This window comes from Janthinobacterium amylolyticum, assembly GCF_051380655.1.
Lineage (GTDB): Bacteria > Pseudomonadota > Gammaproteobacteria > Burkholderiales > Burkholderiaceae_D > Janthinobacterium.
Window position 1 is genome coordinate 453,075 of the sequence record NZ_JBNYXL010000002.1, and the last position, 56,936, is coordinate 510,010.

General features: G+C 58.3%; 51 protein-coding genes and 1 tRNA gene (2 of these 52 cut by a window edge). 36 read left to right on the forward strand and 16 right to left on the reverse strand.

Annotation, left to right across the window (positions count from 1 at the left end):
- The 9 genes from ybiB to ACQ4WR_RS05655 all read left to right on the forward strand — a co-directional run.
- Nucleotides 1-313: the 3' portion of a DNA-binding protein YbiB gene (gene ybiB, locus ACQ4WR_RS05615; protein ID WP_436485842.1), read on the forward strand. The gene continues 680 nt to the left of window position 1, outside the view; 313 of the gene's 993 nt are visible here — the last part of the coding sequence; the start codon falls outside the window, past its left edge; its stop codon occupies nt 311-313.
- Between the two features lie 56 nt (nt 314-369).
- Nucleotides 370-1,584 (forward strand): BaiN/RdsA family NAD(P)/FAD-dependent oxidoreductase, encoded by a 1,215-nt coding sequence (locus ACQ4WR_RS05620; RefSeq protein ID WP_436485844.1) that lies wholly within the window; start codon nt 370-372, stop codon nt 1,582-1,584.
- 150 nt (nt 1,585-1,734) lie between these two features.
- Entirely contained in the window at nt 1,735-2,346 is a 612-nt protein-coding gene (locus ACQ4WR_RS05625) for an FxDxF family PEP-CTERM protein (protein WP_436485846.1), read from the forward strand.
- 158 nt (nt 2,347-2,504) lie between these two features.
- Nucleotides 2,505-2,717 (forward strand): 30S ribosomal protein S21, encoded by a 213-nt coding sequence (gene rpsU / locus ACQ4WR_RS05630; RefSeq protein ID WP_008451879.1) that lies wholly within the window; start codon nt 2,505-2,507, stop codon nt 2,715-2,717.
- Nucleotides 2,718-2,913: 196 nt separating this feature from the next.
- Nucleotides 2,914-3,366, forward strand: a complete 453-nt coding sequence (locus ACQ4WR_RS05635) for a GatB/YqeY domain-containing protein (RefSeq protein WP_102294167.1) — start codon at nt 2,914-2,916, stop codon at nt 3,364-3,366.
- Nucleotides 3,367-3,498: 132 nt separating this feature from the next.
- A complete protein-coding gene (gene dnaG, locus ACQ4WR_RS05640) occupies nt 3,499-5,295 on the forward strand; it encodes a DNA primase (protein WP_102294168.1) in 1,797 nt (598 codons plus the stop codon).
- Nucleotides 5,296-5,761: 466 nt separating this feature from the next.
- Nucleotides 5,762-8,002, forward strand: coding sequence for an RNA polymerase sigma factor RpoD (gene rpoD, locus ACQ4WR_RS05645; protein ID WP_102294169.1), 2,241 nt, complete (start codon nt 5,762-5,764; stop codon nt 8,000-8,002).
- A gap of 108 nt (nt 8,003-8,110) precedes the next feature.
- Nucleotides 8,111-8,189 (forward strand) — tRNA-Ile (locus ACQ4WR_RS05650).
- 103 nt (nt 8,190-8,292) lie between these two features.
- The gene (locus ACQ4WR_RS05655) at nt 8,293-8,628 is read left to right on the forward strand and encodes an FKBP-type peptidyl-prolyl cis-trans isomerase (RefSeq protein ID WP_436485849.1); all 336 of its coding nucleotides are present in this window, start codon (nt 8,293-8,295) and stop codon (nt 8,626-8,628) included.
- 15 nt (nt 8,629-8,643) lie between these two features.
- Here ACQ4WR_RS05655 and ACQ4WR_RS05660 read toward each other — a convergent pair whose 3' ends face one another.
- Nucleotides 8,644-9,000, reverse strand: coding sequence for a DUF2726 domain-containing protein (locus ACQ4WR_RS05660; protein ID WP_436485851.1), 357 nt, complete (start codon nt 8,998-9,000; stop codon nt 8,644-8,646).
- A gap of 212 nt (nt 9,001-9,212) precedes the next feature.
- Entirely contained in the window at nt 9,213-9,926 is a 714-nt protein-coding gene (locus tag ACQ4WR_RS05665) for a YjjG family noncanonical pyrimidine nucleotidase (protein WP_436485853.1), read from the reverse strand.
- A 163-nt stretch (nt 9,927-10,089) separates the two neighbouring features.
- Here ACQ4WR_RS05665 and ACQ4WR_RS05670 point away from each other — a divergent pair, with 163 nt between their 5' ends.
- Both ACQ4WR_RS05670 and ACQ4WR_RS05675 read left to right on the forward strand, forming a co-directional pair.
- Complete coding sequence (locus tag ACQ4WR_RS05670; protein WP_436486112.1) at nt 10,090-10,815, forward strand: pyridoxine 5'-phosphate synthase; 726 nt, start codon at nt 10,090-10,092, stop codon at nt 10,813-10,815.
- A complete protein-coding gene (locus ACQ4WR_RS05675; RefSeq protein ID WP_436485855.1) occupies nt 10,803-11,336 on the forward strand; it encodes a DUF2947 family protein in 534 nt (177 codons plus the stop codon). The genes ACQ4WR_RS05670 and ACQ4WR_RS05675 overlap by 13 nt, the downstream gene beginning before the upstream one ends.
- 15 nt (nt 11,337-11,351) lie before the next feature.
- Here the strand turns inward: ACQ4WR_RS05675 and ACQ4WR_RS05680 are convergent, their stop codons facing one another.
- From ACQ4WR_RS05680 to ACQ4WR_RS05695, 4 genes are all read right to left on the reverse strand, one after another.
- Nucleotides 11,352-11,843, reverse strand: coding sequence for a DUF4265 domain-containing protein (locus ACQ4WR_RS05680; RefSeq protein WP_102294192.1), 492 nt, complete (start codon nt 11,841-11,843; stop codon nt 11,352-11,354).
- A 242-nt stretch (nt 11,844-12,085) separates the two neighbouring features.
- Nucleotides 12,086-12,553: a lipocalin-like domain-containing protein gene (locus ACQ4WR_RS05685; RefSeq protein ID WP_436485857.1), complete on the reverse strand. Its 468-nt coding sequence runs from the start codon at nt 12,551-12,553 to the stop codon at nt 12,086-12,088.
- 155 nt (nt 12,554-12,708) lie between these two features.
- Nucleotides 12,709-13,371, reverse strand: a complete 663-nt coding sequence (locus ACQ4WR_RS05690; RefSeq protein ID WP_436485859.1) for a hypothetical protein — start codon at nt 13,369-13,371, stop codon at nt 12,709-12,711.
- 186 nt (nt 13,372-13,557) lie between these two features.
- Nucleotides 13,558-14,277: a Crp/Fnr family transcriptional regulator gene (locus ACQ4WR_RS05695; RefSeq protein WP_102294266.1), complete on the reverse strand. Its 720-nt coding sequence runs from the start codon at nt 14,275-14,277 to the stop codon at nt 13,558-13,560.
- A 579-nt stretch (nt 14,278-14,856) separates the two neighbouring features.
- Here ACQ4WR_RS05695 and ACQ4WR_RS05700 point away from each other — a divergent pair.
- Nucleotides 14,857-16,554: a methyl-accepting chemotaxis protein gene (locus ACQ4WR_RS05700; RefSeq protein WP_436485861.1), complete on the forward strand. Its 1,698-nt coding sequence runs from the start codon at nt 14,857-14,859 to the stop codon at nt 16,552-16,554.
- A gap of 168 nt (nt 16,555-16,722) precedes the next feature.
- Here ACQ4WR_RS05700 and ACQ4WR_RS05705 read toward each other — a convergent pair whose 3' ends face one another.
- Nucleotides 16,723-16,974 carry an oxidoreductase-like domain-containing protein gene (locus tag ACQ4WR_RS05705; protein ID WP_436485863.1) on the reverse strand — a complete coding sequence of 84 codons (252 nt, stop codon included), beginning with the start codon at nt 16,972-16,974 and terminating at the stop codon, nt 16,723-16,725.
- A 319-nt stretch (nt 16,975-17,293) separates the two neighbouring features.
- Here ACQ4WR_RS05705 and ACQ4WR_RS05710 point away from each other — a divergent pair, with 319 nt between their 5' ends.
- The 16 genes from ACQ4WR_RS05710 (at nt 17,294) to ACQ4WR_RS05785 (ending at nt 36,933) form a co-directional block, all read left to right on the forward strand.
- Nucleotides 17,294-18,841 carry a DEAD/DEAH box helicase gene (locus ACQ4WR_RS05710; protein WP_436485865.1) on the forward strand — a complete coding sequence of 516 codons (1,548 nt, stop codon included), beginning with the start codon at nt 17,294-17,296 and terminating at the stop codon, nt 18,839-18,841.
- A gap of 396 nt (nt 18,842-19,237) precedes the next feature.
- On the forward strand, nt 19,238-20,293 hold the full coding sequence (locus ACQ4WR_RS05715; protein ID WP_436485867.1) for a glycosyltransferase family 2 protein: 1,056 nt from the start codon (nt 19,238-19,240) through the stop codon (nt 20,291-20,293).
- A 2-nt stretch (nt 20,294-20,295) separates the two neighbouring features.
- Nucleotides 20,296-21,366, forward strand: coding sequence for a dTDP-glucose 4,6-dehydratase (gene rfbB / locus ACQ4WR_RS05720; protein WP_436485869.1), 1,071 nt, complete (start codon nt 20,296-20,298; stop codon nt 21,364-21,366).
- The gene (rfbD, locus tag ACQ4WR_RS05725; protein WP_436485871.1) at nt 21,363-22,259 is read left to right on the forward strand and encodes a dTDP-4-dehydrorhamnose reductase; all 897 of its coding nucleotides are present in this window, start codon (nt 21,363-21,365) and stop codon (nt 22,257-22,259) included. The genes rfbB and rfbD overlap by 4 nt, the downstream gene beginning before the upstream one ends.
- Before the next feature lie 2 nt (nt 22,260-22,261).
- On the forward strand, nt 22,262-23,146 hold the full coding sequence (gene rfbA / locus ACQ4WR_RS05730; RefSeq protein WP_436485872.1) for a glucose-1-phosphate thymidylyltransferase RfbA: 885 nt from the start codon (nt 22,262-22,264) through the stop codon (nt 23,144-23,146).
- Nucleotides 23,146-23,694: a dTDP-4-dehydrorhamnose 3,5-epimerase gene (gene rfbC / locus ACQ4WR_RS05735; protein WP_436485874.1), complete on the forward strand. Its 549-nt coding sequence runs from the start codon at nt 23,146-23,148 to the stop codon at nt 23,692-23,694. Before rfbA ends, rfbC begins: the two co-directional genes overlap by 1 nt.
- Nucleotides 23,694-24,512, forward strand: a complete 819-nt coding sequence (locus ACQ4WR_RS05740) for an ABC transporter permease (RefSeq protein ID WP_436485876.1) — start codon at nt 23,694-23,696, stop codon at nt 24,510-24,512. The genes rfbC and ACQ4WR_RS05740 overlap by 1 nt, the downstream gene beginning before the upstream one ends.
- Nucleotides 24,502-25,851, forward strand: a complete 1,350-nt coding sequence (locus tag ACQ4WR_RS05745; RefSeq protein ID WP_436485877.1) for an ABC transporter ATP-binding protein — start codon at nt 24,502-24,504, stop codon at nt 25,849-25,851. Before ACQ4WR_RS05740 ends, ACQ4WR_RS05745 begins: the two co-directional genes overlap by 11 nt.
- 24 nt (nt 25,852-25,875) lie before the next feature.
- Complete coding sequence (locus tag ACQ4WR_RS05750; protein WP_436485879.1) at nt 25,876-29,775, forward strand: glycoside hydrolase family 99-like domain-containing protein; 3,900 nt, start codon at nt 25,876-25,878, stop codon at nt 29,773-29,775.
- A 9-nt stretch (nt 29,776-29,784) separates the two neighbouring features.
- The gene (locus tag ACQ4WR_RS05755) at nt 29,785-30,915 is read left to right on the forward strand and encodes a glycosyltransferase family 4 protein (RefSeq protein ID WP_436485881.1); all 1,131 of its coding nucleotides are present in this window, start codon (nt 29,785-29,787) and stop codon (nt 30,913-30,915) included.
- 101 nt (nt 30,916-31,016) lie between these two features.
- Nucleotides 31,017-31,553, forward strand: a complete 537-nt coding sequence (locus tag ACQ4WR_RS05760; RefSeq protein ID WP_436485883.1) for a hypothetical protein — start codon at nt 31,017-31,019, stop codon at nt 31,551-31,553.
- Nucleotides 31,554-31,682: 129 nt separating this feature from the next.
- Nucleotides 31,683-33,884 (forward strand): DUF7024 domain-containing protein, encoded by a 2,202-nt coding sequence (locus ACQ4WR_RS05765; protein ID WP_436485885.1) that lies wholly within the window; start codon nt 31,683-31,685, stop codon nt 33,882-33,884.
- 53 nt (nt 33,885-33,937) lie between these two features.
- On the forward strand, nt 33,938-34,942 hold the full coding sequence (locus tag ACQ4WR_RS05770) for a glycosyltransferase family 2 protein (protein WP_436485887.1): 1,005 nt from the start codon (nt 33,938-33,940) through the stop codon (nt 34,940-34,942).
- The gene (locus ACQ4WR_RS05775; RefSeq protein ID WP_436485889.1) at nt 34,939-35,319 is read left to right on the forward strand and encodes a GtrA family protein; all 381 of its coding nucleotides are present in this window, start codon (nt 34,939-34,941) and stop codon (nt 35,317-35,319) included. Before ACQ4WR_RS05770 ends, ACQ4WR_RS05775 begins: the two co-directional genes overlap by 4 nt.
- Nucleotides 35,316-36,170, forward strand: a complete 855-nt coding sequence (locus ACQ4WR_RS05780; RefSeq protein WP_436485891.1) for a GNAT family N-acetyltransferase — start codon at nt 35,316-35,318, stop codon at nt 36,168-36,170. Before ACQ4WR_RS05775 ends, ACQ4WR_RS05780 begins: the two co-directional genes overlap by 4 nt.
- Nucleotides 36,160-36,933 carry a PIG-L deacetylase family protein gene (locus ACQ4WR_RS05785; protein ID WP_436485893.1) on the forward strand — a complete coding sequence of 258 codons (774 nt, stop codon included), beginning with the start codon at nt 36,160-36,162 and terminating at the stop codon, nt 36,931-36,933. The genes ACQ4WR_RS05780 and ACQ4WR_RS05785 overlap by 11 nt, the downstream gene beginning before the upstream one ends.
- A gap of 73 nt (nt 36,934-37,006) precedes the next feature.
- On the opposite strand, the gene ACQ4WR_RS05790 is transcribed toward ACQ4WR_RS05785, so the two are convergent.
- Complete coding sequence (locus tag ACQ4WR_RS05790; protein WP_436485895.1) at nt 37,007-39,070, reverse strand: acyltransferase family protein; 2,064 nt, start codon at nt 39,068-39,070, stop codon at nt 37,007-37,009.
- A gap of 502 nt (nt 39,071-39,572) precedes the next feature.
- On the opposite strand from ACQ4WR_RS05790, the gene gmd reads away from it, so the two are divergent.
- Both gmd and ACQ4WR_RS05800 read left to right on the forward strand, forming a co-directional pair.
- Entirely contained in the window at nt 39,573-40,625 is a 1,053-nt protein-coding gene (gene gmd, locus ACQ4WR_RS05795; protein WP_100428178.1) for a GDP-mannose 4,6-dehydratase, read from the forward strand.
- Between the two features lie 10 nt (nt 40,626-40,635).
- Nucleotides 40,636-41,565, forward strand: coding sequence for a GDP-mannose 4,6-dehydratase (locus tag ACQ4WR_RS05800; protein ID WP_436486114.1), 930 nt, complete (start codon nt 40,636-40,638; stop codon nt 41,563-41,565).
- Nucleotides 41,566-41,688: 123 nt separating this feature from the next.
- Here ACQ4WR_RS05800 and cysN read toward each other — a convergent pair whose 3' ends face one another.
- A complete protein-coding gene (gene cysN / locus ACQ4WR_RS05805; RefSeq protein ID WP_436485897.1) occupies nt 41,689-43,608 on the reverse strand; it encodes a sulfate adenylyltransferase subunit CysN in 1,920 nt (639 codons plus the stop codon).
- Complete coding sequence (gene cysD / locus ACQ4WR_RS05810) at nt 43,608-44,510, reverse strand: sulfate adenylyltransferase subunit CysD (RefSeq protein WP_254788979.1); 903 nt, start codon at nt 44,508-44,510, stop codon at nt 43,608-43,610. Before cysD ends, cysN begins: the two co-directional genes overlap by 1 nt.
- A 632-nt stretch (nt 44,511-45,142) precedes the next feature.
- Here cysD and cysQ point away from each other — a divergent pair.
- The 3 genes from cysQ to ACQ4WR_RS05825 all read left to right on the forward strand — a co-directional run bounded on the left by cysQ (nt 45,143) and on the right by ACQ4WR_RS05825 (nt 47,039).
- On the forward strand, nt 45,143-45,937 hold the full coding sequence (gene cysQ, locus ACQ4WR_RS05815; RefSeq protein ID WP_436485899.1) for a 3'(2'),5'-bisphosphate nucleotidase CysQ: 795 nt from the start codon (nt 45,143-45,145) through the stop codon (nt 45,935-45,937).
- The gene (locus tag ACQ4WR_RS05820; protein WP_436485901.1) at nt 45,930-46,709 is read left to right on the forward strand and encodes a sulfite exporter TauE/SafE family protein; all 780 of its coding nucleotides are present in this window, start codon (nt 45,930-45,932) and stop codon (nt 46,707-46,709) included. Before cysQ ends, ACQ4WR_RS05820 begins: the two co-directional genes overlap by 8 nt.
- A gap of 63 nt (nt 46,710-46,772) precedes the next feature.
- Complete coding sequence (locus ACQ4WR_RS05825) at nt 46,773-47,039, forward strand: hypothetical protein (protein WP_092713984.1); 267 nt, start codon at nt 46,773-46,775, stop codon at nt 47,037-47,039.
- A 40-nt stretch (nt 47,040-47,079) separates the two neighbouring features.
- Here ACQ4WR_RS05825 and ACQ4WR_RS05830 read toward each other — a convergent pair whose 3' ends face one another.
- Nucleotides 47,080-47,829 carry a class I SAM-dependent methyltransferase gene (locus ACQ4WR_RS05830; protein WP_436485903.1) on the reverse strand — a complete coding sequence of 250 codons (750 nt, stop codon included), beginning with the start codon at nt 47,827-47,829 and terminating at the stop codon, nt 47,080-47,082.
- A gap of 68 nt (nt 47,830-47,897) precedes the next feature.
- Nucleotides 47,898-48,806: a sulfurtransferase gene (locus ACQ4WR_RS05835; protein WP_436485905.1), complete on the reverse strand. Its 909-nt coding sequence runs from the start codon at nt 48,804-48,806 to the stop codon at nt 47,898-47,900.
- Between the two features lie 213 nt (nt 48,807-49,019).
- Between ACQ4WR_RS05835 and dnaE the strand changes: the two genes are divergently transcribed.
- On the forward strand, nt 49,020-52,568 hold the full coding sequence (gene dnaE, locus ACQ4WR_RS05840; RefSeq protein ID WP_436485907.1) for a DNA polymerase III subunit alpha: 3,549 nt from the start codon (nt 49,020-49,022) through the stop codon (nt 52,566-52,568).
- 64 nt (nt 52,569-52,632) lie between these two features.
- Here the strand turns inward: dnaE and ACQ4WR_RS05845 are convergent, their stop codons facing one another.
- From ACQ4WR_RS05845 to ACQ4WR_RS05860, 4 genes are all read right to left on the reverse strand, one after another.
- Nucleotides 52,633-52,863, reverse strand: coding sequence for a DUF6139 family protein (locus ACQ4WR_RS05845; RefSeq protein WP_131372015.1), 231 nt, complete (start codon nt 52,861-52,863; stop codon nt 52,633-52,635).
- A 173-nt stretch (nt 52,864-53,036) separates the two neighbouring features.
- Nucleotides 53,037-54,032: a VirK/YbjX family protein gene (locus ACQ4WR_RS05850; RefSeq protein WP_436485909.1), complete on the reverse strand. Its 996-nt coding sequence runs from the start codon at nt 54,030-54,032 to the stop codon at nt 53,037-53,039.
- 69 nt (nt 54,033-54,101) lie between these two features.
- Nucleotides 54,102-54,644, reverse strand: coding sequence for a universal stress protein (locus ACQ4WR_RS05855; RefSeq protein WP_436485911.1), 543 nt, complete (start codon nt 54,642-54,644; stop codon nt 54,102-54,104).
- 103 nt (nt 54,645-54,747) lie between these two features.
- Nucleotides 54,748-55,569, reverse strand: coding sequence for a MipA/OmpV family protein (locus ACQ4WR_RS05860; RefSeq protein ID WP_436485912.1), 822 nt, complete (start codon nt 55,567-55,569; stop codon nt 54,748-54,750).
- Between the two features lie 157 nt (nt 55,570-55,726).
- Between ACQ4WR_RS05860 and ACQ4WR_RS05865 the strand changes: the two genes are divergently transcribed.
- On the forward strand, nt 55,727-56,413 hold the full coding sequence (locus ACQ4WR_RS05865) for a response regulator (RefSeq protein ID WP_102294225.1): 687 nt from the start codon (nt 55,727-55,729) through the stop codon (nt 56,411-56,413).
- Nucleotides 56,410-56,936 carry the start of a sensor histidine kinase gene (locus ACQ4WR_RS05870; protein WP_436485914.1) on the forward strand. It continues 862 nt past the right edge of the window, so only the first 527 of its 1,389 coding nucleotides appear in the window; it begins with the start codon at nt 56,410-56,412; its stop codon lies beyond the right edge, outside the window. The genes ACQ4WR_RS05865 and ACQ4WR_RS05870 overlap by 4 nt, the downstream gene beginning before the upstream one ends.

A 56,936-nucleotide genomic window follows, 5' to 3' on the forward strand; every position in this document is an offset into this window, starting at 1 on the left:
ATATTTCCTCACCGCCTCCCCACCGGCGCGCGGCGACGCCTTCCTGATGCGCGGTACGGAAGGCGAAACGGTAGCCAACGCCAACAAGGCGCAGCAGATCGACTGGTTTCACGGCATTGAGCGCACGCTGCTGGTGGAAAAGCAGTTGCAGGTGGACGATTTGCCGCACCTGCCCGCCGAGCGCGATGCGGCTACCACGGCTGAATGGATTGCCGCCGTGCTGCGTGGCGAGGTGCCGGTGCCGCCTTCCATCGCGGAGCAGGTCGGGCAATGCCTGATGGCGTCGCGGCAGATTGCAGCTCGGCCGCGCTAGCCGGGGCGCCGCGGTTTACAATGGCGTCTTTGTAATCAGCGGTGAGCGGAATTTTTATGGCAAAACAATTTGATGTGGCAGTGATCGGCGCGGGCGCGGCCGGCATGATGTGTGCGGCGGTGGCCGCCCAGCAGGGCAAGCGCGTGGTGTTGATCGATCACGCGGCCAAGCTGGCCGAAAAGATCCGCATCTCGGGTGGTGGGCGTTGTAATTTCACCAATATCAATGCCGGGCCGCTCAATTTCCTCTCGGAAAACCCGCATTTCTGCAAGAGCGCCTTGTCGCGCTACACGCCGCAGGATTTCCTTGCGCTAGTGAAAAAATACCGCATCGGCTACCACGAAAAGCACAAGGGCCAGCTGTTCTGCAATGAATCGGCCGAGCTGATCATCGACATGCTCAAGGATGAATGCGCCGCCGGCGGCGTGCACTGGCGCATGCCGTGCAAGATCGACAATGTTGCCCAGCAAGCGGATGGCGGTTTCCTGCTGCAGACGGACAGCGGCGACATCGAGACGGCCAGCATCGTCATCGCCACCGGCGGCCTGTCGATCCCGAAGATCGGCGCTACCGACTTTGCCTACCGCATCGCCAAACAATTTGCATTGAACATGGTCGAGCCGCGCCCTGCGCTGGTGCCGCTGACGTTTGACCCTGCCAGTTGGGCGCCGTTCGCGGAACTGTCCGGCATCGCCCTGGAAGTGGATGTGGAAACGGGCAGCCTGAAGGGCCGCAAGGCAACGGGCGCGCGTTTCCGCGAAGACTTGCTGTTTACGCACCGTGGCCTGTCCGGCCCGGCCATCCTGCAAATTTCCAGCTACTGGCTGCCGGGCGAGCCCATCATCATCAATCTGCTGCCGGAAGTGGACGTGGCGCAGACCTTGATCGAAGGCAAGGGCACCCTGAAGAAGCAGTTGGGCAATATCGTTGCCCAGTGGCTGCCGCAGCGCCTGGCCGACTGCCTGCTGGCCGTCAATGGCCTGGCGCCCGACGCGCGCATCGCCGACATGCCGGACGCGCAATTGCGCAAGCTGGGCCAGGCCATCAATGCCTGGTCCATCGTGCCCAACGGTTCCGAAGGCTACCGCAAGGCGGAAGTGACGCGCGGCGGCATCGACACGCGCGAGCTGTCGCAGCAGACCATGATGGCGAATAAAGTGCCGGGCCTGTATTTCATCGGCGAATCGGTGGACGTGACGGGCTGGCTGGGCGGCTACAACTTCCAGTGGGCGTGGGCCTCGGGCGTGGCGGCAGGAATTGCCCTGCAGTAATAGTTAGTTGCTGGGCGGCCTCAGCGTGTGATTATTGGTGATAATTTTCTTGACTTCAAGAACTGGATGTTAAATACTTGTCATGTAAATTGACTTTTAGATATTTTACATGCCTGATGGCAATTAAATTAACATTACCCTGGAGTCATCATGAAACGCCTGATCGCCGCCGCCGCAGTTGCCTTGCTCAGCACCAGCGCCTTCGCCAGCACCCCCGTGCTGAGCAATGGCGGTTTTGAAGATAACACCGTCGGTGGCGGCTACCTGTATGGCGACGTGGCGCCAGGCTGGAGCTTCACGGGCGGCGCCGGCGTGTCGGCCAGCTACACGGCCTGGAATGGCGTGGCGCAGGAAGGCAATGCTTTTGCCTTCCTGCAAAATACGTCCTCCATCTCGCAAAGCTTCGTCAGCACGGGTGCCGCCGACTACGCGTTCGCCTTCAACTTGGCGCTGCGCCCCGGCTACGACCAGGGCCAGGCCGTGACTGTCAGCCTGGACGGCACGCAGCTGGGCCTGTATGGCGTCAGCAGCACGGGCTGGACCAGTTTCAGCGTGAACGCACTCAACATCGGCGCCGGCAGCCATACCCTGAGCTTTGCCGGCATCAATCCGAACAATGCGCGCGATACCTCGGCCTTCCTCGATGGCGTCAGCATGAATGTCAGTGCCGTGCCGGAGCCGGGTACCTATGCCATGCTGCTGGCGGGCCTGGGCTTGCTGGGTTTTATGGCGCGCCGCCGCAAGGCAGGCGTGTCAGCGTAATCAGGTATACTGCTGCCTGGATGCGTGGTTTACGCCACAGCCAGGCAGCAATCTCAGGCTGCATGCCGCACGCAAGTGGGGAAGGGCCTTTCCTTTTCCAATAAAAGCTGCTACTATCTATCTCTTCCTATACACCACCTCAACGGTTTGAATTTTACATGACCACTATTCGCCTTAAAGAAAACGAGCCGTTCGAAGTCGCAATGCGTCGCTTCAAACGCACCATCGAAAAAACTGGTCTGCTGACCGAATTGCGCGCTCGCGAATTCTACGAAAAGCCAACAGCTGAGCGCAAGCGCAAGCTGGCAGCTGCTGTCAAGCGTCATTACAAACGCATCCGCAGCCAACAACTGCCGAAAAAATTATTCTAAGACTGTTCAATCAGAACCAACCCGGGTAGTACGGCGCCTTGTTCGCCACGGGTTTTGTTTTGATTCGCCTGGGGTTATACTTCAGATGAGTCGCATACCCGCTCCGGTTCGCCGCAGCGGGTTTTCGCTTTTGTGGCCCGTACTTATTTCTGGTCGCGCACGAGCACCGTTCCCACACTGACCAACGAGGATTGCCATGAGCTTGAAAGAACAAATTACCGAAGACATGAAAAACGCCATGCGCGCCAAGGAAGCGGGCAAGCTGGGCACGATTCGCCTGTTGCTGGCGGAAATCAAGCGCAAGGAAGTCGACGAGCGCATCGAAGTGACGGATGCGCACGTGACGGCCATCGTGGAAAAGATGATCAAGCAGCGCAAGGATTCGATCACCCAGTTCGAAGCGGGTGGCCGCGCCGACCTAGCCGATATTGAAAAAGCCGAGCTGGTGCATTTGATCGGCTACATGCCTGCCGGCCTGTCGGAAGAAGAAGTGGCCGCTGAAGTGGCTGCCGCCGTGGCCGCCTCGGGCGCAGCCGGTCCGCAAGACATGGGCAAGGTCATGGCCATCGTCAAGCCGAAGCTGGCTGGCCGCGCCGACATGACGGTCGTCTCGGCCCTGGTCAAGAAGGCATTGACGCCGGCTGCCTAAGCCGCATATAAAGTAACAAAGGCTGCCGGCCATCGCGCTGGCAGCCTCTCAACAGTCCACACGTTGACCTGGCTCAACATCAGGCCGCGTGCGGTAGTATAGTCTGACCTACAACAAGACCCGCCCTCGCCAGTGATACCTCAATCCTTCATTTCCGATTTGCTCAACCGCGTCGATATCGTCGATGTCGTGGGGCGCTATGTGCAACTGAAAAAAGGCGGCGCCAATTTCATGGGCTTGTGCCCGTTCCACAGTGAAAAGTCGCCCAGCTTTACCGTCAGTCCCACCAAGCAGTTCTATCACTGCTTCGGCTGTGGCGCGCATGGCACCTCGATCGGCTTTCTGATCGAGTATTCGGGCATGGGCTTCGTCGATGCCGTCAAGGACCTGGCGCAGAACGTGGGCATGGTGGTGCCGGAAGCGGACGATAAAATCCCGCCGGCCCAGCGCGCGCAGATCCAGGCGCAGAGCCTGGCGCTGTCCGATGCCATGACGCAGGCTTGCGATTATTACCGCGGGCAATTGCGCCACGCCCCGGAAGCCATCGCCTACCTGAAGAACCGAGGACTGACGGGCGAAGTGGCGGCCCGCTTCGGCATGGGCTTCGCGCCTGGCGGCTGGGACAACCTGCGTTCCGTCTTCCCCGACTACGACGTGGTGGCGCTGGCCGAGGCAGGCCTGGTGATCGACAAGGTCGATGAAGAGGGGAATAACCGCAAGCGCTATGACCGTTTCCGCGAACGCATCATGTTCCCGATCCGCAATACCAAGGGGCAGGTCATCGCCTTTGGCGGGCGCGTGCTCGACCATGGTGAGCCGAAATACCTGAATTCGCCGGAAACCCCCTTGTTTTCCAAGGGATTCGAACTATATGGATTGTTCGAGGCGCGCCAGGCCATCCGCGACGCCGGCTACGTGCTGGTGACCGAGGGCTATATGGACGTCGTGGCGCTGGCGCAAATGGGTTTCCCGCAGGCAGTGGCGACCCTGGGCACGGCGTGCACGCCCACCCACGTGCAAAAACTGCTGCGCCAGACGGACAACGTGATTTTCAGCTTCGACGGCGACAAGGCCGGCCGCCGCGCCGCGCGCCGCGCGCTGGAAGCGAGCCTGGCCCATGTGTCGGACAATAAAACCATCAAGTTCCTGTTCTTGCCGTCGGAACATGACCCGGACAGCTACATCCGCGCGTTCGGCGCCGAAGGTTTCGAGCAGCAGGTGCATGAAGCCATGCCGCTGTCGCAGTTCTTGTTGAAGGAAGTGTCAGGCGAGCATGACTTGTCGGAGCCGGAAGGGCGCGCCCGCGTGCAGTTCGACGCCAAGCCGCTGCTGCAACTGATGGCACCGTCGTCCCTGCGCCTGCAGATCGTGCGCGGGCTGGCATCCCTGACGCAGTCCACGCCGGCCGAGATCGAAGGCCTGTTCGAGCTGGCCAAGCCCGTGGCTGTGGCGCACAGGGCGCCGCCGAAGTCGGGCCGCCCCGTGCCTGTCGGGCTGGAATTGAAGATCATGCGCATGCTGGTGGCCCATCCGCCGCTGACCTTGCGCATCGACGAAGCGGCCCTGGCCGCCTTCCAGCACCTGGGGCCGGATGCGGCGCACAGCCTGGGCCAGTTGGTGGCCGTGGGCCAGGCGCTGGGCGAGCATGGCAGTTTTGCCGCGCTGGCGCAGCAATTGAAGGAGCTGGGCAGCGAATACGACGAGATCATCGGCGAGATCGCGGCCGGCACGGAATCCGATTACGACAGCGAATTGTCGTGGCTGGTCAGCACCATCCGCGAGATCAAACTGAATGCCTTGAAGGCGGAATTGCAGCAATTGTTTGCCTCGGGTTTGCCATCCGAGAAAATTGGTGTACGCTACCGCGAAATCACGCAGGAGCAGGGCGAGCTGGAGCGTCAGCGCGACGCCGAGTTGGTGAATCGCTAATCTTGCTGGATGGGTACGGTGGGCACTGGAAAAACATTTTTCGCGTGCTATAATTAAATGCTAAGTATTGTGTGCTTTGGCAAGCTAGTTCTGTTTCGTAAATAGTATTTGTTTTCAGTAAGTTAGGCTCTTGATCGGCGCAAAAGATCGTGTCGGCAGCCAGGGCCAACTGGCGTTTTCGGCGTGGCAAGCAGGGCTTGCAAACGCCGGCAAGCCGCGCCAGGCTCTCGCTCCCAACGCGGTCGGATGCAGAATTTTCTGCCGAACACGGCTGGCGACAGTCGGTGGACAGGAAGTGCTGCGTATCCCGCGGATCGTGGCCGATGAGGTGTAAGTAACGTAACAGTGTCGAACCTGAGTTGTCGGCAGGTTCGAAGATGGTGGTTCCCGCAGGTAGACAGGGGGCCGGCAGCAAACTTTATCCTAATCCACCGTAAAGCAAGTCGTTGTGTAATCGAAAGCGCCTGTGCCAATCAAGAAACCCGAATCCAAAGCGGCTGCAAAGCCCACTAAAGTTACCACGAAAGCCGAAAAGGCGCTCGACCGGCCTGAAGCGCGCGTCACCAGCGCCCCCGTGGTCAGCCAGACGACCGATGCCGCCACCCTGGCTGCGATCGATACGTCCGGATATGTCTTGCCGTCGGTAAAAGTGCCAGGCCGCCGCGGCCGTAAGCCTAAAGAATTCCAGCCAGAAAATGATGAAGTCGCCGCGCTGAACGCCGTCGAGCGGGCCGAACTGAAGGCCGTCGACAAGGCCAAGGCCAAGGACCGCAAGGCGAAGGAACGCGCGCTGCTGAAGGACGCGTTCTCGTCCGACACGGAAGCGAGCGAGGAAGAACTCGAGCGCCGGCGCCAGAAACTCAAGACCCTGATCAAGTTCGGCAAGGAACGCGGTTTCCTCACGTATGCGGAAATCAACGATCACTTGCCCGAAAATATCGTCGATCCGGAAGCCATCGAAGGCATCATCGGTACCTTCAATGACATGGGCATCGCCGTCTACGAGCACGCGCCGGATGCGGAAACCTTGCTGCTGTCCGATAACGTTGCCGTCGTCACCAGCGACGATGAGGCGGAAGCGGCGGCCGAGGCCGCACTGTCCACCGTCGACTCCGACTTTGGCCGCACCACCGACCCCGTGCGCATGTACATGCGCGAGATGGGCTCGGTCGAACTGCTGACGCGCGAAGGCGAGATCGAGATTGCCAAGCGCATCGAAGATGGCTTGAAAGACATGATCCAGGCCATCTCCGCCTGTCCCGTGACGATCGCCGAAATCATCGCCGCCGCCGACCGCATCGCCAACGAAGAGATCAAGATCGACGAAATCGTCGACGGCCTCGTCGATGAAAACGAACCGGTCGCCGCCGCGCCTGTCATCGCCGCGCCCGTCGAAGAAGACGAGGAAGAAGGCGAAGCGGAAGAAGAGGAAGAAGAAGAGGAAGAAGAAGCGAGCGCTTCAGGCGCCGCCGGCTTCTCGGCCGAGCAGCTGGAAACCCTGAAACGCACGGCGCTGGAAAAATTTGCCGTCATTTCGCAGCAGTTCGACAAGATGCGCCGCGCCTTTGAAAAAGAAGGCTACAACTCGAAGCCGTACGCCAAGGCGCAGGAAGCCATCTCGCAGGAATTGCTCGGCATCCGCTTCACCGCCAAGGTGGTGGAAAAGCTGTGCGACACCCTGCGCGGCCAGGTCGACGAAGTGCGCCATATCGAGAAGCAGATCCTCGACGTGGCCGTGAACCGCTGCGGCATGCCGCGCGCCCACTTCATCAAGGTCTTCCCCGGCAATGAAACCAACCTCGACTGGGTTGATGGTGAAGTCAACGCAGGACACGCCTACAGCGCCATCCTGGGCCGCAACATTCCGACCGTCAAGGAACTGCAGCAGCGTTTGATCGACCTGCAAGCGCGGGTCGTGCTGCCGCTGCCGGACTTGCGCAACATCAACCGCCAGATGGCGGCCGGTGAAATGAAGGCGCGCAAGGCCAAGCGCGAAATGACCGAGGCCAACTTGCGCCTGGTGATTTCGATCGCCAAGAAATACACGAACCGCGGCCTGCAATTCCTCGACCTGATCCAGGAAGGCAATATCGGCCTGATGAAGGCCGTCGACAAGTTCGAGTACCGCCGCGGCTACAAGTTCTCGACCTATGCGACCTGGTGGATCCGCCAAGCCATCACGCGCTCGATCGCCGACCAGGCGCGCACGATCCGCATTCCCGTGCACATGATCGAGACGATCAACAAGATGAACCGCATCTCGCGCCAGATCCTGCAGGAAACCGGCGCGGAACCCGATCCGGCCACCTTGGCGATCAAGATGGAAATGCCCGAAGACAAGATCCGCAAGATCATGAAAATCGCCAAGGAACCGATCTCGATGGAAACGCCGATCGGCGACGACGACGATTCCCACCTGGGCGACTTCATCGAGGACAACAACACACTGGCGCCGGCCGACGCGGCCCTGCACGCGTCCATGCGCGGCGTCGTCAAGGACGTGCTGGACTCCCTGACGCCACGCGAAGCGAAAGTGCTGCGCATGCGTTTCGGCATCGAGATGTCCACCGACCATACCCTGGAAGAAGTGGGCAAGCAATTTGACGTGACGCGCGAGCGCATCCGCCAGATCGAAGCCAAGGCGCTGCGCAAGCTGCGCCACCCATCGCGCTCCGACAAGCTGAAAAGCTTCTTGGAAGGTAACTAGAAGCCAATAGGGCTTGACGTGCGCCCCTGATACCCCTATCCTCGCGTGTCCGTTTCCAAAACGGCCGCGCGAGGCGGGCATCAACAGCGCCGCCACGCCACAGTCCCCGGGCCTCTAGCTCATGCTTGGTTAGAGCAGCGGACTCATAATCCGTTGGTGCCGTGTTCGACTCACGGGAGGCCCACCAGAATTTACAGCATCGATCGAAGCCCCGGCGGGCCACTGCCGGGGCTTTTTTTTATGCTGTCGTACAATCGCGGCATTGCGATTTGTTGAAGGATGAAAGCGACATGACGGCTGAGCTCAAGATTGAAGATAAGGTGGTAGGCGATGGCAAGGCGGCGGCGCGGGGCGCGTTGATCACGGCGCATTACCGTGGCTGGCTGGAAGATGGCACGGAGTTTGACTCGTCGCACAAGCGTGGTGAGCCTTTTCGCTGCGTACTGAGCAATAACAAGGTGATCCAGGGCTGGATCTTGGGCTTGCAAGGCATGCAGGTGGGCGGCACGCGCAAGCTGTGGGTGCCGGCGGCGCTGGCGTATGGCGAGCGGCAGGTGGGCTTGATTCCGCCGCATGCCAATCTGATCTTTGAAATTGACTTGCTGGAAGTGCTGACGCGCGATTGATGGTGTGGTGTGGCATCAGACGGGCAGGGCACCGGTTTGTTGCGTCAGGAGTTGCCCGATAGTGGCGCGCAGCGCCGGTTGCGTGGGGAGGGGCGCGTAGCGCAAGGTGGCGTACGCTGCCAGCTTGAGCATGGCGTCGCGTTCCCTGTGCTGGCGTTCGCGTCCGGCGTGGCTACTATCGTCGAGTTCGATGACGGCGATGACGTGCAGTTGCTGGCTGCACAGGATGAAATCGGCCACCTTGCGGTCGAAACGGTTGCTGTCTGCCCAGCCTTCGCTGTCACCGGCGGAAAACGCCACTTGCGCCAGCACCGTGCATTCCGGCAAAGCTGCCCGCAGCAGGAGGTGCATCCGCTGCTCGCGCGCAGTCATGACGGGGCTGCTGTGCAGCCGCAGCGGTGCACGGGACTTGCGGTCCGCTGCATGGCCAGCATGGCAAGCAACAGGACCAATGCCCCGATCCGTAACAGGAAAGTGCAGGTCGGCGTGGATACGCTTCAAGGTGCCGTGTCCTGATGGTACGCGAGAAGCAGGGCGCTTTTGCACTGCTTCCCGCGCATGTCACGTCGCGCGCCTGATCGAGATCAAGCCTGTTTCAAGTTGACTTGCACCGCGTTCAGCGCAGCTGCGATGTCGAGCAGGCTGGACACTTCATAGGTGGGCACGGCTGCCGATGTGTTCGCCAAGCGCTCTGGATTGAACCAGCAGCTGTCGATGCCGTAGCGATTGGCGCCGAGGATGTCGGCGTCCAGGCGGTCGCCGATGATGACGGTTGTTTCCTTGTTGAATGCGCTGGCCATCTTGGTGGCATACTCGAAGAAGCGCACGTCCGGCTTGGCGTGGCCGCAGGCTTCGGAGGTGGCGACGAACGAGATGTAGCCGCCCAGGCCGGATGCGGCGATGCGGCGGTTCTGGATGGCTTCGACACCGTTGGTGATGATGCCCACTTCGCCGATGGCCGACAGCGCTGCGCAGACTTGCTTGGCGCCATCGAGGAGCACGACCGTATCGGGCAGGGATTCCAGGTATACACGGCTGGCCAGTTCCGGGTCCAGGTCGATGGCGTTTTCCTGGAAGGACTTGCGGAAGCGTTCCACTTTCAGGAAGTCCTTGGTGACAGTTCCCAATTCGAAACGTTTCCACAGGTCGACGTTGATTTCCTGGTAGCGCGTGAACAGCGCATCGATGCCGTCGCGCAGGCCCAGGGTGTGCATGGTGTGCATGAACGAGCGTTTTTCGGACGCCCTGAAATCGAGCAGGGTATCGTCCAGGTCAAACAGGAATAGCGTGTACTTCATGATATGTATTGAAAACGGTGAGTCCATCTTGCATGGTAGCACGTACTGATGAGGTCGGATGCCTGGGCCACTGTGCGAAACGCTTGTCTGCAGGCAATGATTTCGTTGGGCGATCAGCTACAATCGCTGCTCATACTGATGCCTGTCCTCATTTTCCATGTCCATGACCCAGCTCTCCGTCAACGTCAATAAAATCGCCTTGCTGCGCAATTCACGTGGCCGCAACTTTCCCGACCTGCTGGCCTTTTCCGCGCGCTTTCTCGACCTGGGCGCCGCCGGCATTACCCTGCATCCGCGCCCGGACCAGCGCCATGCGCGCTACGACGACGTGGCGCCGCTGCAGCGTCTGTGCCGGGAGCGGGGGCGCGAGCTGAACGTGGAGGGGTATCCGACGGCGGAATTTTTGCAGGTCGTCAAAAGCGCGCGCCCGGCGCAATGCACCCTGGTGCCTGACCTGCCGGGGCAACTGACGTCCGATCACGGCTGGGATATTCAAGGGCAGGCGGCGTTGCTGCGTCCCGTCATCGGGGAATTGAACGAGCTCGGCATCCGCGTCAGCCTGTTTGTCGATGCTGACTATCCGGCCCTGGAATGGGCCAGCGAAGTGGGGGCGCAAAGGGTCGAGCTGTACACGGAACGGTTTGCCGAAAGCCATGACACGGCGCAGGCCGATGCCGTATTTGCGCTGTACCAGCAGGCGGCGCAGCGGGCGCAGGCCCTGGGGCTGGGCGTGAATGCGGGGCACGACCTCGACCTGCATAACCTGGCGCGCTTCCTGGACATTCCCGGCATCCTGGAAGTGTCGATCGGCCATGCGCTGGTGGTCGAATGCCTTGAGCTGGGCATGGACAAGGTGCTGCGCCGCTACCTTGAGATATGTCAATCATAGTGAACCTGGACGGCGCCGCTGGCCGGCCGCTGCAGCCTGAGCCGGACTGGCCATTCTTCGATACCGACTTCGCCGTCACGGCACGGACGCTGGCGCAGGTGCAAGCACTGACGTCCGATGCGGCGGCGCAACTGTGGACGCGCCATGTGTCGGCCCGTCCCGACGAGATGCATCCCATGCAGCTGCGCGCGGGACACCGCCTGCGGACGACGGTGTCGGGGCCGGACTGGCTGGCCGAGTTCCATGCAGTTTCCAGCGAAAACCTGGCGCAGGATGGCTGCGTGGCAAGGTTTCTCTCTTCCCATTTTCACGCTGCCGGGGCGGCAGCCGTTTTTTTCATGGCCAGCCGGGCACGCGCCTATGCACTGACACCGGCCGCGCTTGCAGCATGCTGGCCTTGCTTGCTGGCCATTTCCGACGAGGGGCCTTTGCTGTACCAGCCTGCCACGGGCAAGTTCGTTTATTTCTCTCCGCAGGGGGCGCTGGCGGGTGGCGAGGACGGGCGGGCGCCCGCTCCCTGACTGCATGAGCGGCGATTACATATCCACCCACCACTTGAGCAAGGTTTCGTCATCGTCATCGTCCAGGTTGGCGTAGATGTTGGCGAAATACCATTCGACGCCCGTTGCTTCGCGGAAGGCGTCGAAGGGGCCGTTGACGTTGTAGATGCCGTGGTGTCCAGGAACGCTGAAGGCCAGGTTGCCCTTGTACTGGCCATCCAGGGTACCGCCCAGCTGCTCTTGCACTTCGCGCTCCAACTGGTCGATTGCGGATTGCTCCAGCGCATCGGCGTAGATCTGGATGCAGAAGTTGCCGCCGCGCTTCAGGACTTCTGCCGGGGCCAGCGGGTCGGCGATGTTGACGATGTCGCCGCGTGCCAGGTTCAGGGTCAGGCCGGGCGAGGCCAGCAGTTCGTAGACGTGCTCGTCAATCTGCCGCGCGGGCAGGGTTTCATACACGGGGCCGCTTTTATTTTCACCTGCCAGCACGCGGATGTGCGGCAGCCCTTCGCAATTGATGTCGTTCATCGGATCTTTCAGTCGGAAACATAATGATGGCAATATTGTACCGGGTCGCTGGCGCACGCCTGCGGCCAAGGGAAAACAATCGATAAAGCATGCCGGCAGACGGCTGTGGTGCCGGGCGCCTGATTATTCCAGCTGCGCATTGGCCGTGCCGGCGCCCCTGTCCCGGCCGCCTTTGCGCCGGTGCACCGCGCTGCCGATGGCGGCCGACACGGCTCGTCATCGAATGGCCTGCCTGCCGCGGACTAAACGCTACGGGCGGGCGGCGCGGCGCGTTTCCAGTGCAGGTGGGCGATCACTTCGCGTCCGTGCGCCAGCATGGGCTTGTACGTACTCAGATGCAAGGTATCGCCATCGAGGCGGGCGACGCGCTGCTGCACCTGGCCTATCCAGTTGGGAAAGAGCGACAATTCCACCGAGTGGCTGAGCAAGCCCTGCTGCTCATCGACGTGATACGGGCCGCAGTAGCTGAGGTAAGCGCTGGCGGCGTCGCGAAATTCATCGGCACTGGCCTGATAAATGTCGCCACCGGAGAAGGCCTTGCGTCCCTGGCGCATCAGCTGCGCGGACATATAGCCGTCGGGCGCATACAAAATGCTGCCCCGCGCATCTTCGCCCAGCGGATACGAGGCTTGCGACTCGCCGACCGCCGTTTCCGTGTAGGACTGCAAATGCCAGGTGCCGATCAATTGCTCACGTAATGTGCCGCTCATTGCATACTCCTTGAGGTAGATCAAAGTGGGTATGTTGCGGTGCACATTACATCACGGTGATTATTTCCGTGACGCACGTTTTAAGTCGCTGGCAGGCATGAAAAAAGCACGCCGCAGCGTGCTTGGGGTGCGAGCTTGGCAGGCTTGCGGCCGCCTTAGAAGCGGTAGGTCGCGCTGATGCGCAGCACCGGGTAAGCCTTGAAATCCTTGACCTTGTCGGCCAGTTTCGCGTTTTCAGCGGCCACGTCCGTTTTCAGCGCGGCGCATACCAGCGGGTCGCAGCCGGTATTGCGCAGCGAGGTACTTGGCGAACCCTGGAACAGCACGCCGATATCGCTGGAAATTCCCCAGCCCGCTGCCTTGACCGGGTTGCCCCAGCCGATGCCGAGGTACGGGGCGACTTTGCGGAAATCGATGCTGCCGTCCAGCTGGCCTGCGCTGGCTGCCGTGTAAGTGTTGCCGTTCAAGGTGTAGCTGCCGGTCTTGTTCGGCTTGCCTTTGGCGTCGATTTTATTGCCGTTATAGACGACACCCGCGCTCAGACGGAATGCGCCGTCCATGGGGAAGTAGTCGAGTAGGGCGTCGAAGGTGCGCAGCTTGAGTTTCAGCTTGTAGTCGACGTCGTCGGTGCTGGAGTCGTAAGAGTAGTTCAGGAAGCCGACGCCGAAACGGGCATTCAGGTTCGCTTGCAGTGGCACGCTCAGGTGGGCGCCTACGCCCGTCGTGCCCAAGTCGGCCGCGATGGCCATTTGTGCCTGGGCTTGGCTTGCGCAGAACATGCCAGCCAGCAAGGCGGCGATCAGGTATTGCTGTTTCATGCTTACGGACTCCAGTCGTTATTCAAAGACGCGATAAATATGCCGCACAGGAAACAAAGTTTCCCAAAGACAATTTCTGCGAGGATGATAGAGCCTGGACTGGCGCAAGGCAAGATGAAGCGGGGAATGGCGGCGACAGGTGTTGCATTCCTGCCGCAACACCTGCCGCCGCGCCGATGCTGGTGCTTAATTGTGGGCGCTGATACCGCTGCGGAATTGCTCGAAGCCTGCACGCGCTGCCTTGTAGCAATTGCCGGCGGCCACTTCCAGGCCTTCACGGTCCAGCACTTCCACGGTGCCGCGACGGTACTGGATCAAGCCTTCGTCCTGCAGTTTGCGGGCCGTGACGGTGACGCTTTCGCGGCGCACGCCCAGCATGTTGGCCATGGTGTCTTGCGTGACTTTCAGCTCGTTCGACAGCGAACGGTCGAGGCGGTCGAGCAGCCAGCGGCACAGCTTTTGTTCAATGCTGCAATGGCGTCCGCCCACCACGTTCTGCGCCATTTGCGCAAACATGGCACTGGTGTAGCGCATCAGCAATTGCGCCAGGGCGCCCCCTTCCTGGAATACTTCACGCAGGAAAGCCGTTTTCAGGCGGTAACCGTAGCCGGCGCTTTGCACGATGGCCGTGCAGGTGGCGCGCTCGGCTTCATACAGCACCACGCCCGCCACGCCTTCGCGGCCGATCACGGCGATCTCCGTGGTGGCGCCGTCTTCCATGACATACAGCAGGGAAACGATGGCATTGGTCGGGAAATACGTGTACTCGATCTTGCCGCCGCAATCGAACAGATGCTTGCCGGCTGGCAGAGCCACCAGTTCCAGCTGGCAAAACAGGCGTTCCAGATCGGTGCGCGACAAGGCGCGCAGCAATTCGTTCTGTTGGGCGCCAGTGATGCTGATCATGGGCGTAGCCGGCGCCCGGCTTGGGGCGGCTTGCCAGTCATGCTGGACGGCGTTGCTGGTTGCTGGTGTCAGGTTGCTATAAGCTTTGTACATGATATGGCCTCGTCTTCTGATTTTGTTGGATGGCGCTGCTTTTCTGGCTTGCTAGCGTTGTGCTGAATGTTGTATCCACTATAAAACGCGGAGGCGCAGGCCGACATCGGATGAGCCGACGCGCTTATGTAGGCTAGGAACATAGCCTCGTGTCATCCGACTCCTACGCTGGCTTTTAATATTTCCACACGGAAATAACAGTGGTTTGTCAAAAATGCGACACGATGGCGGCATCCAGCGAACTTTGGCTGCGTGAACTGATCAAACCATGCTGCGCCCGGAGCGGCAGTGATAAAATGTTGCAGTGCGGAAATTTGACTTGTGTCCCGGCATGTGTGCTTGTCGCGTGCTGGTGCGGCGGCGGTTTTGCCGTCAGCCGGCCGGGATGCCCTTGCGTGACGCCGGTCCATTTGCTGCATGGGCTGTGCCGTGCCCTGCCGGTGCACGCGCCTGTCTTGTCCCGTATGACTAATAAGGATGCAACGCATGAAATGGTTCTATGATCTGAAAATTGCCACCAAGCTGATCTTGTCGTTTGGCGCCGTGCTGCTGCTGACGGCGGCGCTGGGCGTGTCGGCCATCTTTTCCATGGCGCGCATCAATGACGCGTCGACCGACCTGTCGGCCAACTGGATGCCCAGCGTGCTGGCCGCCATGAACATGCGCAGCGATGTCAGCGATTTCCGCCGCTGGGAACTGGCGCACATGCTGGCCGCGCAGGATTCCGACATGGTGCTCAATGAAACGCGCATGACGGAAACCCAGAGCAAGATGAAGGCGGACGGCGACAAATACCGTACCTTGATTTCGGAGCCGGGCGAGAAGGAGATCTTCGAGCGTTTCATGCTGCTCAACGATGAATTCATGCGTCTGCATGCGACCATGCTGGGCCTGTCGCGCGAGATGAAGAAGGAGGAGGCGCGCGCGCTGGCCGTGGGCCAGTCGGCGAAGGTCATGACGGACATGATGGTGGAGCTGGATAAATTGGTGGCAATCAACTCCGACGGCGGCGTGCGCTCGAGCGCCGGCGCCGACGCGACCTATGCCACCGCGCGCGCCACCCTGATCGGCCTGCTGGTGGGTATCGTCGCCGTCGGCATGCTGCTGGCCCTGTGGGTGGCGCGCAGCGTGTCGCGTCCGCTGATCGAGGCCGTCGGCGTGGCGCGCCAGGTAGCGGCCGGCGATTTGACGGCGCACATCGTCATCCAGTCGCAGGATGAAACGGGGCAATTGATGCTGGCCCTGAAGGATATGAACGCCAGCCTGCAACGCCTGGTGGGACAGGTGCGCAGCGGCACCGATACCATTGCCACGGCGTCGAGCCAGATCGCCGCCGGCAACCAGGATCTGTCGTCGCGTACGGAAGAGCAGGCCAGTTCGCTGGAAGAAACCGCCTCGTCGATGGAAGAACTGACGTCCACCGTGAAGCAGAACGCGGACAATGCACGCCAGGCCAATACCATGGCGCTGAGCTCGTCGAGCATCGCCATCGAGGGCGGCAAGGTGGTCAGCGAAGTGGTGGGCACGATGGCGTCGATCAATGCCTCGTCGCGCAAGATCGTCGACATCATCGCCGTCATCGACGGGATTGCCTTCCAGACGAATATCCTGGCGCTGAACGCGGCCGTCGAGGCGGCGCGCGCAGGCGAGCAGGGCCGTGGCTTTGCCGTGGTGGCTACCGAAGTGCGCAACCTGGCGCAGCGTTCGGCGGCGGCGGCCAAGGATATCAAGGTCTTGATCGGCGATTCCGTCGAGAAGGTCGAGGAGGGTTCCAGGCTGGTGGACCAGGCGGGCCGCACGATGGATGACATCGTTGCCAGCATTACCCGCGTGACGGACATCATGAGTGAAATCACGGCCGCCAGCAGCGAACAGAGCGCCGGCATCGAGCAAGTCAACCAGGCGATTGCCCAGATGGACCAGGTGACGCAGCAAAATGCGGCCCTTGTGGAAGAGGCTGCCGCAGCGGCGGAATCGATGCAGGAGCAGGCAGCCAGCTTGAGCGAGGTGGTCAGCGTCTTCAAGCTCGACGCCTCGCATGCGGCGGGCGCTGCCAGCGCGACCGTCAAACAGCCGCGCCCGGCCGTCAAGGCGGTTACTGCGACGGTGCCGGCAATGGCGCCCCGCAAGCTGGCCAGCACCGCGCGCAGCAGCGCACCGGCCGATGAGTGGGAAAGCTTTTAAGGCGGCGTCCGCAACTGCTGACCGCCGTGAGGGCCAGCCTGGAATGCGCATGGCCCCGGCGGCCCTTCCGCAACGGACACTGCCACGCCCGTTGCGGGCGGTGGCGTTACTCCTGTTAGCGGGACTGCCGCATGCGCCCTGTACGCGCCACGGTGTTATTCGCCGCCGTCAGGCCTTCTTGCGCGCGGGCTTGCTGCCTTTGGCGGACGCAGCGGCTGCGGCTTCCTGGCGGTGCTGCCATGCCCGCAGGGCGTCTTCATAGGCGGCCAGGTCTTCCTGGTACATCTCCAGCACGCAAAAGGTGCAGCCACTGTGGCAGCACTCGTCATTGCCCGGTTTACCGGGAGGCTGCGGAGGCGGATCGAGGGGGACGGACGGGGTGGGCATGGTGGCGGCAAGGGACGGCGGAGCAGGCATCATACGGCATTCCGGCGGCGCATTGCTGGAACGCTTTTTGCTCAAAAATCACGGTTTCCGTGTACAGTTGCGGTGATTTAGGGTATCGTTTACAGCACTGATATTGTATCTTCTGCGCGCGATGTTCCGCCGGCGCGATCTCCGCCGCCATCGCAGCACACTTCCCCGATGCTCCCGCATACGCCCTACAGCATGTCCCGGAGCACGGGAAGTGCCGAAAGAACGATGATCCATGGCTTGCAAGACGGAGCTGCCTGTGCCCAGAAATGTTGTTTATTGAGAAAGCATGGCTTCCGCAGTGCGGAGGCACACCAGAAAATTTATGTCTGAAACCGAATCGACTCCTACGCCTAGCCCGGCGATTGCCCCTGAAGTGGCGCCTGCCGCCGCACCCGCACCTGCCGCATCCGCTGCTCCCTCCCTGACTTTCGCCGACTTTGGCCTCGCGCCTGAAATCCAGCGCGCCCTGGCCGAGCAAGGCTATACCCATCCGACGCCGATCCAGGAACAGGCCATCCCCGTGGTGCTGCAAGGCCGCGACGTGATGGGCGCCGCGCAGACGGGCACCGGCAAGACGGCCGGCTTCTCGCTGCCGATCATCCAGCTGCTGCTGGCCCATGCCAGCAGCAGCATGTCGCCCGCTCGCCATCCGGTGCGCGCGCTGATCCTCACGCCGACGCGCGAACTGGCGGTGCAGGTTGCCGAAAACGTCAAGGCTTACGCCAAGCACACGCCGCTGCGCTCGACCGTCGTCTTCGGCGGCATGGACATGAAACCGCAGACCGTCATCCTGCGTGGCGGCGTGGAAATCGTCATCGCCACGCCAGGCCGTCTGCTCGACCATATCGAGCAAAAGAACATCAGCCTGGGGCAGGTGCAGATGCTGGTCATGGATGAAGCCGACCGCATGCTGGACATGGGCTTCCTGCCGGACTTGCAGCGCATTATCAATTTGCTGCCGAAGCAGCGCCAGAACCTGATGTTCTCGGCCACGTTCTCGCCAGAGATCAAAAAGCTGGCCGCGACTTTCCTCAACGATCCGCTGACGATCGAAGTGGCGCGCAGCAACCAGACGGCCGACAAGGTCACGCAAGTGGTCTACAAGGTGCCGGAAGACCAGAAGCACGCCCTGGTAGCGCATCTGTTGCGCCAGCGCGACTTGAAGCAGGTCATCGTTTTCTCGAATACCAAGATCGGCGCGTCGCGCCTGGCCCGCGTGCTGGAGCAGGAAGGCATGAGCGCCACCGCGATTCACGGCGACAAGAGCCAGCAGGAACGCATGGCGGCGCTGGAAGCGTTCAAGAAGGGCGAGATAGACGTGCTGGTCGCTACCGATGTGGCGGCGCGCGGCCTGGATATCTCCGACCTGCCATGCGTCATCAATTTCGACTTGCCGTACAACGCTGAAGATTATGTGCACCGCATCGGCCGCACGGGCCGCGCCGGCGCTTCGGGCGACGCCATCTCGATCTATTCGGATAAAGACGAGCGCTTGCTGGCCGACATCGAAAAGCTCATCAAGCAAAGCATCAAGCGCGGCGAACTGGCGGGCTTCTCGCCAGCGCCTGCGCGTGGCAGCGACAGCGAGCGCCGTCCGCCGCGCCGCAGCGAAGCGGGCGAGTCCCGTCCCGCCCGCCCGGCCGACAGCCGTCATGCAGGCGATACGGATACGCGTTCATCGAGCCGGCCAGCCGACCGCGCCAGCCGACCCTCGTTTGGTCCCGGCGCGCGCCGTGATAAGGTCGATCCATGGTTCCTCAAACCATATGAGCCTACCACGGCGGTTGCTCCAGTGGCGAGTAACAACCTCCCCGCGCCAAAGGCGAAGCAGAAGCTCGCCGCTCTGCTCGGCGGCTTGACGAAGCAATAAAAAAGTATGCGCGCCGCAACGACGCGCATACTTTTCTCCCCTGCGCCACTCGTCTGCGCGCTCGTGTATTATTTAAAAGCCACTGCTATTTCCCCATTGGAAATTGCTTATATGAAATTTTTATTAATTTATGCTCATGCCTTCCGGGATAAGTATTGGCTGGGAATTGATGTTGTATTTAATAAATATTTCTAATTTTCATTTCTGCATTGTTGTAATTGTGGCAAATTAAATTGCCAGTATTTATTGATGCTGTTAGAATTCTGAAGGTGTTTGCATTGTTACATGATGTTACAGCCTTTTAAAAAAATTCAGACATCTGCGATACTTCCGTCGGAGGATGCGCCAAGCGCAGCCCGCATAGGATATCTGGAAGGTCACTGGTGGAGGCGGTAAGTGAATCAAGTCAATAGAATGATCTCAGACGACAGGCATTACATCGTTGACCATCATGAGCAGCACGACGTTACCGCTCCGAATAAGGTAGTGAAGAGCGATGTGGTCAAGGGTGCGCCCATAACGGTGAGCGCTGCGCCAAAAATTGCCATTTTGCTGTGTACCTATCATGGGCAGCATTTTCTCGCGGAGCAACTCGATTCGTTCGAGGCGCAGAGTCATTCCAACTGGGAAGTATGGGCATCTGACGATGGCTCGCGCGATGCCACCCACGATATTCTCGCCAGTTATCAACAGAAGTGGGGTGAAGAGCGTTTGTCGGTGCATTTTGGGCCGGCAGAGGGTTTTTCTGCTAATTTCTTGTCCTTGACTTGCAAAGCTGATATCGAGGCAGATTATTTTGCCTATTCTGACCAGGACGATATTTGGGAAGAAGATAAGCTGCAGCGGGCCGTGGACTGGTTGAATTCCGTGCCGGCGGACATACCGGCTTTATATTGTAGTCGTACTCGGTTGGTCAATGCCGAGAATCAGGATATTGGTCTGTCGCCGCTATTTCAGAAAAAACCAGGCTTTTCGAATGCGCTGATGCAAAATATCGGCGGCGGCAATACCATGGTGTTCAACTCGGCCGCGCGCGTTTTATTGCGTCAGGCTTGTAGTGAAGTGTCCGTCCTGACCCATGACTGGTGGATCTATATGGTGATCAGCGGATGTGGGGGGCGCGTGTTTTATGATGCGTACCCTTCGTTGCGCTATCGCCAGCACGAGGGCAATATCGTCGGCATGAATTCGAACTGGCTGGCTCGTTTTTCACGGATACGAATGCTGCTTCAGGGGCACTTCCGTGAATGGAATGATCAGCATATCGAAGCATTGCAAAAAATGCGCCATATGCTGACTCCGGAGAATCGTATTATTTTGGACCGTTTGGCTCAATCACGTGACCGATGGTTTTTGCCGCGCCTGATTGGGCTCAAGCGCGCAGGTATTTATCGTCAAACTATGCTGGGCAATATGGGTTTAATCGTTGCGGCACTATTTAAAAAGATTTAAAAATGAGCATACTCGTAACAGGCGGAGCAGGTTTTATTGGTAGTAACTTTGTATTGGACTGGCTGGATCAGTCCGATGAAACGGTTATTAATCTTGATAAATTGAGTTATGCCGGTAACATGGAGAATCTTGCCTCTGTGCTGGATAACAAGAGCCATGTATTTGTGCAAGGTGATATTGCGGATAGCGAACTCCTGACGCGATTGCTAGCCGAATATCAGCCCCGTGCGATCTTGAACTTTGCGGCGGAAAGCCATGTGGATCGTTCGATTCTTGGTCCTGGTGAATTTGTACAGACCAATATTGTCGGCACTTTTAATTTGCTTGAGGCAACTCGTACTTATTGGAAAGGCCTGTCTGGCGAGTTGCAGGCGGCTTTCCGTTTCCTGCATGTGTCGACAGATGAAGTCTACGGTTCGCTGTCCAGCGACGCGCCAGCATTCACGGAAACGCATCGTTACGAACCAAACAGCCCGTATTCTGCCAGCAAGGCGGCCAGTGATCACTTGGTGCGCGCCTACCACCATACGTATGGCCTGCCGGTCCTGACCACGAATTGCTCAAATAACTACGGTCCGTATCACTTCCCCGAGAAGCTGATTCCGTTAATGATCGTCAATGCGCTGGCCGGAAAGCCGTTGCCTATCTATGGTGATGGTCAGCAGATACGCGATTGGCTGTACGTCAAGGACCATTGCAGTGCCATTCGTCGCGTACTTGCGGCAGGCGTGAGCGGCGAAGTCTATAACGTCGGCGGCTGGAATGAAAAGCCGAACCTGGAGATTGTGCACACCGTTTGCGCGTTGCTCGACGAGTTGCGTCCGCGTGCCGACGGCAGCAGCTATCGCGAACAGATCAGTTATGTCACGGACCGTCCGGGCCACGACCGCCGCTATGCCATCGATGCTGGCAAGCTCGAACGTGAATTGAACTGGAAGCCGGCCGAGACGTTTGATACGGGTATCCGCAAGACTGTCCAGTGGTATCTGGAAAATCAGGCATGGGTTGCTAACGTGCAGTCCGGAAACTATCGCGATTGGCTCGACAAGAACTACTCCGGGCGTCAAGCATGAAAATTCTGTTGTTTGGCAAAGGCGGCCAGGTAGGTTGGGAGTTGCAGCGCAGTCTCGCACCGCTCGGTGAGGTCGTTGCTCTGGGCACTGGAAGTACCAATATGTGCGGTAACTTCCTGGATCTGGACGGCCTTGCCGCCACCGTGCGCGCGGTGCAAGCCGATGTGATCGTCAATGCCGCAGCGTACACGGCTGTCGACAAGGCTGAGAGCGATCAGGATGCTTGTCACGTAATTAATGCGGCAGCGCCTGGTGTGCTGGCCCGTGAAGCGGCACGTACCAATGCCTTGCTGGTTCATTACTCTACCGATTATGTCTTTGACGGCAGTGGTACCCAGCCCTGGTGCGAGTCCGATGCGGTGCATCCATTGAGTGTTTATGGCAAGACGAAGCTGGCCGGTGAACGCGAGATTCAGGCGTCCGGTTGCCGGCACCTGATTTTTCGTACCAGCTGGGTGTATGCTGCCCGCGGCGGAAATTTTGCCAAAACCATGCTGCGCCTCGCTGCCGAGCGCGATGCGCTGGCGGTAGTCAACGATCAGCTTGGAGCGCCTACCGGCGCAGATTTGATTGCCGATGTCACCAGCCATGCGATTCGTGCCGCGCAAACGCAGCCAGCGTTGGGTGGCTTGTATCACTTGGTGGCATCCGGAAGCACCTCCTGGCACGGCTATGCCGATTTTGTCATCTCGTTCGCCCGGCGCAACGGGGTTGCCATCAAGGTAGCACAGGATGCCATCTCGGCCGTCGCCAGCGATGCATTTCCCACGCCAGCCCCACGCCCCAAGAATTCGCGCCTCTCGATAGACAAGCTGCAAGCCGCATTTGGCTTGACGATGCCGCAATGGGAAGATGGCGTTACTCGTATGCTAACTGAAATTTTCGAGAAATAATCATGAGTCAACGTAAGGGTATTATTCTGGCAGGCGGATCAGGTACGCGCCTTTATCCAGTCACGCAGGTTGTTTCAAAGCAACTTCTGCCTATCTATGACAAGCCGATGATTTACTATCCCTTGAGCACCTTGATGCTCGCCGGGATAAGGGAAATTCTGATTATCTCGACGCCGCAGGATACGCCGCGTTTTCAGCAATTGCTGGGTGATGGCAGTAGCTGGGGTCTCAACCTCAGTTACGCAGTGCAGGCCAGCCCTGATGGCCTGGCGCAGGCTTTCATCATCGGCAAGGAGTTCCTTGATGGATCGCCTAGTGCGTTGGTCTTGGGAGATAACATTTTTTATGGCCATGACTTGCAGGGCCAGCTCGAACATGCTTCCGCGCGCACTTCCGGCGCGACGGTGTTTGCCTACCATGTGCAGGATCCCGAGCGCTACGGCGTCGTTGATTTTGATGCGTCAGGGCGTGCAACCAGTCTGGAAGAAAAGCCGCTTGTGCCAAAAAGCAATTATGCGGTGACGGGCCTGTATTTCTACGATGAGCAAGTCATTGACATCGCCACCAGCTTGAAACCGTCGCCGCGCGGCGAGTTGGAAATTACCGACGTCAATCGCATCTATCTGGAGCGAGGTGAGCTCGATGTCGAGATCATGGGTCGCGGCTACGCCTGGCTCGACACGGGCACGCATGAGAGCCTGATCGAAGCGAGCAACTTCATTCAAACCATCGAGCACCGTCAGGGCCTGAAGGTTGCCTGCCCGGAAGAAATTGCCTTCCGGCGCCAATGGATTGATGGTGAGCAGTTAGAGAAACTGGCCCAGCCGTTGGCAAAAAATAATTATGGCAAGTATCTGCAGCGCATATTGAAGGAAACGGTTTACTAATGAACGCCACGCACTTAGCAATCCCCGAGGTTGTCCTGTTTGAACCCAAGGTCTTTGGCGATGACAGGGGATTTTTTTTTGAAAGCTTCAATCAAGCCCGGTTTGATGCCGCGGTAGGGCGTCCTGTCACGTTTGTGCAGGATAACCACAGCCGTTCGGTCAAGCATGTCTTGCGTGGTCTGCATTACCAGATCCAGCAGCCGCAAGGCAAGCTGGTACGGGTGGTCAGCGGCGCTGTATTCGATGTGGCGGTCGACTTGCGTCAAAGCTCGCCTACCTTCGGTAAATGGGTGGGGGAAGTGTTGAGTGCCGAAAATAAACGGCAATTGTGGGTGCCGGAAGGCTTCGGCCATGGTTTCGTGGTGCTGAGCGATACGGCAGAATTTCTCTACAAGACCACCGATTACTGGGCGCCCGCGCATGAGCGCTGTATCGCGTGGAATGATCCGACGCTGCAGATCGACTGGACCATCGGCGATGCCGTGCCATCGCTGTCCGCCAAGGATGCGCAGGGCAGCTTGTTCACCCAGGCGCAGGTTTTTGCCTGATGCAGAATTTCTCGACGTCTCCCATCCATCTGGTGGGAAGCGCATGGAAAAACCGTGCGTTGATTTCGGCACTGGTGCGCAGAGAAGTGGTCGGACGCTACCGTGGTTCCATGATGGGCATCCTGTGGTCTTTCTTTAACCCGATCCTGATGCTGGCCGTGTATACATTTGTCTTCAGCGTCGTGTTCAAGTCGCGCTGGGCTGGTGGTAGCGATTCAAAAACCGAATTTGCCCTGGTGCTTTTTTCCGGACTGATCGTTTTTAATCTTTTCGCGGAATGCATCAACCGCGCCCCGAGCTTGATTCTGAATAATGTCAACTATGTCAAGAAGGTAGTGTTTCCTTTGGAAGTCCTGCCTTTGGTTGCTTTGGGCTCGGCACTGTTTCATACCATTATCAGCCTGATAGTGTGGATGGTGGCTTATCTGGTCCTTTTCGGCATGCCGCATGCCACGGTCTTGTTATTGCCGCTGGTGATAATGCCGCTGATTTTGTTTGTGCTGGGGTTGAGCTGGGCGCTTGCATCGTTGGGTGTGTATTTGCGTGATGTTTCTCAGGTAATCGGCATTGTGACGACCGTGCTGATGTTCCTTTCGCCTATTTTTTACAGCACCAGCAGCTTGCCTGAGCAATACCGTCCCTTATTGCAACTGAATCCGATGACACCCGTGATAGAACAGGTACGCGAAGTGCTGTTCTGGGGGCGTTTACCGGACATGGGTTTCTTGATGATTTACTTAGCCGCTTCCGCGGCAATCGCCATGCTGGGTTTTGCATGGTTCCAAAAGACACGGAAAGGATTTGCCGATGTCTTGTGATGATATTGCAATTTCAGTCAAGAATCTGAGCAAGTGTTTTCAGATTTACGACAAGCCGCGCGACCGCCTGATGCAAATGTTCATGCGCAGCCGCAAGAAGTATTATCGCGAATTCTGGGCCTTGAAAGACGTCTCGTTTGATATTCGGCGCGGCGAGACCGTGGGTATTGTGGGCCGCAACGGCAGTGGCAAGTCGACCTTGCTGCAGATCATATGCGGCACCCTCAATCCGACGGGCGGCAGCGTGACCACGCGAGGCCGCATCGCGGCATTGCTGGAACTGGGGTCCGGTTTTAACCCCGAGTTCACAGGCAAGGAAAACGTTTACCTGAACGCTACCGTGCTTGGATTGACTGAGGCCGAGATTGATGCCAGATTCGATGAAATCGTGGCGTTTGCCGATATCGGTGACTTCATTTCACAGCCAGTCAAGACGTATTCCAGTGGCATGATGGTGCGCCTGGCCTTTGCCGTGGCCATCAACGTCGACCCTGAAATCCTGATCGTCGACGAAGCGCTATCCGTTGGCGACGAGCTGTTTCAGCGCAAGTGTTTTGCGCGTATCGAAGCGATCCGCGCAAAGGGGGCGACAATTCTCTTTGTGTCCCATTCGGGTAGCACGATCGTTGACCTGTGCGATGCCGCTATCCTGATGGATGCGGGTGACAAGTTACTGGAAGGGGCGCCCAAGCAGATCGTCGGGCGTTATCAGAAGTTGCTATATGCGGCGCCAGACAAGCAGGACCTCATTCGCGAACAAATCCGGCGGGCAGAGGAAGTCCGTTCCAATTCGGCTACGGATGCTGCGCCCAATGAACATTCCATGGTGCTGGAGCAGCAGGCGGAAGAACAGGAAAGCTTTGATAGTGGACTGAAGCCGACCAGCACGATCGAATATGAATCGCGCGGCGCCTATATTGAAAAAGTGGAGATCAGGACGCTTGGCGACAAGCAGGTGAATAACCTGATCCGTGGCAGGACATATCGTTATGTCTATTTTGTCCGCGTCGAGGAAGAGATTCGCAACATGCGTTTTGGCATGCTGATCAAAACCTTGAACGGTATCGAACTCGGTGGTGCCGCATCCGCCCGTTCTTTCGATAGCGCGCTGGCGAAGGTGGCAGCAGGCGCCGTGTATAAAGTGGAATTCCGTTTCACGTGTTCCTTGAATCCTGGCGTCTATTTCCTCAATGCCGGTGTCACGGGAGAGCTGGGTGGTGATGATACCTATTTGCATCGTTTGATTGATATTGCCATGTTCCGGGTGCAATCAAGTGCTGCTGATCTGGCTACGGGGATTGTGGATTTTGGTTGCTATCCAGAAATAGAACTGCAATAAATAAACAGTATAAAGAAAGCAGAAATGGTAGAAGTTAAAAAAAACAGGCTGTTTATTGTCCTGGGTATGCATCGTAGCGGTACTAGCACGATCACTCGTGGCTTGCGCGTTATGGGTATCGATCTGGGAACACGATTAATTCCCGCGATCGAAGGAAATAACGCCAAGGGATTTTGGGAAGATATCGACCTCAATGCCTTTGACAATGAAGTGCTCGCAGAATTGGGCGGGGCCTGGAGTAGCCTGGCAGCCATCAATGCTGCCGATGTCGATACCTTGAAAAAGCAGGGCTATTTCTTGCGTGCCGCCGAACTCTTGCGCAGCAAGCTGGCCGATGCGCCATTATTTGGTTTTAAAGACCCGCGCATTGCCAAATTGCTGCCATTCTGGAGCGAGGTTTTTGCCTATTGCGGTATCGATGTCTCCTATATTATTGCGTTGCGGCATCCACTGAGTGTTGCGCAGTCACTCGCCAAGCGCGACGCCATGGAACTCGAACAGAGCTATCTGCTATGGCTGGGTCATGTCATTCCAAGCTTGACATACAGCGCAGGCAATCCGAGAGTCGTGATCGATTATGACCAGGTCATGCAGTCTCCTGATACGGAGCTGATGCGCCTGGCAAGTTCCTTCAATTTGCAGATGGATGCCGGGGCGCTTGAAGACTACCGCAATGAGTTCCTCGATCAGGAGCTGCGCCATACCGTTTATGCGCCGGAAGACCTGTTGCTTGATGGTCGTTGCCCGCCATTGGTGTATGAAATTTATTCCATGCTCAGGGACTTGGCCATGGGCAAGCGAGCGTTCGGCGAGCCAGAGGTGGAGGCGGAGATTGTTCGCTGGGGTCAGGAGTTTGATCGTATGCTGGTTGCCCTGCGCCTGGCTGACCGCCTGTCCCAGCGTGAGCATGCCGCCGCGTTCCTGGCGAAAGACCGCGAGGGCGAGATCGGCGCCTTGCATCAGAAAGTGGAACAGCGCGATCGTCACCTGGCGGAATTACAGCAGCTCATGAATGAGCATGGCAATCAGCTCCGAAGCAGGGAGCAGCAGTTGGAAGTGCACATCCAGCGGGTAATGGAGCTTGGCCACGAATTGCAGGAACGTGACGGGATACTGGTCGAGCGGCAAATGTTGGTCGAAGAATTTGAAAAGAAGAATGCGCAATTGCAAATGGATGCAACGACTTTGAGTGAAACTTTACATGAGCGCGAAAATATCCTGGTGATGCTGCGCGAGGAATTGCGGCATCACGAGGCCGAATTAGCTGCCATGCAGCGCGAACGCGCGTCCATGGTCGAGGCCGATCTGGCAGAGGCCGCGGCGCGTCACCATACCGTGACCACGCAGGAGCAACTGGCACAGCAGCACCGTATGCTGGAGCTCGAGCAGGCCGTCGATGCGTTGAAGCACCAGGTATTCTGTCATCAGTGCCATATCCAGGAGCTGGAACTTGCTGTCGGCAGCGCCGATCACCGCGTCGCTACCCTGTCTGGAGAGCATGATGCGATCGCGTCGCACCATCATTCCCTGAAGTCTGACTACGATCACTTACGCAACGTTAATTTTTCGTTGCAGCAACAAATTGAGCAAACCCATGCTTCGCGTAGCTGGCGTATCACTGCGCCCTTGCGCAAGGTCTCGGCAGCTCCGCGCAAAGCGCGCCGGGCATTGTTTGGCATGGCCGTTGCATCGTATCGTGCATTGCCGTTGACGCCAATCAACAAGCAGCGCTTGAAGAACGGCGTTTTCCGTCACTTCGGCTTTGCCTTGAAGCGCTCGGAGGCCTATCAGCGCTGGCTGGAGTTCCAGCAGATCCAGCGCAATTGGGCCGCGCCGGCCGTACCTGCACAGCCGGCGGCACCAGTGCAGCACGGCGATCAGAAAAGTGCCGTAAGCAACCCTGCGCTGCCGGTTGCCGACGGCGTATGGGAATGGCAGGACTATGCTGCCGTGAAGGCCAATATTGCGCAAGTCAAGGCTAACCGCCTTGGAAATGTTGCTCCGACACCATTCGACATGATCGACATCAAGCATGCCGATTTGCGCCGTACCGCCAAGTCCCTGGCCTTGCCTGCCGTGGTATCGACGCCGGATGTCTCGATCATTATTCCAGTGTTTAACAACGTCAAACTGACCCTGGAATGCCTGGCGTCGATTGCGCAGCATGTGGAAAACGATGTGACATTCGAAGTGCTTCTGGCCGATGATGCGTCGGCGGACGAGACCGAGGAGCTGATGTCTTTGGTGGCGAATATCCGCTACAGCCGCAGCGACAGCAATCTGGGTTTCTTGCGTAATTGCAATCGCGTGTTGGGCGATGTCAAAGGACGTTACGTACTGTATCTGAATAATGACGTGCAAGTGACGGCTGGCTGGCTCGCTACGTTGCTGGCAACTTTCAAGAACAAACCGAACGTGGGGGCGGTAGGCCCACGTTTCGTCTATCCAAGCGGCCATTTGCAAGAGGCTGGCGTGGCATTTACGCCCGATGGTGCAGCGACGATGATCGGGCTGAATGACGATCCGCAACTGCCGCGTTACTCTTACCTGCGTCGTGTCGACTACGTGTCCGGCGCCTGCCTGCTGCTGCCGACCGAGTTGGCGCGGAAGATCGGCGGTTTCTCCGAGGAGTTCCTGCCGTGCTATTGTGAAGACGCGGACATGTGCCTGAGCGTGCGCGATGCCGGCTATGACATTTACTACAATCCGGCTGCCACCATTATTCATCATCTGTCGAAAACGACGGCCGATGGCGATAATGCCTTCAAGATGCGCTGCATTAACAAAAATCTGTCGACGCTGAAGCAGAAATGGTCCGCTCCGCTCGATAGCGCCATGATTCCTCGTCTGATCGCCTTCTTCTTGCCGCAATATCACCCGATTGTGGAAAATGATCAATGGTGGGGCAAGGGCTTCACGGAGTGGACCAATGTCAGCAAGGCGCAGCCCAATTTCGTCGGCCATTACCAGCCGCGCGTTCCCGCCGATCTGGGCTACTACGATTTGCGTCTGATCGAGGTCATGCAGCAACAGGCCGAGCTTGCTCAGCGTTATGGCGTGCACGGCTTCTGCTACTACTATTACTGGTTCGATGGTCATCGTCTGCTCGAGCGTCCAGTCGAGCAGTTGCTTTTATCCGATGAGCCGAAGCTGCCTTTCTGCCTGTGCTGGGCGAACGAGAACTGGACTCGCCGCTGGGATGGCCAGGAACATGAAGTGTTGATGGCGCAGTCGCACACGGTCGACGATGACAAGGCGGTCATTAATGACCTTATCCGCTTCTTCAAGGATGTGCGCTATATCAAGATCGATGGCCGGCCTTTATTGCTGATCTATCGCGTGACGCTGTTCCCTAACTTTGCTGAAACGGCGGCGCGCTGGCGTACCATTTGCCGCGAGCAGGGTATCGGTGAGATTTATATCGCGATGGTAGAGTCCTTCGACCTGGTGCATTCGAATACGCATCCATCCACCTTCGGCTGCGATGCAGCGGTCGAGTTCCCACCGCAAGGCCTGGCGGAGCAAAAGGCGCCGAGCGGAGAGATTCTCAATCCGAACTTTGCCGGCAGCGTGGCCGATTACCGCGACCTGGCCGTTCGTTATGCCACCCGTGAAGCGCCTGCCTATACCCGTTTCAAGGGTGTGATGCCGGGCTGGGACAATACGGCTCGCCGTCAAGGCAACAGTTTCTGCTTTGAACATGCGACACCGGGCGCGTTTCAGGGGTGGCTGGAAGAAACGATCGACGAGACGCGCAAGCAGCACTTTGGTGATGAACGCCTGGTCTTCGTCAATGCATGGAACGAATGGGCCGAGGGTGCTTATCTGGAGCCGGACCGCCGCTTCGGACATACGTATCTGGAAGCTGTGCGCAATGCCCGCGAAGCGGGGCGTCTGCTGGGCAAAAACAACGATGGTAAATAAGTAATGAGCATGCATAAGAAAAACGACAACGACGTCTGCCTGGTAGGCCACCCCTACGCCCCGATTGGCATGGGCGAACACGTGCGCGCGACATTCCGTTCGTTGCGCAAGGTTGGACAGGCGCCGCAATTACTCGATATCTACAAGCTGGAACAGCCCAATGCGGACGATCAGGCCGAATTGGCGCCGTCATTCCGCGATGGCGCCGCGAAGATCAATGTGTTCCATATCAATGGCAACGAGGTCGAGCAGGTGTGGAAGCAGCTGAACTATCACGAGCCATGGTCCGGCTATAACATCATTTATCCCTTGTGGGAACTGCCGCGCTATCCTGAGGAGTGGGCAGCGCAACTGGACCGCTTTGACGAAATATGGGCACCATCGGAATTTATCCTGGAGGGCCTGAAGAAGGTCTGTCGCAAGCCGATTTATCACATGCCGCTGTCGTGTGAAGTAACGTTAAGCGGATTTTTGGGACGACGTTACTTCTCCATTCCAGAGACCGACTACACCTTTCTGTTCTTTTATGATCTGCGATCCTATTCGTCGCGCAAGAACCCGGCAGGCGTATTGCGCGCCTTCCGCGCCCTGCTCGCCAAGCGCCCGTACTCGAAGGCGCATCTGGTCATCAAGGTCAACGGCGTGGAAACCAATCCTGCCGCGTTCACGGAACTGCAGCAGCACGTTCTCGATCTGCATGCCAACGTCACCTTGATCCAGCAGGTGATGTCGAGCAACGAGGTGAAGAATCTCGTGCGTTGCTGCGACTGTTTCCTTTCCTTGCATCGTTCGGAAGGTTACGGTTTCGGCATTGCGGAAGCGATGGTGCTGGGCCGGCCGGTTATCGCAACAGCGTATTCGGGCAATATGGACTTCATGCTGCCGGAGGTATCGTTAGGCGTCGACTACAAATTGATTCCCGTACTGAAGGACGAGTATCCGCACCATGTCGACCAGGTATGGGCCGATCCCGATTACGACCAGGCGGTGGCGATGATGATTGATCTGGTCGACACCCCGGCAAAAGGCCGGGCCTTGGGCAATTTGGCACGGTTACATATGCAAAACCGATTCGCCTACCGACCAATAGGATTGAATTACATTGACCGTTTGGATACTATTCGTAGTGCCTTGAGGTAATAGCTGATGTAATGAAAGGGAGGCTGTCTCCCTTTCTGTCTGTTGACCGATACAAGAAAACTCCCGCCTGGATCCAGGCCCTAACTTTATTTGAGAATCTCATGAAATCTTTGCTTTTAACTACTGCAGTTGTTCTGGCCTTGTCTGCTTGCTCTGAAAAAACAGAGCCGGCCGCGCCAGCGGCGGGTGCTCCTGCGGCACCTGCCGCTGTCGCACCAGTTTTCACCAAGGCTGACGTAACCCGTCCCGCATCGCTGCCAGCTGAGTTGGCTGCGGTGACAACATGTTCGTTTGATCGCCTGAATGGTAACGAACACGGCCTGTCGAATAACATCGCAGACAAGACCAAAGTTTCCTTGAACGGCTGGTCGGCCGACATCAAGGCCACGGTGGCCCCGGGTCCGGTTTTTGTTGAACTGGATGGACCAGTGAAACTGTACGCCGCTGCCCAGCGTGGCCTGAAACGTCCAGATGTTGCTGGTGCGCATAACAATCCAGTACTGCAAGATGCTGGTTGGGAAGCGAATATCGATATGTCTGCTGCCGTGCCAGGCGAATATAAAGTCAATATCCTGGAAGTCAATGGTACTGCCGCCACCACCTGCAATCCGAATAGCATCCTCGTTATTGCTGGCTAAACAGCTGTGCCGACGGCCGATGGTGGCTGTCGGCAGTTAAGCACGTCCAGTTACCAGCGGTCGCCAGACTGCTGAAAAGAATAACATCCTGCCCTGGTCGACCGCGGCGGACCAGAAAATGAAATCAGAATGATCAGTAACAATCGATTGACACTATCGATACCCGCCGTCTTGCTCTTCGCTTTTGCCTGCTACGTGATTTTTTCCGTCAGCGTGGGGGGGCCGATTTTTGCCTCCGATGAATACGCCTTTTACATCAGCGGTAAGTTCAACAATCAATTAGCCGCGCTGTACAGCCTTGATCCAGGCTTGCAACGGGTTTCCAATTTTGTGTATTTTTCCTTGGTGCATATCAGCACACGCCTGTTTGGCGAGCATTTTCTTGCTGCCTATCGCGTGTTGCATGCCATCGAGTACCTGGCCGCCGTCTGGCTGATCGCGCGCACGGTGTTGCCCGTGGCTGGCGCACAGCGCATGTTGCCGGGCATTATTGCCTGCCTGTTGTTTCCGGCGCATATCTATCTGTACGCCGTGATGCCGGAAGTCGACCTGATGCTGCTGGCTGCCATTCTCGGCTTTGCATTGGCGCGGGTTTATCCGCAGCACTGCCTGCGTGGCAGCGTGTTGGCTGGCGCGGCATTGGGCACCGCGATATTAATCAAACCGCATGCGGTGGCCATGCTCCTGGCTGCCCTGGCCACCTTGCCATTGCTGTGGGCAGCGGGTGCCGGTCCGCGCCGCCTGGCCACGGTGCTGCGCAATGGCATGCTGATGCTGTTTACCGCTTATGTCGTATTGATCGCACTTGCCTTCGCGTGTACCGGGAACTGGTCATTCGATCCTTCCGTGGCGCTCGGTTTGAAGTTTTACGGCCGGTATCTGGATAACCCGGTCGCCCAGGTCTCTGTGTTCAGCCGGTTTTTCAGTGCCTTGTATTATCTGCTGGGAAATGCGACTGTCATTGCCCTGATTTTTTCGCCTGTGCTGGTCTGGAGCGCCAGCCATCTGGTCATCTGTTTACGGCGACGCAGCAGCAGCACGCCCGAGAAGACCGCGCTGGCCATTTTTGTCATCACCATGGTCGCTTCGCACCTGGCCATGACGGCGTGGTTTACGGCCGGCGCAGCGGCACTGAGCGAGGGGGAGGCCATGCGTCTGCACGGCCGCTACTTGAGCGCTGCCTTGATCTGGTTGCCGGCCTTGTATTTTTTTGCCCTTGCCGAGCTGTCCGAGCGGGCGAAGAAGGCCACCTTGCTGCTGCTGGGGGCCGCGCTCTTGTTGGGCATGTTCGTCGTTATTCCAAAATTTAAGATCTTCCCTTGGGATAATCCGCTGTTTTTCGCGTTCTTCAATCCTCAAAACTGGTTCCAATGGTCGTTTGGGGGGGCGCTTCCCTACATCGGCATGCTGCTGTTTGTCGTGCTGATCGGCGGCCTGGGCGCCTCCATTTATCGGCGTCAATGGCTGCCACGGATATTAGCTGTTCAGCTGTTTCTGATCCTGGGCGTCGGGTGTTTGCAGAGCTACGCTTGGCTCGCTTCCCATTTGCATGGCACTGCCGAGATCAGCCGCAGTGGACGTGCGCTGGGCCTGCTGTTGGGCGATAAGGAGATAGGCAGGGGCGTTGTCGTTTCGGAAGAGCGTTATGGCCGCGCATCGTATCTGCTTTTTGGCTTGGGCAACGCGCCCAAGGTCATCACGCAGGCGGCTGGCGCGCGTATCTCGGCACAGGATATCGCTGGTGCCGACTGGGTGGTGCTCGATGGTGAGTACCAACTGGACTTTGACTACGCCGCATCGCTGACAGTGGGCAAGATGCGCCTGATTCCGTTGCAGTCCGGAAGTGCTGCCATCGCCATTGCAAATCGCGTTGCCAGTGTGCCAGTGGCGGCAGCTGTACCGGCCGTCCAGCGCCAGGCCGGGCCTAAAACCATGTTGAGTGTCGGTGAAGTTTCACCATGGGCATTGGCGCAGGCGCCGGGCAATGGCCTGCTGCTGACGGGCTTTAATGCGCCGGAAGAATGGGGTGCCTGGAGCAGCGAAACTGTCGCCGAAGTCCTGTTGCCGCGCTTGCTGCAAGGCCACTTGCGCATCAAGCTGTTTGGCTGGAGCCTGGATGAAAACCTGAAGGCGCCGCTGCGCCTGAAAATTGGCGATCAGGTCCAGGTATTGTCGTTTTCCAATGCCGGCAAGGAAATTGAACTGGTGGTGAATGTATCCAAACCGACAGACCGATTGATCTTCGAGTCTGGCGTTTTCAAGCCTGCGGATTCCGCGCGCATTCTCGGTGTTGCGATTTCCAGGATCAGCGTCGAGCGTTTGCCGAAGTGATTTGCAACCTTCGGTATCGCCTGCCTGTAGTGTAAGTTTTTTCGGATAATTTTATGAAATATATGTTTAGCGAGTCCCGTCATATTGCCGTGGTCATTCCCTGCTACCGCGTCACCAATCACGTACTGGGAGTCATCGCGGCGATCGGACCAGAAGTGTGGCGCATTTACGCCATCGATGACAAATGTCCCGATGGTTCCGGCGACTTCATCGAAAAGCATAATGTGGATCCACGCGTAGTGGTGCTACGCAATGAAGTGAACCAAGGTGTCGGTGGCGCGGTGATGGCCGGTTATCGCGCGGCGATTGCCGATGGCGCTGGCGTCATCGTCAAGATCGACGGCGATGGCCAGATGGACCCGGCCCTGGTGCCGGATTTTGCCGGCCCTGTTTTGCGCGGCGAAGCCGACTATACCAAGGGAAACAGGTTCTATGATCTTGAGGAAATCCGCTCGATGCCAGCGATCCGCCTGTTCGGCAACGCCGTGCTGTCCTTCATGACGAAAATTTCTTCCGGCTACTGGGATCTGTTTGATCCGACCAATGGCTATACGGCCATCCATGTCGACGTGGCGAAACGTTTGCCCTTCGATAAAATCAGCAAGCGCTACTTTTTTGAAACCGATATCTTGTTCCGATTGAACACCCTGCGCGCGGTTGTGCAGGACGTGCCCATGGACGCCAGCTATGGCGACGAGGTGAGCAACCTGAAGATCTCGAAGATTGTCGGCGAGTTTATCGTCAAGCATTGCCGTAATTTCAGCAAGCGCATTTTTTACAATTATTATCTGCGCGACCTGTCGATTGCGTCGGTCGAATTGCCTCTGGGCTTGTTGTTGACGGGATTTGGCACAGTGTATGGCCTGAGCCACTGGCTGTCTGCCGCCCGCGAAGGAACGGCCACGCCCGCCGGTACCGTGATGCTGTCGGCCCTGCCGATCCTGATGGGAGTGCAGCTGATTCTGGCCTTCCTTGCCTTTGATATCAATTCCGTACCAAAAACGCCATGGCATCGCCGCGGTCGCCGTGCTGCAGCCGCCATTGGCGAGGAAAAATGAGTATTTCGCTGGCGCGGCTGCGTCATTTTTCTATTTTCGTTGGCGGTGGGCTGCTTTCCGCCGTGGTGGATATCGGCGTCCTGAAAGCCTTGCTGGTGGCTGGTGCCACGTCGCCGCTGGCTGTTGCCGGCGGCTTCCTTGCCGGCTTGATTGTGAATTATCTGTTTCATCAGAATCTGACGTTCAAATCCAGGGCATCGCTGCAGAAAGCCTGCCGTTTTCTCATCGTCGTCGGCATCAATTATTTGATGACGTTGGGCTTTGTCTATCTTTCCGATAACGTCATGGGCCTTGGTGTTATCGTCGGCAAGATTTGTTCGCTACCGTTCGTTGCTGCCAACGGTTTTCTTCTTAGTAAATATTGGGTCTTTAAATGATCACTTTCGCCCCCGTTCAGCACGATACTACCGCCATCGAAAAATATGTATCGCTGTTCAATGCCTGTTTTCCTGGTGTGGACAAATTCAGTAATACCTATCTTACCTGGCTCTATCACGATAATCCGGATGGTTCCGTCATTGGCTTCGATGCCTGGGATGGCGATGTGCTTGCTGCCCATTATGTGACCATCCCCGCGATGGCCAGCGTTGGTGGCCAGCTTGTGCGGGTGGCGCTCTCGCTGAATACCGCGACGCATCCTACCTACCAAGGCAAGGGCCTGTTTACCAAGCTCGCGGAGATGACCTACGAAGCGGCGCGAAGCCAGGGCATCGATGCCATCTATGGCGTTGCCAATGCCAACAGTACCCCGGGCTTCATTCGCAAGCTGGGCTTCCAGCTGGTGGAACCCTTGCAGGCACAGGTCGGCATCGGCGCCGTGCGGCGTGCGGTGGCAGGCCAGGCCCTGGGCCAGTTCGAGCGCGTGCACTCGGCGGCCAGCCTGAACTGGCGTTGCGCCAATCCGCAGAACCGCGTCCACGCGCGCCGCTCGCATGGCAAGCTGGAGTTTTTTGCCCCGTCGGTCAAGCCCTGGCTGCCCGCTTATGCGGAACTGCCGCCTGTCGATGGCAGCGAGTTGATACTGAGTCCGCCGCCGATGATGTCGCCATTGCGCCTGTTTGTCGGCCTGGTTCCGGCGGCCATCTCCCGCAGCGCTACCTATGCCGCCATTCCTGATCGTTTCAAACCGTCACCGTTGAATTTCATTTATCGCTCGCTGAGTGGCCGGATGGACAAGCTCGAAGCTGGCAGCGTCGGTTTTTCTTTCCTGGATTTTGATGCCTACTGACCACCAGAAGCCATCAACGGCGCTCTTCCTGTTCGCCCATCAAGACGATGAGTTTGGCGTCTTCCAGCAGATACTGAACGAGCGGCTGGCAGGGCGGCAGGTACTGTGTGCCTATCTAACGGACGGTGCGAGCGCGACTGTGCCTGCAAGTACGCGTAACGAAGAATCGTTACGTGTGCTCGGATCGCTGGGTATCCCCCCTGACGGTGTGATTTTTGCTGGGGAATTCCTCGGTATCGGTGACGCGAAGCTGCCGTACCATATGCTTAGCGTAGCCAACTGGCTGCAAGACACTTTGCTAGCCTATCCGGGTATTGATGCCATTTATTTCCCAGCATGGGAGGGGGGGCATCATGATCATGACGCATTGCATGCGGTCGCCGCTCATGTGAGTCATCAAAACGGACTTGGAGGCTCGCTGCGCCAATTCTCCCTGTATAACGGCAAGAATTGTCCTGGGCCTTTTTTCTCGGTTTTAAAGCCGCTACCTGCGAATGGTCCAAGCACGAAGTCGGTTATTTCGATGCGGAACCGTTTGCGTTTTCTGCGTTACTGCCTTGCATATCCGTCACAGCGAGTGACCTGGATTGGACTTTTGCCATTTGTACTCACGCATTATTTGTTCAAGGGTTTGCAAGAGTTGCAGGCGGTCAGCCTGCAGCGTTTGGACGAGCGTCCGCATGCCGGCCCCTTGTACTACGAGAAGCGTAAATTTTTTACTTGGGAACAAATGCAGGCGGAACTTGCCAGATTCCGTCCATGAGGGACAAGGAAGACATCTTCGTCTTCCAGGCTACAGATGCAATTGAAAAATGGCCGAGTAATCGGCCATTTTTTTATAGTGCTTGATTAATATCTTTTCCTATTAGTCCAGCTGCATAGTCGGATATGTGATCACTGTAACTGTACAGCAGGCGGCCATCCTTGAAGGCCTGGCATTTTCCGCTGGCAGCATCGCACAAATATGGATAGGTATCGAAGATGGTGATCTTCTCCGGATTTGTTGCCTGAACCGCCTTCAGTAGCTGGCGATAGTTCTGCGCCAGCTCCGTCTGACGGGCTAACTGGATTTCACAGCGAGGGTTGACTTGTTTGATTAGAGCCTTATTCAACAGGCTGACGCTAGTTACCCGGCCGATACATTCTCGCGGATCGGGCAGCGTCGGATTATCGACGACTAACATCACTTTTTTCCCCGCATGAATAATTTGTTTTGTCGTGGATTGCAGGCCAGCCAGAGCCGCGGCGTAATTTTTACTGTCAGGTAAGTCCTCAATCGAATAATCATTTTTCAACTGAAATAGGGCACGCGCCGCCGCAACGACCACTACCGTCTCGATTTTTTCATTGTTGTTGATTGCATTTATAGCAATCTTTAACAGCCTCTGATGTCCTGCGTACATAGGGTCGCTAGAAAGAACAGGTACTGGTGCACCGTTCGGACCATTGCCGCCAATAAACATCCAGCGGCCTTTCTCATCGGAAGTGCGTACCAGGCCGCCATACAGCGCCGCCGCCTTGCTGTCACCAAGCAGCGCATATTTGGCGATTCCGCGGACGTCGCGTCTGCAGTCTCCAAACAAGGCCTTTTCGGTATTGTCGCTGATGCCGCACTCGATGACGGATTGTCCCAGGTCGCCGCCGTTGACCCCTGAGTTTTTGTCAGGATTCACTTTAACGACATTGCGACTTGGTAAGCCTTTGCTTTGCTTGGTATAAAAACCCAGTGCGCCAACGCAAATCATGATGCCGATTAAGGCCACGAGTTTTTTATTTCCATTTTTTCCGAACCGGATAGGTTTCTCGATAAGCGTATAAGTTAGCCAGGCCAGCAATATTGCCAGCAACACGGCTGCAAGGCGCATCTCAAATGATGGCGGTTGGCTTTGGACAACTCGCATGAATGCGAGCAATGGCCAATGCCACAAATACAACGGGAAGCTGATCAATCCGAACCATTTAAGTAGCGGATGCGAAAGAAGAAATTTGTTCAGCCAGGAATGCGGGCCTGCGGCGATGATTAAAAAAGTTCCCAAAGTTGGGAGTATGGCCCACCAGCCAGGAAACTGTTTTCCCTTGTCCATGATCAATAGCCCAACGACAATTAGTCCTATACCCACTATGGCCGGGAGGTGGAATATTACGCTGTATTTTTTTTGCGCAGACGTTTGCTGCTCAGCGCGTGGGCCAAGGTAGTTCAGCAGATTTTTTTTATACAATGCAATATAGGCAAGTATCGCACCCACGAGTAGTTCCCAGAAACGGGTCTGTGGCGAGTAAAACGTCAGGACCGGATCACTGCTTATCTTCCAGATGTTCAGTATGAACGATGCTGCCAGGAAGAGTAGTGTGATGACCAGCAGATTGATCCGTCGTTTCCAGGCAAACCACAGGAACAAGGGCCAGACGATATAGAACTGTTCTTCCACGCCGAGCGACCAAAGATGCAGTAGTGGTTTCGTGTCTGCGGAATTGTCAAAATATCCGCTTTCTTTCCAGTACAGAAAATTGGATATGAAACCGCTACCACCGGCGATGTGTTTACCTAACTGTTCAAACTCATCTGGTAATAGCGATACCCAGCCGAATGCGTAGCAGAAGATAAGGACAATTAATAAGGTGGGAAATATCCGCTTTATGCGACGGCTATAAAAATCGATAAAGCTGAAGCGCCCTTGATCAAGGCTGGAAAATAATATTGTGGATATCAAGAATCCGGAAATGACGAAAAAAATATCAACGCCGACAAAGCCACCTCTTATGGAGGAAGGAAATGCGTGAAAAAGGACGACAGCAAGTACAGCAATGGCACGTAATCCGTCTATGTCAGCCCGATATTTTGGATGGATTGCTGGCGATGAAGGCGAGGAGGGAGATAAATGGTTGGTTTCAATTTTCATTTTTGACGTCGTTACTAATTTCGGCGCAGATTAATATATCCATGATTTAAATAAATTACCAAAAAAATGCTTTGCTGTTCTGGTGTCAGGGCGGACGGGCGCTACGTTGACTCTTCGAAGAGCAGCACTTTAACATACACTTTGGCAAGTGAAAAATGAGAAAAAATGCTCATATTAAAATGTTTGTATAAAAATAATTATGTCCATGTTTTGTGCTTCAGGGACGACTCCAACCTGCCATTTTATTGTCATTAATGCACTTATTTCTTCAGGATTTGGGTGCGTAAGAATAGTGCCTATGCACAACGATGTTGTCATAGATGAAATTTGGTGTGCGGGAGTATGAGGAATTGCAAGGCATTTGTTATATACTGTGCAGCGTTCTTCATGGGTGAATGCCAATGGAAATAAGCTGGTTCTTCGTTATTTTATACTGTTGGAATGTTTCACATTTGAAATAATTGTTGTTTTAGATACTAATTTGGGTTGAGCGAAAATATTAATGAATACTACATACCATACCAAAAAAGCCCTAATCACCGGTATCACCGGCCAGGATGGCGCCTATCTTGCGCAACTTCTGCTTGAGAAGGGGTATGCGGTAACCGGTACGTATCGTCGCACCAGTTCGGTCAATTTTTGGCGCATCGAGGAATTGGGTATTCAAAACCATCCGAAGCTGTCGCTGGTCGAATATGACTTGACCGACCTCGGTTCAAGCATCCGCCTGTTGCAAGCCGGCGATTTCGACGAAATCTATAATCTGGCGGCGCAGAGCTTTGTCGGCGTGTCGTTCGACCAGCCAGTGACAACGGCAGGTATCACGGGCATCGGTCCGGTTTTCCTGCTCGAAGCGATCCGCATCGTGAATCCGAAAATCCGTTTCTACCAGGCGTCGACATCGGAGATGTTTGGCAAGGTGCAAGCGATACCGCAAGTGGAAGACACGCCGTTTTATCCGCGTAGCCCATACGGCGTTGCCAAGCTGTACGCGCACTGGATGACGGTCAATTACCGTGAATCGTATGGTATTTTCGGCGCCAGCGGCATTCTCTTCAATCATGAGTCGCCTCTGCGCGGACGTGAATTTGTCACGCGCAAGATCACCGATTCCGTGGCGAAGATCAAGCTGGGCCAGCTCGATGTGCTGGAACTGGGCAATATGGATGCCAAGCGCGACTGGGGTTATGCCAAGGAGTATGTGGAAGGCATGTGGCGCATCCTGCAGGCGGACCAGCCTGATACTTTCGTCTTGGCCACCAATCGGACAGAGACCGTACGTGATTTTGTCACGATGGCTTTCAAGGCGGTCGGTGTACAGATCGAATGGCAGGGTACTGCCGAGAATGAAACCGGACGTTGCAGCAGCAGCGGCAAGACGCTGGTGCGCGTGAGTCCGAAATTCTATCGTCCTGCCGAGGTGGAACTGCTCATTGGCGATCCGGCCAAGGCAACCCGCGAACTTGGCTGGGCACCCAAGACCACGCTCGAAGAGCTGTGCCAGATGATGGTCGATGCCGACCTGCGCCGTAATACAGCTGGTTTTTCTTTCTAAGGTGAATGCCATGAGCGGGAAGACTACCGCGCTGCCCGCCGATGGGGCAGAAAAACGCGCGTTGATTACGGGCATACATGGCTTTACCGGACGCTATATGGCGCAGGTACTTGCCGATGCGGGCTACCGTGTTTTCGGCACGGTACTGTCGGCCAATGACAGCGGCGGCGACCTTGTCGCTGTTGACCTGGCCGACCTCGACGCGGTGGTGCGCATGGTCGAGGCGGTGCAGCCCGATGTGGTCGTGCACCTGGCTGCCATCGCCTTTGTCGCCCATGCGGACGTCGAGGCGATTTATCGCGTGAATATTGTCGGTACGCGCAATCTGCTCACTGCGCTGGCCAGCCTTGCCAAAAAACCGTCTGCCGTATTGCTCGCTTCCAGCGCGAATATTTATGGCAATACCGACGTCGAGCCGATTACCGAGGATGTCATGCCGGCGCCAGCCAATGATTACGCGGTAAGCAAACTGGCGATGGAATATATGGCTCGCCTGTGGATGGACCGCCTGCCTGTCATGCTGGTGCGGCCATTCAACTATACGGGGCTGGGGCAGCACGAGAATTTCCTGCTGCCTAAGATTGTGTCGCATTTCCGCCGCGGCGCGCGCGACATTGAACTGGGCAACCTGAATGTGGCACGCGATTTCTCGGATGTGCGCATGGTTACCGACAGCTACGGCAAGTTGGTGGCGCTCGGTGATGCTGCGGCGGGACACACTTTCAACATCTGTTCTGGCGTGGCATATACGTTGCAGCAGGTGCTCGATCTGATGGCGGATATTGCCGGCTATCGCATCAATGTCCACGTGAATCCTGCTTTTGTGCGTGGCAATGAGGTGGCGCGCCTGGTGGGCAGCAATGCGAAGTTGCAGGCCCATACGGGGCCACTGGCCTTGCGGCCATTAGAGGAAACACTGCGCTGGATGTATGCGGGGTAGTTTCCGAGGGAAGTAAAGCGTTGCTCAAGTCGCGGGAGCATTCCCGCGACTTGTCAGTGACGGCGCGTTGTTCACATCATTGCTGCTACGGGCAAGGGCAAGATCCGGTGGGCTGTGACAGCATCAGTCAAAGCACTCCCTCAGTAATGTCTCCACGCAGAGCTCGACCGGCATAGTGTCTGTATTGATGGTGACCTGCGGAGTCCCCGGTGCTTCGTACGGACTGCCGATGCCCGACATATTGGGTAGTTTTCCGGCCCTTGCCTTTTTATACAGGCCCTTGGGGTCGCGGCGTTCGCACACCTCCAGCGACGCATCGATATAGACTTCCACGAAATTGTCGGGACCGATCAATTCACGCGCCATTTCACGCTCGCGGCGGAAGGGCGAGATGAATGCCGTGAGCACGATCAAGCCCGCATCGAGCATCAGCTTGGCCACTTCGGCGATGCGGCGTATGTTTTCGACCCTGTCTGCATCGGTAAAGCCGAGATCCTTGTTCAGGCCCTGGCGCACATTATCCCCGTCGAGCAGGTAGGTGCGTTTGCCTTCGGCATGCAGCGCCACTTCCAGCGCATTGGCGATGGTGGATTTGCCTGAGCCCGACAGACCGGTGAACCAGATGACTTTGCCTTTATGTCCATTCAGCTTTTCCCGCGCCGGGCGCTGGATCGAGAGTGCCTGCCGGTGGACGTTCTGCGCGCGGCGCAGATTGTGGCGCACCATGCCGATGGCGACGGTGGCATGGGTAAAACGGTCGGTCAGGATGAAGCTGCCCAGTGTTTTTGATTGCTCGTAATTGTCGAACACCATGGGCTTGCTGAGAGCGATGTTGCACACCGAGATGCAGTTCAGCTTGAGTTGTTTGGCAGCATGATGTGTCAGCGTATTGACGTCGATTTCATACTTGATGTTGGTGATGGATGCCGCCGCGCTCTGCGTGGCCAGCTTGATGTTGTAGTTGCGTCCCATCAGGCCGGCATCCTGGTCGGTCCAGATCAGCGTTGCTTCCATCTGGTCCGTCATTTCCAGGGGCGAGGCGGCAAGCGACAGGATATCGCCGCGCGACACGTCGATTTCCGTCGCCAGGCGCAGCGTGACCGCATCGCCCTGGCTGGCTTGCGCTAGCGCCCCATCCATGGTGACGATTTCCGCGATGTGGCTGGTTTGTCCGGAGGCAGCCACGCGGATTTTGTCGCCGACGCATACCGCGCCTTGCGCTACCGTGCCGCTAAAGCCGCGGAACGAGGAGTCCGGGCGGTTGACCCATTGCACGGGGAACACCCAGGACTTGCCTGCAGGTGGCTCGGGCTTGACCGTTTCCAGATAGCCGAGCAGTGTGGGACCCGCATACCATGGCGTGTGCGGTGAACGCTGGCTGAGGTTGTCGCCCTTGAGCGCACTGAGCGGAATGGCCGTCACGCTGGCAAACTTGAACGAAGCGGCAAATGCCGCGAACGCTTCGTTTAGTTGCGTATATATTTCCTGCGAGAACTGTACCAGGTCCATTTTATTGATCGCCAGCACAATATGGCGTATGCCCATCAGCGATGCCAGAAAAGCATGGCGGCGGGTCTGGGTCTGGATGCCTTTTTGCGCGTCGATGAGCAGGATGGCGACATCGGCCGTCGACGCTGCGGTCACCATATTGCGCGTGTATTGCTGATGCCCAGGCGTATCGGCGACGATAAAGCGGCGCTGGCTGGTGCCAAAGAAGCGATAGGCGATATCGATCGTGATGCCTTGTTCCCGCTCCGCAGCCAGGCCATCGACCAACAAGGCAAAGTCGATCTCGTCCCCCTGCGTGCCAAACTTCTTGGACTCTTTTTGCAGCGAGCTGAATTGATCGTCAAGCAATTGCTGGGACTCCCACAGCAGGCGCCCGATCAAGGTGCTTTTGCCATCGTCGACATTGCCGCATGTAATGAAGCGCAGCAGTTCCTGGCTATCTTGCTGCTTCTGCAGTGCTTCGAGCGTATCGAGATGCGTCTGCGGTCGCAGATTGGCTGCAGGTGCTGGCGTTATTTTTTTTGGGCGAGACATTAAAAGTATCCTTCTTGTTTCTTTTTTTCCATGCTTGCAGATGCATCGTTATCGATGGCGCGCCCCTGGCGCTCCGAATTCCTGGCGTGTACCAGCTCCATGATGATTTCGGGCAAAGACGCGGCCGTCGACTCGATTGCCCCGGTCAAAGGGTAGCAGCCGAGGGTACGGAATCGAACCATTTTTTTGTAAAAGAGTTCGTCAGGAAGCAGGGGCATGCGTGCGTCGTCGACGAGGACCCACATGCCGTCGCGTTGTACGACAGCGCGCTCCTTGGCAAAGTACAGCGGCACCACGGGTATGCCTTCCTGGTGGATGTATTGCCAAATATCCAGCTCGGTCCAGTTCGACAAGGGGAATACGCGGACGCTCTCGCCTTTGTTCTTGCTGGTGTTGTACAGGTTCCAGGGTTCGGGGCGCTGGTTCTTTGGATCCCAGCCGTGGCTTGCCGAGCGAAACGAGAAGATGCGCTCCTTGGCGCGCGATTTTTCCTCGTCGCGGCGCGCGCCGCCGAAGATCACGTCGAATTGATATTTATCCAGTGCCTGCTTCAGGCCCGCCGTCTTGGTGATGTCCGTATGCAGCGTCGCGCCGTGGTCGAAAGGATTGATGTTTTTTTCAATCGCTTCAGGATTGGTGTGCACGAGTATTTCCATGCCGCTCGCGCGTACCATGGCATCGCGGAATTGATACATTTCCTGAAATTTCCAGCGGGTATCGACATGCAATAGCGGGAAGGGCGGCAGGGAGGGGTAAAAGGCCTTGCGCGCCAGATGCAGCATGACGGAACTATCCTTGCCCAGCGAGTACAGCATGCATGGATTGCCACCCGCCGCGACGGCTTCACGCAGGATGTCGATGCTCTCTGCCTCCAGCCGCTTCAAATGGCGCGAGGTCGGCAGGACCGGGCCGCGATTGACATTCGGCGTGGTGGCGGGATAGCTGAGCAGGCATAGGCCGATGCCGGGGCTGAGCGGCATATCGCGGCACAGCTTGGTAAGTTGACCGTGCGGGAAGAGGGCGAGCGGCTTGCCGAGATGCTCTTGCAGGCGTGCAAGCGCGGTGGCGATGCTGTTTTGGCTCGGGATGACGTCCCCGAGTGGCAGCCAATAGCGGGCACCGCGCGCATCATTGAAGTGCAGGCACTCCTGGCCGCCAGGCAACTTCGCCAATTGGGCAAAGACCGGCAAGATGCGCTTGCTGCGGGCCTGTGCGATTTCCCACTCCAGCACGGCTGGAATCGGGGCGGCACCGTTTTCATCGCGAATGGCACTGGTGCCAAGTGCTGCGGGAAGCATTTCCAGCTTGTGCAGCAGGCGCTCCGCGGTGCGTTTGGTGTCGGCGGCCCCCAGGGCCTGCAGTTGCAGGAAGGCGCTTTCAGTATCCCAGATGCGGTCGGTATCCAGATTGAACAGAGGTGTGTGTGGCCGTGTCATGCAATCCTCGCTTGTCGCAATTTGCTATTAAATATTTAAATACGTGTTTTATGGATTTGATGATAGCATATGCGTGTGAAAATTATGAAAAATACGTAATGCGACAAATCCTCAGCAGTGAAATGATGCAATCCGTTGTCGCACTGGCCCAACAGGCCGGAGTCGCCATCATGGATATTTATCGCTCTGCCGATATGGGCGTGCGCTTCAAAGCCGATGCCAGTCCGCTGACGCAGGCGGACTTGCTGGCGCATGCCCTGCTGGTACGCGGCCTGGCCGAGCTGACGCCGGATGTGCCGGTGATTTCCGAGGAAGATGTCGACGCTGCTGCGCATGCGCCACGGAAGGAGGGGGATTTCTGGCTGATCGATCCGCTCGACGGCACCAAGGAGTTCCTGGCGCGCAATGATGAGTTTACGGTCAATGTGGCGCTGGTTTCGGATGGCTGCCCGGTTTTCGGTGTCGTGGTGGCGCCAGCGCTGGAGCAAACATACTGGGGCGCAAAAGACCTGGGCGCGTTTCGCGTGGATACGGCCGGCAGCACGGCGATTCGCGCGGCGCTGCCTGCGCATGGCGTGCCGCTGCGTATCGTCGCCAGCAAAAGTCATATGAATGCAGCAACCCACGCCTTTATTGCCGCGCTGGGGACGTGCGAAGTAGTGCAGGCAGGCAGTTCCCTCAAGTTGTGCCGCATCGCCGAAGGCGCTGCACACCTTTATCCGCGCCTGGGACCAACTTGCGAATGGGATACCGCCGCTGCACATGCGATTGTCGAGGCCGCTGGCGGCCAAGTGACCACGCTGACGGGGGAATCTTTGCGCTACGGTAAAGCCGATGTGCTCAATCCACATTTTATCGCTGCCTGCCGTGCGGCTGCCACCGATCATGATTGACGCTGGCTATGCGCTGGCCGGCGCCCTGACCGGTTTGCTCGTTGGCTTGACCGGCGTGGGAGGCGGCGCCGTCATGACGCCGCTGCTGCTCCTGTTTTTTAATGTGCCGCCGGTCACGGCGATTGCCACGGACCTGTGGTTTGCCGCCATCACCAAAGTGTTTGGCGCCGCCGTGCATCAGAGCGGCGGGAATGTGGATTGGCGCGTAGCGCGCCGCTTGTGGATCGGCAGTCTGCCGCTGGCGCTGGCGGTCGTGCTACTGGTGTCCGCTGGCGTGAAAGTGCACAAACTGGACTGGTTGACGCATCTGGTGGGCGCGCTGGTGTTGCTGACGGCCGGCGGCTTGCTGCTGGCGCCCCGTTTATTGACGATGGCTGCTAAGCGCGCCCGCACGGCGCGGCCTGCCGCTGCACGCCGCCAGGCAGCGTTGACGATCGCGGCCGGAGCCGGGCTCGGCATTTGCGTGGCGCTGACCTCGGTGGGCGCCGGGGCGCTGGGCAGCGTGTTGCTGCTGTGCCTGTATCCGGGCCAGATGCCGCCGCACCGGCTCGTCGCCACGGACATCGTCCATGCGATTCCGCTGGCCGTGATCGCCGGCTGCGGTTATCTGTGGGCCGGTCTGGTGGATGGACACATGTTGCTGAGCTTGCTGGCAGGCTCGGTGCCCGCCGTTCTCGCAGGAAGTTTTTTATCGCGCTATTTTTCAGCGCGGGGATTGCAGGTTGCGCTGGCAGGCGTATTGCTGCTGGCTGGCATCAAAACGCTGGGCTGAGGGCCAGACAGCGCAGTCGCTGCCTTTGGTCCGGCATAACTGATTTTATCAAGGAGCAAGAAAATGTCAAAAAAACACATCTACATCCGTTTTAATAACCGCAACGACAATGATAATCCCTTGCCATGGCGCGTGCTGACGCAGCAGGGCGAACATGACGGCGTGCTGGAGTTGACGCAGGAATTTGCCTCGGAAGTGCGCTTCAGCGCGCCAGTCGTCACCTCGGAAGACCAGATCGCTGCAGGCGTCTTCAAGTGGCACATCAAATCATCGGGCTATGTGTCCTGGCAGGGCGATATCTGCCTGGTCAGCGAAGAGCAGCCTGCCTGATACGTTGCGGCGCATGCGGCCGCAACGTGACCGGACCCGATTATTTGCGGGACAGGTAAAACGTCTCGCGCCAGCCTTTGTTGTAATCGTTCATCGTCGCGCTGTGTTCAGGATGGGCCGCGAAGTAGGCTGCCCAGTCATAGGTCTGCGATGTGTAGCCGAAATGCTCGGCCAGATACTCGACGGCGGCGCGCGACGGGCGGCCCACCAAAGTATGGCCATTACGGGTCAGGGAGTCGCTGCACGCCATCTGCTGGTCATCGACCGGTTCGCGCAGCAACTGAATGCTGTTGGGGTTATTGAACACCAGGCGGCTATCGTCGCTAGCGGCCGAGCTTGCATTGCCCTCGGGCGGAATCACTTCCGTATCGATGATGACAAAAGCGGCCCCCGTGCGCTCAATGCGGTCGAGCAGTTCCGCATGGCGGACGGTATGGTAATAAAAGCCCAGGCACAGGACCACGTCGTAAGTCTGTGCCTGCAGGTGTTCGAACACATCGCCGCAGTGGAAGTTGTAGCGCGACGGATCGATGCCATACTGATCGAAGGTGGCGATGGCATTGTCGATCAGTTCCTGGCGCGGCTCGATTCCCGTCACGTGCGCCGCTCCGGCCTGCAGGGCGGCGAAGGTCCAGCGCCCATCATGGCTGGCGATATCGAGAATCCGCTTGCCCGCGAGTTGATCGCTATTGCGGGCAATAATCGCAGCGTGACGTCCGTTGAGGCGGTCTGGAAACGGGCTGGTGACACTGGTTGTATAAAACCGGTCGAACTTGTTAAAAAATTGCATTTTTAGCTTTCCTTTTTTTACTCAATCCGTCAAGAGTCCACTCTGTACGCGATGCGCCGTACGGGCGCCTACGCCTGTTTTTTGCCGAAGCAATGCGGGCAAGACACCTCATATACATATTCCGGCGCCAGCTGCTGGCGTGGCGTGACGACGGCGCGGCAGACGAAACACTGCACGGTTTCCGTCGGTTCCAGCTTCGGGTTCAGGGCAGTCCGGTAGTCGAAGACGAAGCAGTCGCCCGTGTAGTGCTCGCCGCCCACTTCCTCGAAATACTTCAGGATACCGCCGTCGAGCTGGTACACGCTGTCGTAGCCGATTTCCTTCATGTGGATGGCGGCCTTTTCGCAGCGGATGCCGCCCGTGCAGAAGGTCACGACGGTCTTGCCTTCCAGCTCATCCTTGTGGGCGGCGGCCACGGCCGGGAATTCCGTGAACTTGTCGATACGATAATCGAGCGTGTTGTTGAACGTGCCCACGTCCACTTCAAACGCATTGCGCGTTTCCATCATGACCACGGGCTTGCCCGCATCGTCGACGCCGGCGTCCAACCAGCGCTTGAGCGTATGCGCGTCGACGGAGGGGGCGCGGCCCAGTTCCGGTTTGATCAGCGGCATGCGCATGGTGATGATTTCTTTTTTCAGCTTGACCAGCATGCGCTTGTGCGATTGCTCATTCGACAAGCTTTCTTTCCACTCCAGGTCGGCCAGGCGCGCGTCGCTGCGTACCCAGGCGAGGAAGGCATCGATATGCTCGCGCGTGCCCGACAGGAACATATTGATGCCCTCCGGCGTCAGCAGGATCGTCCCCTTCAGGCCCAGCGCCAGGCATTGCTCCTGGTACAGCGGGCGCATGGCTTCCGTATCGTCCAGCGTGATGAATTTATACGCGGCAATATTGACAAACGTAGTGGCGGGCGCGGCGGCCAGCGGGCTGGCGGCGGCGGAAACGGAGGGTGTTGCTGGGGTGATGGCTTGCATGATGGCGATCGGCTTAGACTGAACAGCCGATATTATAAGCCCGGCGGGCCGGGCGGGATACCCGCCGGGCCACCTTGTGCCGCGCTGGCCGGGTGTGCATGGCAGGAATTTCTTGCCGGCTGCCGGGGCGCGCTTCGCCGGTCCGGGGCCGCGACGCGGTAGAATAGACCCCATTGAATTTTGCAGGAAACGGTACACAGGATGGAAATGGTAATGCAAGAGGCCGGCGCTCCGGCAGGTGCAGCGCAAGATCAGCAGCAAGCCCCGCAAGGCCCTGGATTTGTCCACTTGCGCGTGCATTCGGAGTACTCGATCGTCGATGGCCTGGTGCGCATCGACGACGTGGTCAAGGCGGCCGCGAAAGACAAGCAGGTGGCGCTGGCCGTCACCGACCTGTCGAACCTGTTTGGCATGGTCAAGTTCTACAAGGAAGCGCGCGGCAAGGGCATCAAGCCCATCGTCGGCGTCGACGTGTGGATCACGAATGACGACAACCGCGAGAAACCGTCGCGTTTGCTGTTGCTGGCGAAGAACCGCATGGGCTATCTGCAACTGTGCGAACTGCTGTCGACGGCCTGGCTGACGAACCAGTACAAGGGCCGCGCCGAGCTGCGCATCGAGTGGCTGCAGGCGCTGGCGACGAATACCTATGACTTGTATCCGGGCGAAAGCGCGGCCAATGGCTTGATCGCGCTGTCGGGCGCGCACTTCGGCGATGTCGGCATTGCCATCGAGAATGGCAACCTGGCCCTGGCCGAACGCAATGCGCAGCGCTGGGCCGAGATTTTCCCCGGGCATTTCTATGTCGAAATCCAGCGCGGCGGCCAGGCCAACCAGGAAGCGCAGGTGCGCCATGCGGTGGCGCTGGCGGCCAAGCTGGGTTTGCCCGTGGTGGCCACGCATCCCGTGCAATTTATTTCGCCAGAAGAATTTATTGCCCACGAAGCACGTACCTGTATCGCCGAAGGCGAAATGCTGGCCAATGCCAAGCGCGTGAAACGTTTCAATGACAGCCAGCGCTTCCTGTCGCAGGCCGACATGGCCGAACTGTTCGCCGACCTGCCGGCCGCGCTGGCCAATTCCGTGGAAATCGCCAAGCGCTGCAATCTGACCTTGACCCTGGGCAAGCCGCAACTGCCGAACTTCCCCACGCCCGAAGGCATGACGATCGACCAGTTCCTCGTCGCCGAATCGCAGGCGGGCCTGGAAAAACGCTTATTACAGCTGTATCCCGATGCCGAACGGCGTGAAAAGGAGCGCCCGCGCTACGAGTCACGCTTGAAATTCGAGACGGATACGATTTGCAACATGAAGTTCCCCGGCTACTTCCTGATCGTGGCCGAGTTTATCCAGTGGGCCAAGGAAAACGGCGTGCCCGTCGGCCCGGGCCGCGGCTCCGGTGCGGGGTCGCTGGTGGCGTATTCGCTGCTCATTACCGACCTCGATCCACTGCAGTACAACCTGCTGTTCGAGCGTTTTTTGAATCCAGAACGCGTCTCGATGCCCGACTTCGATATTGACTTTTGCCAGGAAGGGCGCGACCGCGTCATCCAGCACGTCAAGGATTTGTATGGCAAGGAGGCCGTCTCGCAGATCGCCACCTTCGGTACCATGGCGGCCAAGGGCGCGATCCGCGACGTCGGCCGCGTGATGGATTTCGGCTACAACTTCTGCGACGGCATCTCCAAGCTGATCCCGTTCAAGCCGGGCAAGCCCGTGTCGATCGCCGACGCCATCGAAGAGGAACCGCTGCTCAAGGAGCGCCTGGAAAACGAGGAAGAGGTCAAGCAGCTGCTGGACCTGGCGCAGCAAGTCGAAGGCATCACGCGCAACATCGGCATGCACGCGGGTGGCGTCTTGATTGCTCCCGGCAAGCTGACGGATTTCTGCCCGCTGTACACGCAGGGTGGCGATTCCGGCGTCGTGTCGCAGTACGACAAGGATGACGTGGAAGCCGTCGGTCTGGTGAAGTTCGACTTTTTGGGTCTGACGACCCTCACCATTCTCGACCGCGCCGTGCGCTACATCAAGCAGCTCGACCCGGCGCAGGCGAACTTCGACCTGGCGACCTTGCCGCTGAACGACAAGCCGTCGTACGACTTGCTGACCAAGGCCAAGACCGTGGCCGTGTTCCAGCTCGAGTCGCGCGGCATGCAGGGCATGCTGAAAGACGCGCGTCCCGACCGCTTCGAGGACATTATCGCGCTGGTGGCGCTGTACCGCCCGGGTCCGATGGACCTGATTCCCGATTTCTGCAAGCGCAAGCACGGCGAACGCTTCGACTATCCCGATCCGCGCACGGAATCGATTCTGTCCGAAACCTACGGCATCATGGTGTATCAGGAGCAGGTGATGCAGATGGCGCAGATCGTCGGCGGCTACTCGCTGGGCGGCGCCGACATGCTGCGCCGCGCCATGGGTAAGAAGAAGGCCGAAGAGATGGCCGAGCACCGCGAGATCTTCCGCGCCGGTGCGGCGAAAGACGGCTTGACGGCGGAAAAAGCCGACGAGATCTTCGACTTGATGGAAAAGTTCGCCGGCTACGGTTTTAATAAATCGCACGCCGCCGCCTACGCCTTGCTGTCGTATCACACAGCGTATTTGAAAGCGCACCACACGGCCGCCTTCATGGCCGCCAACTTGTCGCTGGCCATGGACGACACGGACAAGATCAAGATTCTGGTGGAAGATTCGCTGGAAATCTGCAAGCTGACCTTGTTGCCGCCGGATATCAACGAATCCGATTACCGTTTTACGCCTAGCGGCGCCGCGCCGTCCGTCAGCGGCAAGAAAGTCACGCAGATCCGCTATGGCCTGGGCGCCGTGAAGGGTTCCGGCCAGAACGCCATTGAAGCCATCATCGCCGCGCGCGAAGCGGGCGGGCCGTTTACGAGCCTGTTCGATTTCTGCAAGCGGGTGGACAAGAAACAGATCAACCGCCGCACCATCGAGTCGCTGATCCGCAGCGGCGCGTTTGATTGCCTGAAGGTCGACCGCGCCATCCTGCTGTCATCCGTCGCCTTTGCCATGGAATGCGCGGACCAGGCGGCCAAGGCGGCCAACCAGGTGAGCCTGTTTGGCGGCGACGACAGCGACATGGTGGCGCCGCCCGAGTATGTCAAGGTGCCCGTGTGGACCGATAAACAGCGATTGACGGAAGAAAAGATCGCGCTGGGCTTTTATTTGTCCGGCCACCTGTTCGATTCGTATGCGCCCGAGGCGCGCCGTTTTGCCCGCACGAAACTGTCGGAACTGTCGCCGTCGCGCGAACCGCGCATGATGGCCGGCGTCATCACGGGCTTGCGCACGCAGATGACGCAGCGCGGCAAGATTCTCATCGTCACCCTGGACGACAAGAGCGGCACGGTGGAAGTGACGGTGTATGGTGAATTGTTCGATGCCAACAAGAAAATCTTCAAGGAAGATGAATTCCTCGCCGTCGTCGGCAAGGTGTCGGAAGACCGTTTTTCCGGCGGCTTGCGCATCACGGCCGAGAGCGCCTTCGACATCATCGCCGCGCGGGTGCAGTATGGCCGCCAGCTGGGCCTGGTACTGCCGGCCAATCTTGATACCAAGCGCATCCGCGACGTGATCATGCCGCACCGTGCCGAGACGGGCTTGCCGATCGCCGCGCGCGTCAGTCCGCAGGGTGTCAGCTGCGTGCTGCAGTTTGGCGACGAGTGGCGGGTGGCGCCGTCGGATGAATTGCAGACGGCGCTCGAGCAGATGCTGGGCGCGCAAGAGGTGGCCGTCGAATACTGACGGACGCCCTTGCCGCACAGAACAAAGCCAAACCGGAGCGATTCAGGTTTGGCTTTTTTTACATCTACATATCTTTCAGGCCCGTGATGGCGTAGCCCTTGGCGGCGATCTGCTGGTGCGGTTGGTCGATATGGTAGTCGGGCAAGGCCTGGGCATCGTCGGCCACTTCACTGGCGCGTACTTCCAGCTGCCAGTCCGTGTTGGTCACCTCTTCAGGGATGATCTTTCCTTCCGGCACTGCGAGATAGGAAAAAATGCCGTCGTGTTCGGCCCGGCGGTAGATGTCTACGCGCATGAATGCCTCCTGGTAAGCGTTGGGGGAACCGGCGCACTGCACCGATAGCGCTAGCGTAACAGGATTGTGGAATAAACGGGTTTCAGGCGTGTGCCGCAGGGGCGGGAATGTGCTGCGCAGGTGGCGGCTGCAATGACGCGGGGGCGGGGCGTCGTGCGCTTGGCCAGGGAAAATCAGGCGACGGCGGAAGCGTAGTCGTCGTCGAGGTCGAATGGCTGGCGCGTATCGTTGGCTGCTGGCGTGGCGTGGTTCAAGGCGACCTGGACAGGGTTACGATGAACGTCGAGGCCGCTGCGCAGGCTGGCGATCATGGCCAAGGTCAGTTCGTGGCGCTTGCGTGCTTCCGAACGTTTTTTTGATGGAATACTTTCCATGGCGGGCAGGGGCAGGTTTTCGCATGGCAATTCAAAATCACCGTCCTGGCGCAGCTGTGCGCCAAGTTCTTGCCAGAGTGCATTGTAGTCGGCGAACAAACGGCCTTTCCTGGCCGAGTGGTGCACGGCACGGTTGGCATTGCCGACCAGAATCATGTTACGGCAGCCATGTTCATGTCCCAGCTGGCGCACCAGGCGTACCATCAGGGCTTTCGGGCGCATGCCGTGCAGGTCGCGTGTTGCCTCACGCACGCGGCGCAAGCCTTCCGCGCCACGCGGGCCCTGCACGCAACCGATGCCGACGCTCATGCCGGAACGCGTGCGGCTGCCGAAGAAAGTAAAGGCCACTGAATAAATCACGTCGTTGCCATGCGCCAGTTGCAAGACCATCTCGCCTTCGCGGTCCATCGGCTGCAAGGAGCACAGCTGCAGATGGTAGGGCGCCCCCGATTTTCCCGCTACCGTTCCCAGGCGCACCGGCGCGCGCGCCGCCTGCGCCATCAGCTGTTCCCAGCCTTGCTGCAGGATGAAGTGGTAGTGCTCGACCAGTAAGGCCACGCGCTGGCGGCAAGAAAAATTCTTGCTCAGGTAGTGGCGGTAGACCTTGTGCATCAGGCGCGGATACGCATGCAGCAAGTCGGCAAAGACGGGGTGGGAGTTGAGCAGCTGCAGCCAGATGCGTGTTTGCGGCTGCTGCAGGCGCGCCCGCAATTGCAGCTTGAGCAGTTCGCGCGTGCGTGAGAAGCCAGGTGGCATGTTGGCCAGGCCAGCATGCAGGGTGATTGCTTGTGTCATCAGGCACTTTCTTTCCAAGGTAGTAAGGAAGACGGTCGGGAGGTGGTGCGTGGTGCGGGCCATAATTGTTCAGGCCGGCGGCGCTCCGCTCATGCCGTCGGTATCGGCCAGCAACACGGTGGCGCAGCGCGTGGCGCGTGCCAGCCTGCGCGCCAGGGTGCCGGAAAAGCGCCGCTGCCACGGGCTGGGCTTGAGAGCCGGCATGACGATTTCATGGCAACCGAGCAGTTCAGCCGCGTCGAGTATGGTGAAGAGCAGCTCGCCGGCGAAGATATGCGTACTGAAAACGATCTGTGTACGGCTCAGGTACAGGCCCGCTTCGTGCATCATCTGCCGGGTTGCCAGATCCAGCGTATCGCCATCGCTCGGGCCCAGTTGCGGCATGCCGTCCGCTGGGTGTAGCGGTGCCGGCGTCACGTGCAGCAGGCTGACGCTGACCTTGATGCCCCATTCCTGCAGGCGCCGGGCATAGCGCGCGCCATAGATGATGTCGCTGGCGCGCTTGATGGGCAGCAACAGCAGCAAGGTGTCCTGCATGGCCTTGCCGCAGCCGCCCGCCGCGCTGTCCGGGGCGCGGTCAAGACGTTGCGGGGCAGGGTGCGATGCATGCATGAAAGAGCTGGCTTCAGGAAGGAAACCGGGCCATCTTAGCCACGCCCTTTGCCCGTGTAAATTGGCGAAACAGCGTACGGGTTTCCCTTATGCCGCCTGTTTTTTAGTAACGGTAGGTGACGTAGAGCGCGGCGATCGGGGACGTCTTGCGCTGCACGATGGGACTCTTTGCCGCGTCGCCCAGGCGGCGTTCGACGCCAAGCAGGGTGTTGACGCCCCAGCGTGCATCGATGCGGTGTTCCCAGTTGACGGTGGCCTGCGCCTCATAGAAGCCGCCTTTGGGCGTGTATTGCTTGAACGCCGTATTTGCCGCCTGCGTCGCCGTCACGCCATACATGGTCTGCACATACTTGCGCTCGCCCCAACCCAGCTGCCCGCTGATGGTCACGCTGTCCTGCTGCGCGCCCTTGGCATCGGCCCGGCCATAAATCTGTCCGCTGGCGCCGAAATGCACGTTCGCGCCATTTTCCCGGTTCGACAGGGGAATGTCGCTGGCGATGCTCAGCGACAGGCCGGGCAGCGGCGAATAGCCGGCGCTCAGCAGCGCGCTGGCGTTGCCCTTGACTTCGCCCATGCCCTTCAGGAAATCGCTGCCACCCCAGCCATTGATACCCTTGCGCTTGTGGTCTTCGCGGTTGCCGCGGTAGCCCAGCGCGGCGCTGTAGCTGAAAGGCCCGGCCTGGCCGCCGTAGCCGATGCCGCGCGAGGTGCTGATGAACAGGCCATTGGCCATGGCGTAGTCGAGGATGATCAGCGGCGAGGCGGACAGTTTGTCGGCACCGGAATAGCTGGAAATGGCAGCAACACCGCCGCCGATGGTGAAGACATTTTCCGCGGCGGGCTCGGCAGCCACGGCGGCCAGTGGGTTGAGGGTCAGGCCGCTGGCCAGGGCCAGCGAGGTCAGCAGGGTGGTCGGTGTGTGCATGGCGTTTTCCGTCAGGTGGAGAACCGAGTCCGGAGTGGCTCGATTGACTGCGGACAGTATCTGCCTGTGTCATGAAGGAAAAATGAGCCTTTTATTAAGATTGCATGAAGAGGCTGTCTTTACCCATTCTTCAGCTTGCAGTGGTTTAATAGTACTCATGAAAATACTGCTGATAGAAGACGATATGGACCTGGGCAACGGCGTGCGCATTGCCTTGCGCGACCAGGGCCTGCAAGTGGTCTGGGTGCGCAGCCTCGAGGATGCGGCGCGCAGTATCGAGCACGACAGTTGCGAACTGGTGCTGCTGGACCTGGGCTTGCCGGACGGCGACGGACTCGACCTGCTGGCCCGCTTGCGCGCGGCGCGCCTGCCCGTGCTGATCCTCAGTGCCCGCGATACGCTGGAGCAGCGCCTGCGCGGTCTCGATGGCGGCGCTGATGATTACCTGGTGAAACCCTTCGTGCTGGCCGAGCTACTGTCGCGCGTGCGTGCGCTGGCGCGCCGCAGCTACGGTTTTGATGGCGATACCATCGAGTTGCGCGGCTTGCTGCTGCAGGTGCCCACGCGCCGGGTCAGCGTGCATGGCCGTGCCGTGGAGCTGACGGCAAGCGAATATGCCTTGCTGAAAACCTTGCTGATGCGCGCCAACCGGGTCATCACGCGCCGCGTGCTGGAAGAGCATATCTTGCCCGGCGGCCTGGCCAATGCCAGCAATACCCTGGATGTACATATGGGCAACTTGCGCCGCAAGATAGGCGAAGGCTATATCCGTACCGTGCGCGGCGTCGGGTATGTCATTGACCAGCACGGCGAGCCGCCTGCCCAGCCGGGACCGGGCGCATGATGGGCCGTTTCTGGGCCATGCTGCGCCGGCCCACCCTGGTACGCCGCCTGATGATCGCGCAAATGCTGATGCTGAGCGTGCTGTGGAGCCTGGCCGTGGCGTATGTGCTGTTGGAGGGCACGGGCGAGAACAGCAATGTGGGCCGCGGGGTATTGCGCGCCATTATCAGCGTGGCCGATAACCTGGCCGATCAGCCCGCGCGCCAGCAGCAGAGCCTGGGCCTGCTTGACGCGGCCTTGCGCGAAGAGTTTGACGATGGCGACGTGCCCGAACTGGCGCCGCGCATCCTGGTATGGCGCGATGGCCAGCTGATCTATAAATCGGCGGATGCGCCCAGCGGCATCCGCAGCGCCGGACCGGAACAGATGGAAGTGGTGTACGTCAAGGGCCAGGCCTGGCGCAGCCGCAGCCTGACCGAGGGCGCCACGCGCGTGACGGTGCTGGAAGCGGGCGGCGCCTGGCAGTTTTTCATCACCATCAATTCGCGCGGCTATTATTTGCTGCCTTTGCTGATCAGTTTGCC

Bases quoted from the DNA above. Each gene is read 5' to 3' on its own strand.
- ACQ4WR_RS05620 (WP_436485844.1), top strand. From the start codon at position 370: ATGGCAAAACAATTTGATGTGGCAGTGATCGGCGCGGGCGCGGCCGGC.
- ACQ4WR_RS05800 (WP_436486114.1), top strand. From the start codon at position 40,636: ATGAGCGGGAAGACTACCGCGCTGCCCGCCGATGGGGCAGAAAAACGC.
- ACQ4WR_RS05860 (WP_436485912.1), bottom strand. From the start codon at position 55,569: ATGCACACACCGACCACCCTGCTGACCTCGCTGGCCCTGGCCAGCGGC.
- cysQ (WP_436485899.1), top strand. From the start codon at position 45,143: ATGCGACAAATCCTCAGCAGTGAAATGATGCAATCCGTTGTCGCACTG.
- ACQ4WR_RS05695 (WP_102294266.1), bottom strand. From the start codon at position 14,277: ATGATCAGCATCACTGGCGCCCAACAGAACGAATTGCTGCGCGCCTTG.
- ACQ4WR_RS05770 (WP_436485887.1), top strand. From the start codon at position 33,938: ATGAAATATATGTTTAGCGAGTCCCGTCATATTGCCGTGGTCATTCCC.
- rfbB (WP_436485869.1), top strand. From the start codon at position 20,296: ATGAGCATACTCGTAACAGGCGGAGCAGGTTTTATTGGTAGTAACTTT.
- ACQ4WR_RS05670 (WP_436486112.1), top strand. From the start codon at position 10,090: ATGACCCAGCTCTCCGTCAACGTCAATAAAATCGCCTTGCTGCGCAAT.
- ACQ4WR_RS05780 (WP_436485891.1), top strand. From the start codon at position 35,316: ATGATCACTTTCGCCCCCGTTCAGCACGATACTACCGCCATCGAAAAA.
- ACQ4WR_RS05745 (WP_436485877.1), top strand. From the start codon at position 24,502: ATGTCTTGTGATGATATTGCAATTTCAGTCAAGAATCTGAGCAAGTGT.
- ACQ4WR_RS05765 (WP_436485885.1), top strand. From the start codon at position 31,683: ATGATCAGTAACAATCGATTGACACTATCGATACCCGCCGTCTTGCTC.
- ACQ4WR_RS05750 (WP_436485879.1), top strand. From the start codon at position 25,876: ATGGTAGAAGTTAAAAAAAACAGGCTGTTTATTGTCCTGGGTATGCAT.
- ACQ4WR_RS05825 (WP_092713984.1), top strand. From the start codon at position 46,773: ATGTCAAAAAAACACATCTACATCCGTTTTAATAACCGCAACGACAAT.
- ACQ4WR_RS05660 (WP_436485851.1), bottom strand. From the start codon at position 9,000: ATGACTGCGCGCGAGCAGCGGATGCACCTCCTGCTGCGGGCAGCTTTG.
- ACQ4WR_RS05700 (WP_436485861.1), top strand. From the start codon at position 14,857: ATGAAATGGTTCTATGATCTGAAAATTGCCACCAAGCTGATCTTGTCG.
- ACQ4WR_RS05785 (WP_436485893.1), top strand. From the start codon at position 36,160: ATGCCTACTGACCACCAGAAGCCATCAACGGCGCTCTTCCTGTTCGCC.
- ACQ4WR_RS05830 (WP_436485903.1), bottom strand. From the start codon at position 47,829: ATGCAATTTTTTAACAAGTTCGACCGGTTTTATACAACCAGTGTCACC.
- ACQ4WR_RS05740 (WP_436485876.1), top strand. From the start codon at position 23,694: ATGCAGAATTTCTCGACGTCTCCCATCCATCTGGTGGGAAGCGCATGG.
- ACQ4WR_RS05705 (WP_436485863.1), bottom strand. From the start codon at position 16,974: ATGATGCCTGCTCCGCCGTCCCTTGCCGCCACCATGCCCACCCCGTCC.
- ACQ4WR_RS05680 (WP_102294192.1), bottom strand. From the start codon at position 11,843: ATGAACGACATCAATTGCGAAGGGCTGCCGCACATCCGCGTGCTGGCA.
- ACQ4WR_RS05710 (WP_436485865.1), top strand. From the start codon at position 17,294: ATGTCTGAAACCGAATCGACTCCTACGCCTAGCCCGGCGATTGCCCCT.
- gmd (WP_100428178.1), top strand. From the start codon at position 39,573: ATGAATACTACATACCATACCAAAAAAGCCCTAATCACCGGTATCACC.
- ACQ4WR_RS05690 (WP_436485859.1), bottom strand. From the start codon at position 13,371: ATGAAACAGCAATACCTGATCGCCGCCTTGCTGGCTGGCATGTTCTGC.
- ACQ4WR_RS05760 (WP_436485883.1), top strand. From the start codon at position 31,017: ATGAAATCTTTGCTTTTAACTACTGCAGTTGTTCTGGCCTTGTCTGCT.
- ACQ4WR_RS05790 (WP_436485895.1), bottom strand. From the start codon at position 39,070: ATGAAAATTGAAACCAACCATTTATCTCCCTCCTCGCCTTCATCGCCA.
- dnaE (WP_436485907.1), top strand. From the start codon at position 49,020: ATGCAAGAGGCCGGCGCTCCGGCAGGTGCAGCGCAAGATCAGCAGCAA.
- rpsU (WP_008451879.1), top strand. From the start codon at position 2,505: ATGACCACTATTCGCCTTAAAGAAAACGAGCCGTTCGAAGTCGCAATG.
- ACQ4WR_RS05850 (WP_436485909.1), bottom strand. From the start codon at position 54,032: ATGACACAAGCAATCACCCTGCATGCTGGCCTGGCCAACATGCCACCT.
- rfbA (WP_436485872.1), top strand. From the start codon at position 22,262: ATGAGTCAACGTAAGGGTATTATTCTGGCAGGCGGATCAGGTACGCGC.
- ACQ4WR_RS05625 (WP_436485846.1), top strand. From the start codon at position 1,735: ATGAAACGCCTGATCGCCGCCGCCGCAGTTGCCTTGCTCAGCACCAGC.
- ACQ4WR_RS05685 (WP_436485857.1), bottom strand. From the start codon at position 12,553: ATGAGCGGCACATTACGTGAGCAATTGATCGGCACCTGGCATTTGCAG.
- ACQ4WR_RS05865 (WP_102294225.1), top strand. From the start codon at position 55,727: ATGAAAATACTGCTGATAGAAGACGATATGGACCTGGGCAACGGCGTG.
- ACQ4WR_RS05820 (WP_436485901.1), top strand. From the start codon at position 45,930: ATGATTGACGCTGGCTATGCGCTGGCCGGCGCCCTGACCGGTTTGCTC.
- ACQ4WR_RS05845 (WP_131372015.1), bottom strand. From the start codon at position 52,863: ATGCGCGTAGACATCTACCGCCGGGCCGAACACGACGGCATTTTTTCC.
- ACQ4WR_RS05665 (WP_436485853.1), bottom strand. From the start codon at position 9,926: ATGAAGTACACGCTATTCCTGTTTGACCTGGACGATACCCTGCTCGAT.
- ACQ4WR_RS05775 (WP_436485889.1), top strand. From the start codon at position 34,939: ATGAGTATTTCGCTGGCGCGGCTGCGTCATTTTTCTATTTTCGTTGGC.
- cysN (WP_436485897.1), bottom strand. From the start codon at position 43,608: ATGTCTCGCCCAAAAAAAATAACGCCAGCACCTGCAGCCAATCTGCGA.
- ACQ4WR_RS05655 (WP_436485849.1), top strand. From the start codon at position 8,293: ATGACGGCTGAGCTCAAGATTGAAGATAAGGTGGTAGGCGATGGCAAG.
- ACQ4WR_RS05675 (WP_436485855.1), top strand. From the start codon at position 10,803: ATGTCAATCATAGTGAACCTGGACGGCGCCGCTGGCCGGCCGCTGCAG.
- rfbD (WP_436485871.1), top strand. From the start codon at position 21,363: ATGAAAATTCTGTTGTTTGGCAAAGGCGGCCAGGTAGGTTGGGAGTTG.
- rfbC (WP_436485874.1), top strand. From the start codon at position 23,146: ATGAACGCCACGCACTTAGCAATCCCCGAGGTTGTCCTGTTTGAACCC.
- ACQ4WR_RS05835 (WP_436485905.1), bottom strand. From the start codon at position 48,806: ATGCAAGCCATCACCCCAGCAACACCCTCCGTTTCCGCCGCCGCCAGC.
- ACQ4WR_RS05755 (WP_436485881.1), top strand. From the start codon at position 29,785: ATGCATAAGAAAAACGACAACGACGTCTGCCTGGTAGGCCACCCCTAC.
- ACQ4WR_RS05635 (WP_102294167.1), top strand. From the start codon at position 2,914: ATGAGCTTGAAAGAACAAATTACCGAAGACATGAAAAACGCCATGCGC.
- ACQ4WR_RS05855 (WP_436485911.1), bottom strand. From the start codon at position 54,644: ATGCATGCATCGCACCCTGCCCCGCAACGTCTTGACCGCGCCCCGGAC.